The organism is Nitrosomonas eutropha (assembly GCF_900116685.1).
Taxonomy (GTDB): domain Bacteria; phylum Pseudomonadota; class Gammaproteobacteria; order Burkholderiales; family Nitrosomonadaceae; genus Nitrosomonas; species Nitrosomonas eutropha_A.
The window spans coordinates 230,687-288,357 of the sequence record NZ_FPBL01000001.1 but is presented as its reverse complement, the minus strand read 5'-3'; the positions used below and the strand labels follow the sequence as shown (position 1 = coordinate 288,357).

The window sequence follows — 57,671 nt, the reverse complement described above, 5'->3', positions numbered from 1 at the left end:
TTATAAAACCATATAACATGCTGTAAAATAATCATATTATGAATATTATTATTTTCACTTCTATCGAGAACTGGAATGAGACGCATAAAAGGGGGCTCAACACCTAATCGAGGATAAGCAAATTATCCCGATCAATATCGGAAGCCACGAGGTTGTTTATTAACCTGCGAATGACATGGCCCGGTAATTTCTGGAAGAGCCTGAATCATTCTTTTGTTGTCTGCTGTGTTATGCTTTTACGGAAAAGTTAAAGGAAAACAATACGATGGCACTGGCACAGGAAGATATCGCAGTTATTCAGGATCTGATCACAAAATCGCTGTCTGAGAGTCTGGAATCAGGTTTGGCAAATGTGCGCTACGAACTCGAACTGAGAGAACGGATCGTGCGCGTGGAGGAGGAATTAAAACACCAGCGGACATTGATGCTGGAAGGTTTTAAGCAGATGGACAAGCGCTTTGAGCAGATCGAAAAAAGGTTTGAACAGATCGATAGGCATTTTGAGCGGATCGATAAGCGGTTTGAACAAATGGAAAGACGTTTTGAGCAGGTCGATAAGCGGTTTGAATCATTAACTACACGTATCGACCGCTTTATGGTCTGGTCATTTGCTACTACGTTGACGGTAGGAGGTATGGTCATTGCCGCCATCCGGTTTTTACCTTGATCCTACCATGCCTGGCGGCATTTGGCTGTTCACTGATTCACATTGGTGAGCGTAAAGCATTGAATTTTGTTTAATGCATTCCGCAAGTGAATTGCCCCGAGTTTTGAGGAGGCTCCAATTTTTGAGAGAGTGGAGCCATGAATAAGCAAAACAAGTTTTCCCCTGAAGTTTGTGAGCGGTCTGTTCGCCTGGTTCAGGAGCATCGCGGCGAATATCCATCTGGGCGGCGGTTGAGTCAATTGTACCCAAGATTGGCTGTGTGTCCTCCACGTTGCTGGAGTGGGTTAAACGTAGCAAAATCAACGGTGGCACACGCAAAAGTCTGACGGGCAGCGAACGTGATCGTCTCAGAACCTGTTTGCAATCTATTTCTCACCCCTGATAATAGATGGATGAAGAGACCAAAATCCGCCAGTGATATCAGCCGAGAGAAGTTTGCTGAGATAGAGCCATTACTGCGCACTGGCTGTCAATGGAGATACCTGCCCGACAAGTTTCCCAAGTGGCAGAGCGTATATGCCTATTGGCGCAAATGGAGCGAGCCCGACCAGAATGGCGTCAGCCTGTTGGAGCGGCGCCCGAGAGAAGTTGGGGCGCAACGCTTGCAGCACGTTCCTGATCGTGGACACGCAAAGCGTGAAGAACACGGACACAGCGAGCCAGAAGGGCTATGACGCAGGCAAGAAGGTATCGGGCATCAAACGTCATATCGCGGTAGATACCCAGGGTTTGCCACATGCTATTGCGGTAACCACGGCAGAAGTGACTGATCGCAAAGGAGCTTTGCAGGCTTTGAAGCGCTGCAAACCGAGCTTGAAGCAAATCCAAAGTCTGCTGTGTGATAGAGCGGCTACGTCGATCAGCAAATTCGATCATAAAGCGGTTCATGGCAGATTTCCAGTCCAGGATTGGCATGGTCCACTTTTTGGACGTAGCCTGTGGAAAAATAGACCACCTTCAATGCTGATTTGTCTGTAGGAAACACCTTGCGCTGTCTGGTTGCCTTGCGGATGACGCTGTTGAGTGACTCGATGTAGATCACCCTGCGAATCTCGGGTGGGTAGTCAAACAGGGTAATCAGGTTGGGCCAGTGGGCGTACCATGATTTGCTGATTTGCTGCGGGTACTGCTGCTCATCCCACTGCTCGGCAAAGCGCTCCAGAACAAGCTTGTGCTGCCCCCTCGGCAGGCGCCTGATAAACCGCCTTCAGAGCGGTCGTAATGGCTTTGTAATCCTTCCAGGACACGTACTTCAGTGAGTTCGCACCATGTGCACAATGCACAGCTGAACGCGTGCTTGCGGGTATTCAGCAGCAATAGCGTCGGGGAAGCCCTTGAGTCCGTCCACGCAGGCAATCAGGATATCCTGCAGCCCGCGATTCTTCAGCTCACTCAGTACCGACAGCCAAAACATGGCTCCCTCGTTTTCAGCCAGCCACATGCCCAACAGCTCTTTACGGCCCTCCCTATTGATGCCAAGTGCAAGGTACATCGATTTGTTGATGACTCGGTTGTTCTGCCGGATTTTCAATACAATACAGTCCAGATAAACAATCGGGTAAATCGCATCCAGTCTGCCATTCAATCACGGTATCCAGTACACGGTCTGTCACTTTAGAGATCAAGGTGGGCGACACATCAGTGTCGTACATTTCCCTGAACGCATCGACAATGTTGCGTGTGCTCATGCCCTTGGCGTAAAGCGCCAGAATCTGGTCATCCATCTGCGTCAGACGGGTCTGGCCCTTGCGCACGATCTGTGGCTCAAAAGTACCAGCCCGGTCACGTGGCACTTCAATGCCTACTTCACCGTGGGCACCCTTCAGACACTTGGATGATGTGCCGTTGCGGCTGTTGCCTGAACCACGCCCGGCAGGATCATGCCGGGCATAACCAAGGTTGCTCGTCCAGCTCGGCTCCAAGGGCTGCTTCAACAGTCATTTTAACCAGCTGCTGGGTCAGGCTGCCCAGGTCTGCTTCAGATCGAGTTCGTTCATTGTATCAGTAGTTATGGAAAATTCCTTCACAGGGTAGGAAAGCTTGGGCACTTACACAATAGATTTTACAGTCTTGATTTTTTTTGTTATGCGCGCAGCTTATTTGGAGCCTTTGGGCGTTAGTTTCCGTGTTGTCGCGGAAAAACTTAAAGTCTCTCCTTCTATGTTCCATAGATTGATAAAAGGCCAAAATAACATCAGTTCCGAAATGGCGTTGTGCCTGTCCAAAACATTGGGACGTATACCAGACAAGAAGGTAAAAAGAAGTGGTCACGATTCCGGCAGGTTGCCGGAATCGTGTGTAGTTATCTGCATTTGCCAAGTGCAGGCTGTGTTATTTGGCGACTTGTCTTTCCCGGATTTCGTCCAGGGTCTTGCAGTCGATGCAAAGTGTTGCTGTTGGCCGAGCTTCCAGTCGCTTCAAGCCAATTTCGATACCGCACTTTTCGCAATAACCATAGTCACCTTCATCAATTTTGGTGATAATTTCACCAATTTTCTTGATCAGCTTGCGTTCGCGGTCACGGCTGCGCAGTTCCAGTGCCATGTCGGATTCCTGGGTGGCCCGGTCAGCCGGGTCAGCAAAGATCGTGGATTCTTCCTGCATGACATGCACAGTACGATCTATTTCCTTGCCAAGTTCAGCCCGCTGGACTTCCAGTATTTTCCGGAAATGCGCCAATTGCTCCGGACTCATGTATTCCTCACCTGCTTTGGGTTCATAAGGGGGAATGGTGTTTGATTCTAATTGTTTACCCATTCGTGACATGCTCCTTCTGATAGTACGCTTTATAGTTGTAGAGTTGAGGAAAAGAAATCTGTCATCAATACCAGAAAGAATAAGGAATAGCAAGTTTTCATGTGGAAATGTTAGCCTAAAGCGGTAATGTCCCCTTTTCTTGTTTTGTGGGGTAACGATGGAGTGGGTGCATTGTAATGCGTTGTCGCGAGGTGGATCAGCTTGGAATTATTATCCGAACGATAGTAGCGACGAGGTAATGCTGACAAGAGTAAGGCGACTGGTATGCCGATATCGGGAGGTAAGAATTCTCCTGGCTCTGTATTTTATTCCCGCCGAGATCACACAAGGTTATATGGCGGTGCTCAATGATCTCCTTGAATTTAATCTCTCGAACGGGTGATAAAAATATCATGCAAAAGAGATTGGCTGGTTGTCTGGACGTAGCGGACAGCCTGCTTGTTGCGTTTTCCTTTCAGTTTGAGATAAAAGCGCTTGCTGAAGCTGATCTCGGTGTGATCAATCTGTGCAATGGTTTCATGCAATTCCTCACTAATCAGTATCGCGCCTGGACAACAACTTTTCTCAAGTCGGGCAGCGGTATTCACAACATCACCAATTGTTGTCCAGTCTAGCCTGCCTGAAGTACCGACATTGCCAATCACAACCTTTCCCCAGTGGATGCCGATACGCAACAGCAGCAGATCCTTGCTGGCACGCATCCGCAGGCTATTGAAGTCGTGGGAATGTTTGTGGATGTCGAGCGCAGCCAGTACGGCTTTGTATGGTTCCTTGAAGAGCGCCATGACGCAATCGCCCATGAACTTGTCGATGACGCCTTCATGCTGTTTGACGGCTTTTGTGATTCTGCCAAGTATCAGATTGAGCGTATGGATAACAGATTCTTCTTTTTCATTATTTTCTACGTAAGTGGTAAAGCCGGCAATATCGCAAAACAGAACGGCAAGCTGACATTCTTCATTAGGGAGTGCATTGCCACCCAGCCGGACGACTTCTCTGGCTTTCTGCTCGACTAACTGAGGCACATAATTACGAGTGATGTTATGCACGCGGGCTTCGTTAAGGATAGAACCTTCTGCCAGTGTGTCAGTGGCCTTGTGATCCAACGATACGATTTGCCACATCGTGTGGATCGTCATGTCATGATGACGGTAACCGCTGATATTGAAAAGTATCGATAGGCTGTCATCATGAGGTAGCCTGATGCGGGTTCTGTAGTTCTCGAACAAACCATCCTGTAATTCCAGTGCAAGTCCCCACAACACATCATTATAAAAATGGCCGGGAATAATACCTGCAAGGATATGTGCTGAAACAGGCGATACTTCCAGCTTCAGATTGTTGAGAATTGCGGGGGACATAGTCAGAATATCCCCCGCGCTGGAGAAAACGATAATGCTGTAGTTCAGCTTGCTGAAAATAACCCGGGCTTTATCTGATTCCTCCGCACGGGTCAGTAATTGGGAGTGTCCTGTTTGCGACGAATGGAGAGAATGTTCAGCGATATGCCTTACTATTCTGGCAGCAGAATATCCTGGTGGATGCTCTCTGTGAGTCTGTTTTGACAATGCGAATCCGATTGCTCTGGCAAGCTTGTTATCCAGATAGGCGCTATCGTCACAGCTGATCGGGTATTCAATTTGTATCAAAGTATCTTTTTCTTCAGAGAAAGTCAGTGTGATCTGAAAATTGTTCCTTTTGCAGAATTGCTCGATATTCCGGTCACCATGCATAACCAGTTCGTTTTGCAGGAGTTCATTAAATACGCTATTCCTGCTGGCGATATCAAGACTGAGATCACCCTCAATTGCCTGCTGGAAAGCATGGCGATGCATGGTTCTGACCAGATTTGTAATCAGCTTGTGTAACAGCAGTACGGTTGAATCCAGCAGGCGTGGGCAGCATAAACGCTCCAATGAGCATGTAATTTTCCGTTCAAGCTCCTGCCAGATATTTTGCTCAAGCGAAGTGATGATGATCGAGTGACTGGATCGAATGGCAACCGCCCCGGCTTCACTTGAACCTGCTAAAAAGGGTGCTTTAGCTGTGATCATTTGCGCAGAATTGATAGATTTCATCATCGATCAATTTTTGAAAAAATGCTTCGTCGAGCAGGTAATCGGCATATTCTTCATTTAGTCCGTAAGCGATCAATTTCTCCTTGCGAACATCCAGATCACAGGGGTTGGCACCAATACCAGCACCTTTGATTAGATTATTGGCAATGGCCAACCAAAGCAGGATTTTATTTTCAGCTTGTCCGGGTGCCAGCTGATCGAGATCAGTGCCGATATATAGTTGAAATTGCGATGGGAGTTTCCATGCCCTGACCGCTTGCTCACCAATCTGATAATGATCTGTCCCCAGAAATCTCTGCTCCGCCTCTCTGCTTGAGCAATCACTCTCAAGTGCATAGGTAAGGGCATCCATATAATCTTTGCGTGCATGGGTAAAGAGCAGAATCTTACCAATATCATGCACCAGGCCGGCAACAAAAGCCTCTTCACAATCCGCTGATTTACCTAATTCAGAACAGATGTTGTAACTTGCAATTGCAACTAACAATGAGTGCTGCCAGATATGTGTACGTACTAATGCATTTTTGTTTTTGGAGAATACCGAGCGTGAAAAGGCTAGTATGACCAGAGAACGGATGATGTTGATTCCCAGCAGACTGATCGCGATAGGTAGTGTTCTAATTGGCTGACTGCGGTTATAGATAGGTGAATTAGCCACTCTGAGAATGAATGATGCCACCACCTGATCAGAGCGCAACAAGCGATCCATCTCCCTGAAACAGTTTGGGGATTCTTCATCAATCTCAATAATCCTGGAAATAATCTCCGGCTGCGTGGATTTTATTGTTTTGTAGTCAATGGTGCATCGATTCATAGCTTATGCGCGGCAATAAAAGTTTTTATGTTGTTATGAGTTAAAACAACGGCATTTATGAAGCAGGCTTGATAAACAGCTGAAGAAATATATGAAATTTGCCTGGACTGCTTGGCGATTATTCTCAAAGAGCATGTTTAAAATGGTAGTCAGCTAGTTTGTACAGGGGCTTATGTGTTTTCTTCGATAAGGATTTTTTGGCTGATGTGGTGTTCTGGCGGGCCATGAGGATTCAACCTCGAACCCTGCCGAGGCTGAAATACTGCAAATATTAGCGGAATGGGAGGAAGAACTTAAGAAAAACGGCTCACCAGCCTTTCAATCGAAAGTGGAGGTGCAGCCATGAGCCTCGACCGTCCGCCAATCACCAGGGAATTCCAGCGTGCTACCACGCCAGCAGCACCCCCGCACAAAAAAGACAGGCCGCCGCCCCGGTTGAATTCACGGTTATTGCACCGTTCCGCTGTATCCGCAGAAGCATCGTTGACGTTGTCGAATTGCGCCTGAACGGCTTCGCGCATTTCTTTTTCCGTGGGTTCGGTTGCCCATGCGGGCATTCCTGCCAGAGTGAAGCCAAGCCCAAGGATGGCTCCTTTGATCCATGCCTGAGACATTACGGCCATAGTTATTCGATGGCACCTTTTGGTTATACCTTGCATAAAAATCCTTTTTAAGTCTGGGAAATAAAAAATGCATGGATGCCTCACAAAGCTCCAGCGGCGGCTTGTTCCATAATGGAACGTCTTCGGAACATATGCTCCGGGCTGCGCAAAGCAGGGCGTTTTCTTGGTTAGATTTGATTCGTGAGGCCACTTTGATATAATTCCTAAAATGTTCCTTTGTGGAACACAAACAAGAATAATGGCCCTACACGCTATGCGCGTAGCAGCGCAGCAAGGGGCGCGGCAAAGAATGAAGGTTGGATATGCCCGCGTCTCGACCGAAGACCAGAGCCTTGATGCCCAGCGCGATCAACTCCGCGCTGACGGCTGTTCAGAAATCTTTGAAGAAAAAATCACCAGCAAGAAAGACCGCCGCCCCGCACTGGATCAGGCGCTGGCCCTGCTACAACCCGGCGATACGCTGGTAGTGTGGAAGCTGGACCGGCTGGGCCGCTCGGTCAAACACCTGACAACCCTCCTCCATGATCTGGAACGGCGCGGCGTATGCTTCCGCTCGATCTCAGACGGAATCGACACGGGCACGCCGACAGGCAAGCTGCTGTTTCACGTTCTCGGAGCCATTGCCGAGTTTGAAGCTGCGCTGGTATCGGAAAGAATAAAGATAGGCCTGCAAGCCGCTAAACAACGTGGCAAGCAACTAGGCCGCCCACGCCGCCTTGAAGCGCATCAGGTCCGCCAGGCTGAAATGCTACGTACCCGTGAGAACCTGACTTATGAAGACATAGCCACCCAGCTCAAGGTCGGACGAACTACGCTGTGGCGGGCGGGGATCAGGTAATCAGTTTTCAAGCGCGGCCTGTGCTTCCGTAGGCATCTTTTCGATGACGCTCAAGTAAGCCGCTGCCGTCGCATCAGGCTGCCGTCGCCCTTGCTCCCAGCCCTTGAGGGTTGCCAAGGGGATACGATAGGTTGAAGCAAAGGCTTGCTGGGACATTTTCAGACGTTGGCGCAGGCTCCGTACGTTGGGTACATGCACTACATGCACCCGAGCACTCTTTGTCTGCCCTTTGGTAAAAGCAACCGCTTGATTCAAGCTCTCGATCAGATCGTCACCAAAATTCATTCCCATTTCAACCTCCTTTCGCACTATGCTGTTCTTTCAGTAATGCTGTTAACCTCGTTACCTGCTGTTTTTGCTCGGGCGTTAAGTCCACACTCGTGGATTTTGCATAGGCCAGCAGCATATAAATAGGTGCATCTGTGTGATAGTAGAAATAGATCACCCGAGCACTGCCGCGTTTACCTGTTCCCGCTCTGGCCCATCACAGCTTCCGGACGCCTCCTGTTCCCGGGATCACAACCCCGCTTTCTGGATTCCGCGCCACATAATCAATCAACTTGGCCCGCTCATCGTCTGCCCAGATTCCTTCTGCCAGATGCAGGAACGCAGGCGTTTCAACAATGGTGATAGGCTTCGTTTCCATTTTTTATGGTACGTCATTGACGCCCTTTTTGCAAGAAAAGGATAGCAGGGATACCCAGTGATTCAAAACTGGCAGGATAGGGTCCATGGGCTTTAGCCTGAAAACCACGTCTGTCGCAACGTGTTGATTTTCCAGAAATTGAAAGCACATAGTTGGGAACACAAGCGGGGTCGTCCACCGCCGCGCCAGCGCACCCAGGTCAGGGTGCGCTGGCGATATTGGTATTAACGGCAAGGGTATGCAGCCCACGGTGCATCTGTTCAAGGCGGCGCGTCGTACCATGCTCAAGGATCTTTGGGATCATCGCCTTGCCACGAGCGTGGAGCGCGTCAAGGCGGAGTTGGTGAAGGTGGAACGACAGGTCAACCAGTTCCTTGACCGGATTGCCGATGCGTCTGTCCCGTCGGTGATCGCGGCCTATGAAAGTCGTATCAAGGTGCTGGAAGATCGAAAGATCGGGCTGGTTGAAAAGATCGGCGCCACCGGGCGTCCGGCCCGCAGCTTTGACGAAACACTTAGAACGGCGCTACAAGTCCTTGTCAGCTATGGAATTCTGATCGTTTTGAAGATAAGCGCACGGTGCTCAAATTGGCTTTTGCCGACCGGCTGGTTTACAAAAGAAACGAGGGTTTTAGAACCCCTCATTTTTCTTTGCCCTTTAAGGCCTTAGCTCATTTCAAAATGGCGGAGAAGGCGGGATTCGAACCCGCGGTACGGTATTACCGTACACACGCTTTCCAGGCGTGCACCTTCAGCCACTCGGTCACTTCTCCTTTTGATTTTCCTGCTTAGCGGGCCGTAAAGGATAAACCAGATTGATGCAGGGAGCAATAAGCGGTGTGTTTTATTCCTTTGGAGTGTTTACTAATGTTTGTGATATGGCGAAAATGATGTGTTTTCAGCCAGCACTGCAAAAAAAAACGAGGAGGCCAATTTGAAGAAGATTTTTATATTTGCTTTGGGTTTTATTGTGGCAACTGCCATGGCCGCTGGTGTTGATCAGCGCCAGGTTTTACCTTTGAGTGAAATGCAGCGCAATCATCTGCTGGGTGAGATGCGTATGCTGCTAACCGGTACAGGTGCCATTCTAGAAGCGCTTGCACAGGATGACAGGGCGGCTGTCGCGCGTCATGCTCGTTCGCTTGGGGTGGAGATGCCGCATAAGATGGAAGGGCATATAGATAAAGTCCTGCCCGAACAGTTTATGCTGATGGGTATGGCTCTGCATCAGGATTTTGACAGGATTGCACAGGATGCAGAATCCGGGAAGGATACCAGGCATATGTTGCAGCAATTGAGCGAGGCGTTGGGACGTTGCGCCGCATGTCATGCTATTTATCAAATTGGTACTACTGGCCAGCAATCCGGCAAGCAGGGTTCACAAAATGTTCATGGGAAACATGAGGCACATTCGCATACCCGGTAGATTACAGCGTGTGCAGATCATGATGATGAGGTCCGACTACTTTTTCTCGGAGAATGAAGGGAGCTGTGGTATCCATCTCTACGGCTGAATGGTCAAAATGGCAGTTGCTGCCAGAGGTGATCAATTCTGGCTTTAACGGCTGCATCCATTTCGATAACGCGTCCCCATTCACGGGATGTTTCACTTGGCCATTTGTTGGTGGCATCCAGTCCCATTTTGCTGCCGAGCCCGGATACAGGGCTGGCAAAATCGAGATAATCAATCGGAGTGTTCTCCACAATCAAAGTGTCGCGTACTGGATCAACCCGGGTGGTTATCGCCCAGATGACTTCTTTCCAGTCGCGGATGTTGACATCGTCATCGGTCACGATGATGAACTTGGTATACATGAACTGGCGCAGAAAACTCCAGATGCCGAACATGACACGCTTGGCGTGGCCGGGGTACTGCTTTTTCATACTGACTACGGCGAGCCGGTAAGAACAGCCTTCTGGTGGCAAGTAAAAATCGGTAATCTCGGTAAACTGTTTTTGCAACAATGGTACGAATACTTCATTAAGGGCGACGCCGAGAATGGCCGGTTCATCCGGTGGTTTGCCGGTATAGGTGGAGTGATAAATCGGATCGCGGCGCATGGTGATCCGTTCAATAGTAAATACCGGGAAGGTTTCCTGCTCGTTGTAATAGCCGGTGTGGTCGCCGTAGGGTCCCTCCAATGCCGTTTCATTCGGGTAAATATAGCCTTCCAGCACGATTTCCGCGCTGGCGGGAACTTGCAGATCATGCGTCAGGCATTTGACGATTTCAGTTTTTGCACCACGTAACAAGCCAGCAAACTGGTATTCGCTTAAACTATCAGGAACGGGGGTCACTGCACCGAGAATAGTTGCCGGATCAGCGCCCAGTGCAACTGCAATAGGATAGGGCTCTCCGGGATTGGTTTGGCAAAAATCGCGGTAATCCAGTGCGCCACCGCGATGTGCCAGCCAGCGCATGATTACCTTGTTGGGAGCAATGACCTGTTGCCGATAAATTCCCAGATTTTGTCTGGATTTATGCGGGCCGCGTGTGACTGTAAGTCCCCAGGTGATCAGTGGTGCCACATCGCCCGGCCAGCAGGTTTGGATGGGTAGTTTGCCCAGATCGACATCAGTACCTTCCCACACTATTTCCTGGCAGGGAGCACTGGTCAATTCCCGGGGAGGCATGTTGAGCACCTGCTTCAATACAGGCAGTTTGTCCCATGCATCACGCAGCCCCTTGGGGGGTTCGGGTTCCTTGAGGTAAGCCAGCAGCTTTCCCACTTCACGCAGGGCGGAAACGGATGTCTGGCCCATACCCAGCGCCACTCGCTCCGGTGTGCCAAACAGGTTGCCCAATACTGGAATAGTATGTCCGGCCGGTCGTTCAAACAGCACTGCTGGGCCGGCTTGTTTAAGCAGGCGATCACAGATTTCCGTCATTTCCAGGTGAGGGGAAACTTCGATACCAACACGTTTCAATTCTCCACGAAGCTCAAGCTGTGCGAGAAAATCGCGCAGATCGTTATATTTCATAAAACAGATCCAGTTTTTGTGAATAAGCTAAAGAGAGTACGCTGGTGCAGCATTGGGTCAGATTCCTGGAGGGATTGGTTGATCAACTCAAATCAGTGTATCCAGCAATATGCCCGCGAATATGACTGCTCCAACCCGGTTGTTATGCAAAAATGCTTGGAAACAGTGGGCAGGTTCACGGTTGCGGATCATGGTGTATTGAACGATAACCAAACCCAGTGCCACCAGTAAGGCACCATAAAACCAGATGCCGCGCTGCAGCAATATCCCCGCATAAGTCAGAATACTCAGGAAGGTGATGTGGCACAGTAAGACGCCCACTACATCAAATCGTCCAAATGTAATGGCAGAGGTTTTGATACCAATTTTCAGATCATCCGCCAGATCCACCAGCGCATATTCGGTGTCGTAAGCAATAACCCAGAACAGATTGGCCAATACCAGTAACCACGCCAGCGATGGAACAGTTCCTGTTTGTGCCGCAAATGCCATGGGAATACCAAAACTGAATGCAATCCCCAGGTAGGCTTGCGGCATAGCAAAAAAACGTTTGGTGAACGGATAGGAAGCTGCGAGAAACAGAGCAGGTACGGATAGCTGGATTGTCAGAAGATTGAGTGGCAGAATCAGCAGGAACGCACATAAGCTCAATCCGGCAGCAATCAGCAATGCTTCTCGTGATGTAATAATGCCGGCAGCCAATGGACGGTTACGGGTACGGGATACATGGGGATCAATACGTCGATCGGCAAAATCATTGATGGCGCAGCCGGCAGAGCGCATCAGAATTGTACCCAGCACAAAAATCACCAGAATCATTGGATCCGGCATACCGTCAGCTGCCAGCCATAATCCCCATAAGGTTGGCCATAACAACAACAGGATACCAATGGGTTTATCCAGTCGGGTCAGCCTGACGTATGCAGAAAGTCGTTCACTGAAGGTCATGTTTACAGAAGTCATAAAATCAGATCAGCAAAGTGTCCCGGCCTGTTTGGATTGGCCAGAATAAGATTTTAGGTATTTTACCGGTTTACAGCTCGCGGATTGCAGGCAAAAATACCTCGGTGACGAGTATCGGTTGCTGTAGCAGGATAAATAATGAGCGCCTTGCCCAGAGACTGATCGGACGAATCTGCAGTTGTTTGCAGGCACGCTCGAATAACGGATGATGCGGTTTCAGTTGCTTGAAGGCAAGCGGAGTGCGCTGTATCAGTGGGTTGGTAAACAACATCGTGCCCAATGACCGGTTTCCCAAACGGCTTAAACCGCGCCACGCTCCTCGCAAGTGTTCTTTCTTGACGATTGAATGGGCAAATACAACGGGTGTTTCATTACAGCGCAGATAAACTTCCCGTACCAGCACCTGATTTTGTCTGCGTAGATTCATGACTTCCAGTTCGTCAAGACATGCCGTGGCCAGTGCCTGAAAAACCGGTTCAACACAAAAATGCTCACAATGCGCCTGGAGCAGGCGGGTGAGGGATTCCTGGTGCATCAGCCACCAGCGGAGACTAACGGGAGCGGAAACAGGTACAGGATGCCACGCCAGAGGCGGGTTGGCCTTCATTACGACAAGAATATGGAAAACGAGGAAGCCAGTTGTAACATAAGTCTGTAAAAATAAGAATCCAGGGTCAGGCCGGCACTCGGTTTTTTAATGTATGTTTCCGGACTGTGTCGAGCAGTGCTTCTTTAGTAAACGGCTTGGTAAGGTATTCGTCGGAGCCGACCATTCTGCCGCGTGCTCTGTCGAATAATCCACTTTTACTGGATAGCATGATAACCGGCATGGATTGATATCTGGGGTTTTTCTTGATCAGCATGCAGGCTTGGTAACCATCCAGTCGTGGCATAACAATATCCAGAAAAATGATATCCGGTTGATAATCAATAACCTTGGCCATTGCATCAAATCCATCTGTGGCCAGGATTACTTCACAACCTGAATGCGCAAGAAAAATTTCGGCGCTGCGACGAATGGTGTTGCTGTCATCAACCACCATCACTTTGATACCTGCTAGATCATTTTCTATTTCAATCACAATTTCTCCCTGTTTTCAAGGTCTCTCGCAAGGTTTTCATTTTGTATGCCAGAGCTCGTTTTTGCCCGGCTTTCCTTTTAACTGCAGGCTGATTTTACTTATTATAATAACGCATTATTAGTTGCTTCAATTCGATCTGAATATTCTGTCAGCCTTATTTCCGCCAGAAAGCCGGGGTGAAAACGATCATCAGGGTATAAAATTCCAGCCGGCCCAGGAACATGGCAAAACTGCACAGCCAGATCTGAAAATCATTCAGGGAAGCATAGTTCATGGAAGGACCGATTCTTCCCAGCCCCGTCCCCAGATTATTCAGGCATGCAATCGCAGCCGAGAAAGCGGTAATTTCATCCAGGCCGCTTAGTGTGAGTGCCAGCGTCATCAGCACGATACTGGTCAGATAGACGAATAAAAATGCCAGGATGGCGAAAATAATTTCATTAGTGACGATATTTTTACCAATTTTAACCAGAGAAACTGCACGTGGATGCATGATGACGATCATTTCACGAAAGAACTGCTGAAACAGGATACGTGCGCGGATCATTTTGATACCGCCGCCCGTTGAACCCGAGGATGTGCAAAATCCTGATAAAAACAACATCCAGAGCGGGGCAAAAATTGGCCAGAGTGCGTAATCAGTATTGTTGTAGCCGGTGGTGGTGGCTACGGAGACTACATTAAAAGCTGCATAGCGCAATGCATCCAGCGGGTCAGTATAAATTCCCTTGATCCAGAGAAATGTGGCTATACCAATGCAGCTTATCAACGTGATCAAAATATATAGTTTTGCTTCCGGGTCAGTGCGGTAAGCAGATAAACTTTTGTTATGCCAGACAACGAAGTGTGCTGAAAAGTTGATGCCGGCAATCAGCATGAACACAATAGCAATTATCTCGATTAGCGGCGAATTCCAGTGCCCGTAACTGGCGTCATGCGTGGAAAAACCTCCTAGGCCCAGTGTGCTTAGCGCATGGGTAATCGCATCGAACGGAGTCATTCCGGCCAGCCAGTAGGCGATGGCACAGGCGGCAGTCAGGGCAACGTAGATTAGCCATAATCGCTTGGCAGTTTCCGCAATCCGGGGTGTCAATCTGGATTCCTTGATCGGTCCGGGAACTTCCGCGCTGAGCAGCTGCCGCCCACCGACGCCGAGCATGGGTAAAATGGCTACCGCCAATACGATCAGTCCCATGCCACCTATCCAGACCATGAGACAGCGCCACAGGTTGATAGCGTATGGAAATTCATCGAGTCCCGTCAGTACGGTTGCGCCGGTTGAAGTCAGGCCGGACGCGGCTTCAAAATATGATTTGGCGATACCGAGTTCTGGGAAATAGAAGTACAAAGGCAACATGCCGAACACGGGTAGTGACAGCCAGACCAGCACAACTAGCAAGAATCCATCCCGGATCTGCAGCTCGCGTTTAAACTGATTTGTCAGTAGCCATATTATTGCGCCACATCCCAGCGTAGTTAATAAAGCTTCGAGAAAGACGGGCAATGATCCATCTTCCATCCAATAGGCAACGCCGCAGGGAATCAGCAAGACCAGCCCGAACATGAGTATGACCCTGCCCAGGATATTGGCTACCGCAAGGAAGTGATTCACAAGAAATGTTCCATGGTATGTGATTACAGAAATCCAACATTGACCTGAAACAACTTCTCAACCTGTCGCACCATTTTTTTATTTACGACAAATAGAATGACGTGATCATCCTGTTCAATTATCGTATCGTGGTGGGCGATGATCACCGTGGCCTGATTCCATTGATTGGAGAGATTATCTTCCTCGGTTTCGGATAATTTTTGGCGATAAATGTCTCCAGCTGGCAACCCGCGCACGATGGCGCCAATGGTGGTTCCTCTGGGTAATTTAATTTCTCCGATTTTGCGGCCAACCACCCGGGAAGAACTGGCATCGCCGTGAGCTACCAGCTCCAACGCTTCCGCTGCGCCGCGCCGCAGGCTATGCACCACCGCCACGTCACCCTGGCGAACGTAAGCCAGCAGTGAACCAATGGTGACCTGTGCAGGTGAAATAGCGATATCAATTCCGCTGCCTTGCATCAAATCTACATAGATACTGCGATTGATCAGCGCAATTACCTTGCGTGCTCCTTTGCGTTTGGCCATCAGGGCGGCCATGATATTGTTTTCCTCGCTATCGGTCAGCGCGCAGAAAATATCCATTTCGCTGATATTTTCACTTTCCAGCAGTTCTTCGTCGGTAACATCACCGTGCAGAATCAGTACGTTGTGCAGACTTTGAGTCAGTGATTCACATACTTTGATATCCCGTTCGATAATCCGTACCTGATGGGACTGTTGCAATACTTCAGCCAGACGTTGACCGATTCTGCCACCGCCGGCAATCATTACCCGCCTGACGGGTTTGTCCATACGACGTAATTCGCTCATGACAGCCCGGATGTCATGAGAAGAGGCTATGAAGAATACTTCATCTCCTTCTTCAACGATGGTGCCTCCCTCGGGAATAATCGGATGATTATGACGAAAAATTGCTGCGACGCGAGTTTCCAGATTTGGAACATGCTGGCGTAGTTCTTTCAGATGACGCCCGATCAGCGATCCTCCGCGAACAGCCTTTACCGCGACCAGACTGACTTTACCGGAGGCAAAATCCAATACTTGCAATGCGCCCGGGAATTCGATCAGTTTCTCTATGTATTGGGTCAGGATTCGTTCCGGACAAATTGCAAAATCGACGCAAAAATTTTCCTTCGAGAATATATCCGGGTGATCCAAATAATCGGCGGTACGGATGCGGGCTATCCGGGTGGGTGTATTAAATAGGCTGGCAGCCAGCTTGCATGCAACCAGGTTAGTTTCATCACTGCCGGTGAGTGCCAGCATCATGTCTGCATCTTCCATGCCGGCCTGGATCATGACATCCGGGTGAGAGGCGCAACCGACAACGGTGCGTAAATCCAGTCGCTCCTGCAGTGGGGTGAGGCTGCCCCGTGCTTGATCAATAACGGTTATATCATTGGATTCGCTGACCAGGCTTTCTGCCACGGTTGACCCGACTCGACCTGCTCCCAGGATAACAATTTTCACTAGAGATGCCCGCTTTCACAAGTCGACAACATTTGATACTGCCTGTGTTTCGGCTCATGGTGGATCATGGAGGGGAAGATTGTATGATTGGTGAGTAAGAACTGCGTCATGTTATATCATCCCCACCCCAAATCCAAGGAAGGGAAGAGCCGGGGTTACGTATGACACAAAGACAGAGATGCTATATTTTATCTTTTTCGGTAGCGATATGGTCTGGCTGGTGTCATTTTTTGCAGATATCAAAAAAATGATTGTCAGAATTCAGTAATGCAACCATTTTAGGGAAGCAACACGCCGTTCAATCTCATCCATAACTTTGTGATATCTGGGATCGTTGATGGCTCCAAAGCGGGCTTTAAAAGTACTTTCAGACATATGTTCAGGCAGGTCGGACCACTGGGGAATAAGATCGGTATCATGAATTCCGGACAGAATTATATTGCGCATTCTGCGTGCAGAATCCTGATTGGCCATGGCTTTTTCAGCAAAGCGGGTACCGGAGCGATCTGCAATGAGATCGTTAAAAGAGAATCCACTGCCGGAATGCGCGTCTTCCAGTTCCTTGTATAAACCAATTGCGTTGGACAGTATCGTGTCCGAATAGGCGGTAATGACAGCAGAAGCCATGAAGTGCATGGCAAGATCGCTACGCCCATCCAGTGTGATGTTGATTTTGACCGGATTCGGCCAATTGGCGGCTTCCGGAATAATCAACTTGAACGGGACATGTATGGCATGGAATGCTGTTACCAGTATTGCAGCCCGAAATTCCTCCAGCACGTTTTCATGTGGTGTATGCCGGACAGTTTCCCGCATGATGAGTGTCAGTATTTCAGACAATGGGACCGGTTGTGAAACCTGTTGGTGGCTTTTTTCGTTGAGAAAAAGGTGATAGTGCAGCAATCTGTCCAGCGCTTGTTGATCAAAAAAAGGGAGATTGATCAATGAATGATTGGCATCGTTAATACCCCATCCCTTCCAGTAATAGGTGATGATTACCTCGTTGCGGGAAAACCGCAGTTTTCTGAAGGCATCTACTCCGGCGCGTATGTCGGGGTTAGTGATTTGCAGCCATGCCAGAAATTTTTCAAACAGCAGGTTGGCGAGTGTGCCCGGGATATATAGATTTCCGATCTTTATCGAGCTAAATTCAGGAAGGCCGTTTGTTTCAGTCAACGTGGCCTGCAGGTTTAAATAACCATCCATTATTTCTGGTGGGATTGGCAGGCTTAATTGAACCTGCGCTGTTTTGTCATGCACCATGATTTGCGCATGCCCTTGTCCGAGATGGTATGTCAGATAGTTCAATGCATTATCAATATCATCCGGCAGGATTCTGATTGTGGCGGATGTGCCAGGAAGTACCTGGTAGCGATGGGTATCGAGAATGTTTTTCGCGCGTGCAATTTGTTCCGGTGTGATGGAGATTTCTCTTGCTATCTTCGGCTGGTTATCGACAGCCAGGTAAGTGGCTCCTGCGAGGATGGTAATAAGAACCAGCAAGCTGATCCCTGTCAGATTGAGTAATTTCCGCATACAGATTAATGTGACTTTATATCAGGCTGAATGCAATCCGGTTACCATCCGGTGATTAGTCTTTGTCATTACTGGCCTGATACGGCTTATATTGATGCTCACCATCATGAATGGAGCAGGAATGGCTGTGTATTACCACCATAATCTGTAGGGTCTGTAATAGCCGTTGTAGAAAGAGGGATACCCATAGTAGCCGGGATAAGGTCCATAACGGTATCTGCTGTTCCAGTACATATTATCTTCCCGATAGGCTTGCGGCCAGAGATGAATGGCTTTGGCTGTAATGAGCGGGATATGGATGGTTTTGTTTCCAACTGTACGTTCAACATTCCCTTTTACTGATCCGGTAACAGTCACTTCTGTCCCTTTGGTAAAAATTGCCGGATCCAGGAATTCACTGGTTTCGACAGCGAAGCGTCCTTCTCCAGATTTGTCGGTTTGTGGGTATCCGTTACGATCAAGCGGATAAAAAAGTATCTGCATCAAGCTGGAATTAGCTTCGTTTTCCACTTCAATAACTGTACCTCCCCAGCGTACCGAGGCATCCTTATAAGAATCGACATTCTGGTTAATCAGATGATAGGGTGTATTTACTGCTGGGAAGTTTCTGATTTCCGGCGGCATGCTGGTGCATGCACTAAGCAAGAACGCGCTGCAAAACAACAGGAGGTGAGGCAGGGCTCGGGGTTTCATATTTTCCTCGATTAATGAGTAATAAACCTCAATTTAGACAGGCTCTCTGTAGCAAGATTCGTATCACTATCTTTTAAGTTGTATTGTTTTGTTCAGGCTGTAATCAATTTTCCAGATATCTGATCAAACCAGTTTATTCCGTTTGATTGAAAGGTATAATAATATTTTTATATCCGGCTCAGGTTATCTTGCACAATTCCATTTTTCACATGTTTTTGCATCATAGCCGGTTCTGTACGCAGCTGAGGAATTGCTGATATGAATCAGTCTTCCATCCTGGACTTTAGGAGCGGCACCTCTTTTGCGCCAATCCTGATTCTCTACAGCAATGATATGGAAATGATCAGCCAGCGATTGCAGGAGAAAATTGCGAGCGCTCCCGACTTTTTCAGAAATTCTCCCGTGTTATTTGATTTAAGCGAACTCAACGAAAATGACATGGAAATTGATGTCGCAGCACTGATATCACGCCTTCGCCAATTGAGTCTGTTTCCTGTCGGGATCAGGGGTGGAGATCCGCTGCAGGAAAAGCAGGCATTGGCGTTGGCTGTCCCGGTTGATTCCGGCCGTAGCCGTGGTGACCCCATTTTGCCTGAAATACAAAAAAGAGACGATGCTGTTCCTGAATTCCAGGCCGTGATCAGGGATGCAGTTCGTACTCCGGCGATGATGATTACCCAGCCAGTGCGTTCAGGTCAGCGTGTCTACGCTGCCAGTGATCTGGTAATTCTGGCTCAGGTCAGCGCCGGTGCAGAAATCATGGCCGAGGGCAATATCCATATTTACAACACGTTAAGAGGACGTGCTTTGGCTGGTGTGCAGGGAGATATTGAGGCAAGACTTTTTTGCCTGGATCTACAGGCGGAGCTGGTTTCGATTGCGGGCATTTATAAGACCAGCGAAGATTTGAAGGAAATTTCCAGGAAGAAGCCGGTACAGGTTTATTTGCAGGATCAGGCATTAATTATCGAAGAATTAAGCTAAAAATATTTCTGAGAAGGAGATTCAATTGGCAAGAATCATTGTTGTAACATCTGGGAAGGGGGGGGTTGGCAAAACCACAACCAGTGCTGCTATTGCCATGGGGTTGGCGAAAAGAGGGCATAAAACTGCTGTCATTGATTTTGATGTCGGCCTGCGTAACCTGGATTTAATTATGGGGTGCGAACGCCGCGTGGTATACGACTTTGTCAATGTCATTAATGGTGAGGCAAATCTTAATCAGGCATTAATCCGGGACAAGAACTGCAATCAGCTTTATATTCTTCCTGCATCACAGACACGTGATAAGGATGCACTGAATCTGGAAGGAGTGGGCAGGGTATTGGAAGAGCTCTCCAAGGACTTTAAATATATTGTTTGCGATTCGCCCGCAGGTATCGAAAAAGGTGCCTATCTGGCCATGTATTATGCGGATGATGCATTTGTCGTAACTAATCCGGAAGTTTCATCCGTAAGGGACTCGGATCGCATGTTGGGAATACTGGCGAGCAAATCGCGCCGGGCTGAGTTGAACATGGAACCAATCAAGGAATACCTGCTGCTGTCACGTTATGATTCGGACAGGGTTGAATCGGGTGAAATGCTGAGTCTGGAAGATGTGCAGGAGATTTTGTCATTGCACTTGCTTGGTGTTATTCCGGAGTCCAAGTCGGTATTGAATGCATCAAACTCGGGAATCCCTGTGATTCTGGATGAAAAAAGCGATGCTGGCCAGGCTTATGCAGATGTGGTGGCGCGTTATCTTGGTGAAAAAAAGCCCCTTCGTTTTATCGATAGCAAGAAAGGGTTTTTCAGAAAGCTGTTTGGAGGTAAATAATGAGCTTACTGGATTATTTTAAATCGTCTAAATCTAAAACAGCTTCGGTTGCCAAGGAAAGGTTGCAGATCCTTGTCGCTCATGAGCGCTATTACCGTAATAAGCCATCCTATCTGCCGCAGTTGCAGGAAGAACTGATGCAGGTTATCCGGAAATATGTACAGGTAGATCAAGATGCCATCTCTGTAAAATTTGAACAGGATGACAATCAGGAAACGCTGGAGCTGAATATTACTCTGCCGGATACGCAAAATCCCCGGAATACTCAACAGGATATGATCCGGAATGCGCTTTAGATTACTAAAATTCGTCAGGAATTTTTTGCAGGGGGCTGGCTGCCAGATCTCCTGAGATGATTTGTGTTGTGTTTTTCTGCTTTTCCGGTTTGAGTGCCAGTAGAGCTGGATGTGGGAAGTGGATTCTGGGTGTGATTCTGATTTTGGCTGGATGTGCCGGGTCTGAAACTCACCGTGCTGAGGTAATAACAGTTGTTATTCAGCCTGTGCATGAACAGATTGATACTTCAGGAAAGCCCTTTGTGCTTACTGGCAGGTTGGTAGTGAATGCCAGGCAGCAGAAATTTTCGGGCGGAATACGCTGGCGGCATACCAGACAGCGCGATGAGATTTATTTATTTTCTCCTCTTGGACAAGTTGTTGCAGAAATTCTCCGGGATCAGGCGGGGGTTCGCTTGACAACTTCCGAGCCAGCTATTTATCAGGCGCAAAGCGCAGAATATCTTACCAGCCAGGTATTGGGTTGGGAGTTGCCGCTTGCTGGTTTGCAATTCTGGGTACGCGGAGAACATTTTCCGGGCACCGTTGCTGAAAAGGATCTGAATAGGAATAATCGCACTGTGGCAATTCGCCAGGATGGATGGAATATCGTCTATCAGAGTTACTACCCGGAACAACTAACTGTCCCGGCTTTGCCCAGGTTGTTGGAATTCAGTCGACTGGATGTAAAGATGAAGCTGATCGTTGATCAATGGGAGAGAGAGGCAAAGGGCGTTGTCGGAGTGGACAGGAAACTGCCGTAACGGTTTTTGATTCTCATATAGGGTATGAACACGTTTCCAGCGCCAGCTAAACTTAATCTGTTTTTGCATGTAATCGGACGGCGGGATGACGGTTACCATCTGCTGCAGACAGTTTTCCGTTTTATCGGCTATTCAGATCAACTGAGCTTTAATATCACCAATGATGGCGTTATCAGACACTTGAATCTGGTTCCAGGCCTGACAGATACGGATGATCTATGTGTTCGGGCGGCAAAATTGCTGCAGAAAAGATCCGATAAAGAAATGCTGGGGGTTGGAATTCACCTGAGTAAGAATATTCCGCTTGGAGGAGGATTGGGTGGGGGAAGCTCCGACGCTGCCACAACATTAATCGCTCTGAACAGGCTGTGGGAGATTAACTGGGGACGAGAACGTTTAATGGCACTAGGCCTGGAATTGGGCGCTGATGTTCCGATATTTATCTATGGCAAGAACGCATTTGCTGAAGGAGTTGGTGAAAAATTGGAGGTGATTGACTTGCCACCCGCATGGTATGTTGTTCTGACGCCCCCAGTTCAGATTCCCACGGCGGCAGTTTTCGCCAGCAAGGAGTTGACACGAAACACGATTCCCATCAAAATAGCGGCCTTTTCCATGGCGCAGGGGCATAATGATCTTGAACCTGTCGCAATGCGTTTGCAGCCTGTTATCGCCGAATGGCTGGATTGGTTAAAAGGGCGACATGGATCAACAAAAGTGGCAATGAGCGGTTCCGGATCATGTGTATTTGCAGAGTTTCCTTCCGAATCTGCGGCGCGAGAGGCACTCAGAGAGTTGCCTGATGGCATGAGTGGTTTTATCGCACCAGGGCTTGCAAGACATCCTTTGTCGGATTTTTAGAATGTTTTTGGGGAGTCGCCAAGTGGTAAGGCACCGGATTTTGATTCCGGCATTCGTAGGTTCGATCCCTACCTCCCCAGCCAAATCTCAGTGAATCTGCCAGTACTATGTCAATTGTTGTATCAATGGCCGAATCTGTCTGTGTCATCTTTTAAACCAGAAGTAAAAGTTACCTATGTCCTATGACAGCCTGATGGTCTTTACCGGAACGGCCAATCCCAAGCTGGCGCATGATGTGGTCAAATACCTGAATATCAATTTAGGGCGTGCGACTGTAGGGCGCTTCAGTGATGGTGAAGTCATGGTGGAGATACTTGAAAACGTCAGAGGTAACGATGTTTTTGTATTGCAATCCACCTGTACACCAACCAACGACAGCCTAATGGAAATTCTGGTGATTGTTGATGCACTAAAACGCGCATCGGCCAGCCGCGTTACCGCAGCGATTCCCTATTTTGGTTATGCACGGCAAGACAGGAGAACTCGTTCTGCACGAGTACCTATTACAGCTAAAGTCGTGGCAAATATGTTGACTAGCGTCGGTGTCGACAGAGTATTGACCATGGATTTGCATTCTGATCAGATTCAGGGTTTTTTCGATATTCCTGTGGATAATATTTATGGCACACCTACGCTGTTGGGAGACATCTGGAAACATGACTATCAGAACCTGATCGTGGTATCTCCTGATGTGGGGGGTGTTGTCAGGGCTCGTCATATGGCTAAGCGTCTGGAATGTGATCTGGCTATTATTGACAAGCGGCGCCCCAAACCAAATGAGTCCAAGGTCATGAACATTATCGGCGATGTCAGAGAGCGTACCTGTGTAATTATTGACGACATGGTGGATACAGCAAACACATTATGTGAAGCAGCTTCGGCACTTAAACGGGAAGGTGCGGCCAGCGTGATTGCTTATTCAACCCATGCAGTTTTATCAGGCAAGGCGGTAGAGCGTGTACAGAATTCTGATCTGGATAAGCTGGTGGTAACAGATACAATCCCTTTGAGAGAAGATGCCAGCAAATGTAACCGTATACAGCAGTTAAGTGTGGCCAGTTTACTGGGCGAATCCATGCTTAGGGTAAGTAATGAAAGTTCACTGAGTTCGTTGTTTATAGAATAAGATAATTTTGTGGCCCGCTCACAGATATGATGGGCTGTTTTCAGGAGAATGGAATGCCAATTGAAATAAGTGCTAACAGTCGTAATTTATATGGAACCGGTGCAAATCGCCGTCTGCGTATCCAGGGCAGGTTACCGGGTGTCATCTACGGGGGAGGAGGTACTGCGCAACCGATAGATCTTGATCACAAGGATCTGTACTATAAACTGAAAACAGATGCTTTTCATGCATCGATACTTTCGATTGACGTAGATGGGAAAAAGGAACAGGTACTTTTGCGTGATGTGCAAATGCATCCGTTCAAGCAGCAGGTGCTGCACATTGATTTTCAGCGGATTAGACAGGATCAGAAAATACATGTGAAAGTACCGCTACATTTCATCAATGCTGATATTGCACCTGGGGTCAAATTGTCGGGTGGAATGATCAGTCATGTAGCGACTGAAGTTGAAATATCCTGTTTGCCAAAAGATTTACCTGAGTCTATTACGGTGGATTTGTCGGAAATGACAGCCGGTAGCACGCTACACACGAGCGATTTGAAATTGCCAGAAAATGTTGAAATACCAGCCCTGTTGAGGGGTGATAATCAGCCGATTTCCACTCTTATTATGCCGCGTGGCGGAGAATCTGCGGATGAGTCCGGCGAAGAATCTGCCTGATTTATCTGATGTACGCCAGAGAATATTTCTCTGGCGTGATTCTTGGTGTTCTGAAGTTTACTTCATTTTTTATTAAATATTAAATCGTCTGTTGTCGGGATTGTACTGAGTTATGGAACTACCCATAAGGCTGGTGGTCGGCCTTGGCAACCCTGGCGATAAATATACCTCAACCCGCCATAATATCGGTTTTGACTGGCTGGATCGTTTGGCTGACGCGCGGCGAGTTTCTTTTGCACTGGATATCCGCTTTAGAGGGCTGTGCGCGCGCATTGTTCAATCCGATACAGATATCTGGTTACTCAAGCCGCAAACCTACATGAATGCCAGCGGTATGTCGGTGGGAGCCATGTGCCGCTACTATAAGATAACACCCGGGCAGATACTGGTTATCCACGATGAACTGGATTTGCAACCCGGTATTATCAAGCTGAAATCTGGTGGTGGAACCGGGGGGCATAATGGCCTTAAAAGTATCGTTGCTAATCTTTCCAGTCAGGCTTTCTGGCGCTTACGGATTGGCGTGGGACATCCAGGGGACAGAAGTCAGGTAGTGGATTATGTGCTGCACCTCCCGCGCAGAGAAGAAGCGGCACTGATTGACGAGGCAATAGATCACAGCATGCAGGTGTGGCCACTAATCGCCCGGGGGGATTTTGCAGCAGCCATGCAGCAATTGCATACCCGACAGGAAAACTAACAAAACAAGAAGCGTACTCTACGCAGCATTCAGGAAATTGATGGAAACCGGATTATGAGCTTGAAATGTGGAATTGTTGGTTTGCCTAATGTTGGCAAATCTACCTTGTTTAATGCATTGACCAAAGCGGGCATTGCTGCGGAAAATTACCCGTTCTGCACTATCGAACCCAACATTGGCATAGTTGAGGTGCCTGATTCACGTCTCGCTGAGCTGAGTAAAATCGTCAATCCGCAGCGTGTACAACCTGCTATCGTGGAATTTGTTGATATTGCCGGATTGGTTGCAGGCGCTTCCAGAGGGGAAGGACTGGGCAACCAGTTTCTTGCCAACATCCGTGAAACAGATGCTATTGTTAATGTTGTGCGCTGCTTTGATGATCCGAATGTCGTGCATGTTACGGGGAAAGTCGATCCGCTGGCCGATATTGAAATTATTCTGACCGAACTGGCGTTGGCCGATCTCGCCACCGTGGAGAAAGCCATTGCACGTGATGGTAAAAAAGCGAAATCTGGTGATAAGGAAGCGAGCAAACTGGTTGCAGTGCTTGAAAAACTGGTGTTACACCTTAACCAGGGTCAGCCAGCGCGTACTTTTCTACTTTCAGATGATGAGAGAGAAATCATCAAGTCATTATGTCTGCTGACAATCAAGCCGGCCATGTATGTAGGCAACGTGCTGGAAGATGGTTTCGAAAACAACTCACATCTTGATCAATTACGTGAATATGCAGCAAAAGAAAATGCACCTGTCGTAGTGTTGTGCGCCAAGATCGAAGCTGAGCTAGCTGATCTCGATGAAGCAGATAAAAAGGAATTTCTAGCAGATCTGGGACTGGAAGAGCCCGGCCTCAATCGCCTGATTCGTACTGGTTACGATCTGCTTGGCCTGCAAACGTATTTCACCGCTGGCGTGAAGGAGGTGCGTGCCTGGACCATACACAGGGGAGACACTGCTCCGCAGGCGGCAGGAGCCATCCATACCGACTTTGAAAAGGGCTTCATCCGGGCGCAAACTATTTCCTACGCTGATTTTATTGCTTGTGGCGGCGAAGCTGGCGCGAAGGAAAAAGGTAAAATGCGTGTGGAAGGCAAGGATTACATCGTTCAGGATGGTGATGTGATGCATTTTTTGTTTAACGTCTAACAGACTGGTGAGGTGTATTGCTTCATTCATTAGTTTGTATTTACGCCTTATATATTAAAAAGTTGTATTATTCCCGCTAGCGGTAATCTTGCCCAATACAAGTAGAGCGGTGTTTTGCGCAACATGTGGAATACTTCATTTCCTGCCAGTACCCGATAAAATCGGCGATACCATAATTTTTTCCTGTCCCACACTGCGTTATCGTTATTTATCGACTCTCCAATGAGTTGATGAAACAGCAGGTTGTATTGGATTTGCTTCGTCAGCCGTTGCTTTGCGCGACTGATCGTCCATGCGTGAGCATGGTCAAATATCCCGGATACCCCTATCTTGATTCTATATTTAGCGAACTGATTTGCGCTTGATAGATTCTAAAAGACCCCCATTATCCTTCCGAGAGATATATTGGAAAAAATTACTACCGGGAGATTTTCATTGGCCCGGTAATTTGTTACTCAGACAGGCTTTATGGGATAATTGCGCCCGTAAAAATAGGTAATCATATTGAAAAATGAAAACGTTATACGACAAGCTTTGGGATAGTCATGTGGTTCATGCTGAATCGGATGATCCGAATGGCATGGTGATACTTTACATTGATCGTCACTTGGTACACGAAGTAACCAGCCCTCAGGCTTTTGAAAATTTGAAGCTATCGGGACGTAGGCCGTGGCGTACTGATTCTATCCTGGCGGTAGCGGATCACAATGTCCCCACAACTGACCGGGGCAGTGGCATCAGTGACCCGATATCCCGTTTACAGGTTGAAACACTCAGTCAAAATTGTGAGGAGTTTGCAATTACTGAGTTCAAGATGGATGATGAACGTCAGGGAATTGTGCATGTGATCGGACCGGAACAGGGCGCAACACTACCCGGTATGACTGTTGTCTGTGGGGATTCTCATACCAGTACTCATGGGGCGTTTGCGTGTTTAGCGTTCGGTATTGGCACATCTGAGGTTGAGCATGTTTTGGCGACACAATGTCTGGTTGCCCGGAAATCCAAAGCAATGTTGGTCAAAGTTGAAGGAGATCTGGGTCAGGGTGTAACGGCTAAGGATATCGCATTAGCTATTATCGGTGAAATAGGAACAGCAGGTGGTACAGGACATGCTATCGAGTTTGCTGGTAATGCGATTCGAGCCCTGTCCATGGAAGGCCGGATGACACTTTGCAATATGGCGATCGAGGCAGGTGCACGTGCGGGGATGATTGGGGTAGATGACGTCACGATCAATTATATTAAGGGAAGACCTTTTGCGCCCCGGGAAGATTTATGGGGTCAGGCGGTTGCGTATTGGCGTACATTGAAAAGTGATGAGGATGCTGTTTTTGATCATGTTGTGGAATTAAAGGCAGAGAACATCAAGCCTCAGGTAACTTGGGGAACTTCACCGGAAATGGTAACCACGATTGATGGATATGTGCCCGACCCTACAGATATTAGTGATCCGGTCAAGCGTCATAATATCGAACATGCGCTTGAATATATGGGACTTAAGCCAGGAACACCCATACAGGATATAACACTGGATAAAATATTTATTGGTTCTTGCACCAATTCCCGTATAGAGGATTTGCGTGCAGCAGCAGAAATTGTCAGAGGAAAACGGATTGCCCCTAATATTAAGCTGGCTATGGTGGTTCCTGGTTCTGGCCTGGTCAAATCGATGGCTGAGACAGAGGGGCTGGATAGAATTTTTCAAGCGGCGGGATTTGAATGGCGCGAACCTGGGTGTTCAATGTGTCTGGCGATGAATGATGACAAATTATTGCCTGGGGAGCGCTGCGCTTCGACTTCCAATCGGAACTTTGAGGGGCGACAAGGCCCTGGTGGCCGAACGCACCTGGTTAGCCCGTCCATGGCTGCTGCGGCTGCCATATCTGGTCATTTCGTGGATGTACGCTCTTTTACCCATTAAACAGAGTTTTTTATTTATATAGGAGATTGGTGATGAAAACACTGTTCGCATTATCTTTATTGCTGATAATTACTGCGCAGCTGACTGCTTGTAATACGATGCAAGGACTTGGTAAGGATGTTCAGCGTGGTGGCGAAGCCATTGAAAGAACTGCTAAATAAATGGAATGAAAAAATTTGAACAGCTCCGGGGGATAGTTGCACCGCTGGATCGTGCAAATATTGATACAGATGCGATTATTCCCAAGCAATTTCTGAAATCAATCAAGCGTTCAGGTTTTGGCCAGAACCTGTTCGATGAATGGCGTTATCTTGATTATGGTGAGCCGGGTAAAGATGCTGCATCGCGTCAACTGAATCCAGACTTCATCCTGAACCAATCGCGCTATCAGGGAGCCAGAATTCTTGTCGCACGTGATAATTTTGGCTGTGGATCCAGTAGAGAACACGCTCCTTGGGCTTTGCAGGATTACGGCTTCGCTGTAATTATTGCACCGAGTTTTGCTGATATTTTTTACAACAATTGCTTCAAGATTGGTCTGTTGCCGATTGTGCTGGAGGCGCCCGTTGTTGACAGACTGATCAGGGATGCCCTGACAATGGATGGTTATCAACTGGAAATCAATCTGGAAGCACAAACCGTAACAACTCCATCCGGTGAGGTTTGCTGGTTTGAGGTTGATCATTTCCGTAAACATTGCTTGCTTAACGGGCTGGATGAGATTGGCTTGACTCTGCAACATGCTGACAAAATCAGAAAGTTTGAGATGAATCGAAGAAATGAGCAGCCCTGGCTATTTTTGCAACAAAAAGTAAAGGCAGATTGAGCGTATGAAAATTGCGTTGTTGGCAGGTGATGGTATTGGCCCTGAAATCATGGCACAAGCCGAGCGCGTGCTGCTTTATTTTAAACAGGAAGGATTAAAGATTGAGCTGGAGCCCGGCTTGCTGGGTGGTTGTGCCGTAGATGCTACAGGAGAACCTTTCCCGGAGGCAACACGTAAACTGTCTGTTGAAACCGATGCCATATTGCTTGGAGCTGTGGGCGGAATTCAATACGACAACCTGCCTCGCGAAAAACGACCGGAGCGAGGACTGCTGGCGATTCGTAAGACACTTGGTTTGTTCGCCAATTTACGACCGGTAGTACTCTATCCCGAGCTGGCAAATGCTTCGACTTTGAAACCGGAAATTGTGACCGGGTTAGATATCCTGATTGTCCGTGAATTAACTGGTGATATTTATTTCGGAAAACCGCGAGGTATCGAATACAGAGATGGACAGAAAGTGGGTTTTAATACGATGATTTATTCTGAATCAGAAATCAGGCGTATTGCCCATGTTGCATTTCAGGCAGCACGCAGGAGAAGTGGCAAGTTGTGCTCGGTGGATAAAATGAACGTTCTGGAGTGTACACAATTATGGCGTGATGTAGTAACAGAAACTGCACAATCGTATCCGGATGTTACGCTTTCGCATATGCTGGTGGATAATGCGGCAATGCAACTGGTGCGTAACCCTAAACAATTTGATGTAATCGTTACGGGTAATATGTTTGGCGATATTTTATCAGATGAAGCATCCATGCTAACGGGTTCAATTGGAATGCTTCCATCAGCCTCTCTGGATGACCGAAACAAGGGTCTGTATGAGCCTATTCATGGATCTGCGCCGGATATAGCTGGTAAAAATATTGCCAACCCACTGGCGACTATTTTGTCCGCAGCGATGATGCTGCGTTATTCTTTTAATGAGGGGGCGGCTGCATCACGAATTGAAAGCGCTGTTCAGAAAACACTGAAACAAGGTTATCGCACCGAGGATATTTATGAAACAGGCTTAAAGAAAATAGGCACCGTGGAAATGGGGGATATGGTCCTGGCAAATTTGCAATCCCAGTGATCTTTCATTTCTGTTTATGAACCTGCCTGTTTTACTTTTTTCTTCTGATTTTTGGATAATATGCCGGATATTAAGCTGTTGGGCACGGTGCAATATTAAAATTATTTTGTAAAAGGCTAAGTGAATTACATGAAACGGGTTGGGTTTGTCGGGTGGCGGGGTATGGTGGGTTCCGTGCTTATGCAACGGATGCGCGAGGAAGATGATTTTTCATTAATTGAACCTGTGTTTTTTTCAACCTCCCAGGCCGGTGAGGAAGGTCCGTATATCAGCGGGAATACAGGGCTGCTCAAAGATGCTTATGATATTGCCGCGCTGCAGGAAATGGACATTATAATTTCCTGTCAGGGGGGGGATTATACAAATGATGTTTTTAAGAAACTTCGTGACTCAGGCTGGCAGGGTTATTGGATAGATGCTGCTTCTGCTCTCAGAATGGATGATGATGCCGTCATTATTCTTGATCCTGTCAATCGTTCAGTTATCGATGAAGCGCTAAACAAAGGTGTTAAAAACTATATTGGTGGTAATTGTACGGTCAGCCTGATGTTAATGGCTGTGGGTGGCTTGTTTGATCAGGATATGGTTGACTGGGCGAGCGTTATGACCTACCAGGCAGCATCAGGTGCTGGTGCTCAAAATATGCGTGAGCTGTTGCAGCAGATGGGGGAAACCCACAATGTTGCAAAAGATTTACTGGATGATCCTGCTTCCAGCATCTTGGATATTGATCGTAAAGTTGTTGAAAAAATGCGTAATGAAGAATTTCCCGCTCAGAATTTCGGTGTTCCGCTAGCAGGGAGTCTTATTCCCTGGATTGATCGTGAGGTAGCACACGGACAGAGTCGGGAAGAATGGAAGGGGCAGGCTGAAACCAATAAAATTCTCGGGCATGCCGATCACCCGGTGCCAGTCGATGGAATCTGTGTACGCGTTGGGGCCATGCGCTGCCACAGTCAGGCGCTGACAATCAAACTGAAAAAGGATATTCCTCTGGAAAAAATTGAGGAAGTAATTGCTGCATCCAATGAATGGGTGCGAGTCATCCCTAATGAAAGGGAAGCTACTACCAAAGAACTTACCCCGGTGGCGGTAACCGGAAAATTGGATATACATGTCGGGCGCATACGCAAACTGAATATGGGGAATGAATATCTTTCTGTTTTTACTGTAGGAGATCAGTTATTATGGGGCGCCGCAGAGCCACTGCGCCGGATGTTGCGTATTCTGATCGAAGAAGACAAGGCTGCATAGAATATAAGAATTTCATATTTCTCTCAGTCTCGGACTGTCCTGCTATAGATAAGATGACTTTCGCTCTCTGGTATCGATTGCCATCCATATTTTATATCAGAGGGTTCGGGTAACAATGAAGGATATTTGTGTGAAGATAGTTGATTTTAGAGCAAAAGGTGTTTCTCCAGGCGTTTTATCCAAAGTATTTTTGATTGGTATGCTTGCATCTGCCTGGATCGTTCAGGCCGCCGGATTGGGTAAGTTGACCGTAAGCTCATATTTTGGGCAACCTCTCAATGCAGAAATAGCTCTAGAATCTGTAACAGATAAAGAGATCGATTCGCTGTCAGCCCGACTTGCTTCACCCAAAATTTTTCAGAAAGCTGGTGTCAATCTGGCCCCTTATCATGCAACGTTATCTATATCTGTTGAAAAACGAGCCGATGGGCGTCCCTATATCCGCATAAGTTCATCACAGGCAATCAACGAGCCTTTCCTCAATTTGCTCATTGAGCTTAGCTCTTCATCGGGGCATCTGTTACGTGAATATAATGTTCTGCTTGACCCCGCTGAAACACAAAAAGCAGCATCAGCTGAGCCGGTTGTGCAACCCGATAGGGATAAGATAGAAAGTTCTGCAGCAACTGTATCCGGAAAGACTCAATTATTCGTTGAGACTGCCCCCCCCCCTGCTCAGACAGGTAGTATATATGGTCCGGTTATTCGAGGAGATACCCTGAGCAGAATTGCGCGACAAGTATCGCCTGACAGCATTAGTCTTAACCAAATGCTGGTTGCGTTGTACCGTGCCAATCGTGATGCTTTTCTCGAAAGAAACATGAATTTGCTTAAAGTGGGCGTCATTCTGCGTATTCCTGATGAAGGTGAGATCTCATCCGTTACCACTAAAGAGGCTTCTCGTGAAATTGCTGTACAGAAAGAAAGCTGGAACGATTATCGACAGAAAATTGCGGATCTGGCTGATAATTCTTCTGAAAAACCCGTTCTGAAACAAGCTCAAACAGGAAAAATTACAACTGTTTCCGGAGAATCTTCTGTTGACGGGTCCAATAAACCCGAGGAAGTCTTAATTCTCTCAAAAGGAGAGTTACTTAGCGATAATCATCCGCTTGCTAAAAAGGCTGAAGACAGGACTGCCCAGAATTATTTGTACATGATGGAAGAGGATGCGATTGCGAAAGAGCGCGCCTTGCAGGAAGCAAATGAGCGAGTGGCTATTTTGGAGCAGAATGTTGCGAAATTGCAGCGTTTGCTTGAGTTAAAAGGCCCAACTCCTGAGGGCAAAACTGGAATTGAACTGGATCATGCGCAGCATATACCTGACCTGCAGGCAATTTCAACGCTGGCCAAACAGGCTGATATTACAGTCATTGAGAACTCAGCTGAAACTCCTGATCCTGCAGGAGTTTCAGAAAACTCAACTTCTCCGATTACTATGCCGGCTCAATCAGTCAACCCAGTTTCATTATCTAAGCCACTTCAATCTGTCAATCCTGAATCTGGTGAACCAGATTTGATGGATACATTGTTGCAACATGTGGATAAAAACAGCGAGTGGGCTGCTGCAGGATTGGGAGTATTGCTAGTAATTGCGCTGGGCGCATCTTTAATTCTCCGTAAAAGAAAACAATTCGGGGAGCCGGATTCCTCTGACATATATGATTACGCCGAGAAGGGTAATGAATCGATGTCTTCGAGGTTGACCAAGATCACATCTGGTGATACGGGGCATATAGAAAAACCGGATGAAGAATTGATTCAGCGTACGGTCAGTACATCAGAATCGGGTGATTTCAATTTGGCTGATACTGCTGGCAATGAGACTGACGTCGATCTTGGCTTGTTCTTCAGTGGTAAACAGGATGAAAAGACAAGCGAATCTCTTTTCTTCGCTGCGGATTCTGCCGGTCCGACTTATGCGGAAAATGAAATAACACTTGACGAATCGAATGAGCTGGATAATGAGATTAAAATCAGCACAATAGAACCTGATCAGACTGAATACCAGAAAGAAGCTCTTATTGATACCGAAGAAGATATCGAACGCAAAGAAGATAAGACCAGTGAGCAATGGATTTTTACATCTTACGACAATGCTCTGGAAGGAAAATCGGATCTTGGGCTTGCACAAGATGATAGTGAAGCGCGTGCATCATCCTCTGATGCAGAACATCAAATTGATTTTGATCTGGAATTACCTGAAGAAATGGAGCCCGTCAAGGATTCCCATATGATGGATGAGTTGCCAGAATTAAGTTCCAGCCTGGCAGATATTGATCTTGATCTTGGAGATGAGCCTGGTGAGAAGCCGCAAGCCGTCAATGAAAGCTCTGAAGTTGATACAGGTATGCAATGGCGGGAAGTCGCAACCAAGCTTGATCTGGCTAAGGCCTATCTCGAAATGGATGATAACGAAGGTGCCAGAGATATTCTGGAAGAGGTGTTGCATGAGGGTAATCATGAACAACAATCTGCCGCTCGTTTTATGCTGGACAAAATCAGCTGAAGCCAGACGGATATAGCCTGCCGAAAGCTATCCTGATCTTGCCGTTTTCAATTCTGCTGGCTGGTTTGTACTGGTTTTTATCTGTACCTTAATATCCTGATTGAGTGATTTCTTGTATTCCCATGTTTATTGTGAAATTACTCGTGAGGGATCAAGTATTCCTTCATGACGATCTGTGAAGATCGTCCTGATTCTGGAATATGATGGCCGTGGCTATTGTGGTTGGCAAAAGCAACCTGATCGTATCTCTGTTCAATCTCGGCTGGAAAACGCTTTATCGCGCATAGCAAGCAGTCAGATACAAGTTGTTGCAGCAGGACGAACAGACGCAGGTGTGCATGCATTATGCCAGGTTGTGCATTTTGAAACGCATGTCATCCGCCCTCTAACAGCTTGGGTAAGAGGAGCTAATGCACTACTGCCGGATGATATTTCAGTATTGTGGGCTTCGGAAGTTAATGATGATTTTCATGCCCGATTCAGCGCAACCGAACGTACTTATCTGTATTATCTGCTGAGTAGACCTGCTCGTCCTGGAGTTTTCCAAGGAAAAGCAGGGTGGACCCATTACTCGCTTGATCTCGAAAAAATGCAGGCGGCGACAAGATTCCTGATTGGTGAGTATGATTTCAGTGCGTTCCGCTCAGCGGAATGTCAGGCAAAAAATGCGATACGAAAGCTTATCAGACTGGATGTCAGTCAAAGTGAACAATTTTTTGTTTTTGAATTTTGTGCTAATGCGTTCCTGCATCACATGGTTCGAAATATTCTTGGGGCGTTAATTTATATTGGCCAGGGAAAGTATCCTCCTGAATGGATGCAAGTACTTCTGAGAAAGCGTGATCGCACACTGGCTGCACCAACATTTGCGCCAGATGGATTATATTTGGCTGGTGTTCGATACGATGTCAAATGGAATTTGCCTGCTTTTAATGTAATCCAGCCAGAGAATGTTATAAAGCTGATTGCAGGCTTTGAATGTTCAAAGCATTGGGCTAACTTGCGGTAAAAGGAGATCTGGTGCGTGTCCGTGTAAAAGTATGTGGCGTTACCCGGTTGGAAGATGCAATGACGGCTGTGCACCATGGGGTGGATGCTATCGGCTTTATTTTATGGCCTCAGAGTGAACGATATATTTCACCAGAGGAGGCCAGTCAGATTGTGAGATACCTGCCTCCATTTGTGCAGGCTGTAGGGGTATTTGTAAACCCTGATAGATCCTGGGTAGAAGTGGCCAGTGCAGCAGCTGGACTTGATCTTTTGCAGTTTCATGGTGATGAGTCGCCAGATTTTTGCAGTCAGTTTCATTTGCCGTATATCAAAGCTGTTCGTGTCCGGAACGGATTGGATTTGTTACAATACGCGCAGCGTTATGAGGGATCCAAAGGGTTACTGCTGGACACTTATGCTGAGGGAAAACTTGGTGGAACAGGTCGCATATTCGATTGGAAACTGATTCCCTCGGAGTTGTCGTTACCCTGGATACTCTCAGGTGGTCTTCATTCGGACAATGTTGTTGATGCAATTGAACAGACTCATCCATTGGCGATTGATGTTTCAAGCGGTGTTGAAATTGCCAAGGGCATAAAAGATGCGAATAAAATTTCTGCTTTCATGCAAGGAGTAAGATCTTGTGAAGATATATGATCTTCCCGATAAACGTGGCCATTTTGGCCCGTACGGTGGTACGTTCGTGGCTGAAACCCTGATTTCAGCCCTGGATGAACTTTGTAAGCAATATGAGTATTATCGTGGTGATGCTGAATTTCAAACGGAATTCTTCCGTGAGCTTAAACATTATGTCGGCCGCCCCAGTCCCATTTATCATGCCAGACGTTGGTCGGATCATCTTGGTGGTGCACAGATTCTGCTGAAGCGTGAGGATCTTAACCATACGGGTGCACATAAAATCAACAATACGGTTGGCCAGGCGTTGCTTGCAAGGCGTATGGGGAAAAGTCGCATCATCGCTGAAACAGGTGCTGGTCAGCATGGAGTGGCCAGTGCCACTGTAGCTGCCCGCTATGGTATGGAATGTGTCGTTTACATGGGTTCCGAGGATGTCAAGCGACAGGTAACCAATGTTTATCGCATGAAGCTGCTCGGGGCCACAGTTGTACCGGTTGATTCAGGTTCGCGCACGCTTAAAGACGCATTAAATGAAGCCATGCGTGACTGGGTGACCAATGTCGGTAATACCTATTACATTATTGGTACTGTTGCAGGGCCACATCCTTATCCGATGATGGTCAGGGATTTTCAAGCGGTAATCGGTAATGAAGCCAGGCAACAGATGCAGGAAGAATATGGCAGGCAGCCAGATGCTTTAATTGCGTGTGTAGGAGGTGGTTCAAATGCCATTGGCCTGTTTTATCCTTATATTGGGGAAGAAAATGTTCGAATGATTGGTGTAGAAGCTGCGGGCAAGGGAATCGATACGCAGAAACATGCCGCCACCCTGGTAACGGGCAGACCGGGTGTTTTACACGGTAATCGTACCTATTTGATTCAGGATGAAAATGGTCAGATCATCGAAACACATTCAATTTCTGCTGGTCTGGATTACCCGGGAGTAGGGCCGGAGCACGCATGGCTTAAGGACTGCGGCCGCGCTGAATACGTCGCTGTAACAGATGGTGAGGCTTTAGCTGCATTTCATGCTTTATGTCGCTTCGAAGGGATCATGCCGGCTTTGGAATCCAGCCACGCTCTGGCTTATGCAGCCAAACTTGCGCCAACACTGAGAAAAGATCAACTCCTCCTGGTGAACCTGTCAGGTCGCGGGGACAAGGATATGGCAACGGTGGCACAGCAATCAGGTATTTCGCTTTAACCGAATGTCTGATAGATCTCATTATATTTTGATTTTTCGGATTATCTGTTAAATGAATCGTATTGAATCTGTTTTTTCCCGGCTTAAGTCACAAGATAAAGCTGCACTTATTCCTTTTATCACAGCAGGTGACCCTGACTCAGCCACAACAGTGGCGCTGATGCACCAGCTGACACGCTCCGGGGTTGATTTAATTGAGCTTGGAGTACCTTTTTCTGACCCCATGGCCGATGGGCCTACTATACAGCGTTCCTCGGAGCGCGCACTCAAACAGCATATCAGCCTGAAAGATGTACTTACTATGGTGGCACAATTCAGAAAAATGAACCAGAACACACCGGTTGTCCTGATGGGTTATGCCAATCCAATTGAGGCCATGGGGTATAAGCGCTTTGTGGAAGAAGCAAGCCGTTCCGGGGTAGATGGTGTTCTGGTGGTGGATTATCCACCAGAGGAGAGTGCCGAATGGGTGCGACACCTGAAAGATCAGGGTATTGATCCAATTTTTTTACTATCACCTACAACCCCGGAATCACGTATCAAGCATGTTGCAGAACTTGCAAAAGGATATGTTTATTATGTTTCTCTGAAAGGAGTAACTGGCGCTTCACACCTTGATCTGCAGGATGTCAGCAGTAAATTGTCTCAGCTTCGCGCGCATATCAGGATTCCGATCGGGGTCGGTTTTGGTATACGAGATGAGCAGACAGCCCGGAGCATAGCTGAACGAGCGGATGCTGTAGTCATAGGTAGCCGCATTGTGGAGGAAATTGAACATTCCCAGGCAGCTGATTTGCTGGCAAATGTAGGTGCCCTGGTAGAATCGTTGCGACATGCAATTGATGCAAGATCCAATCACGCTTCTGATATAGGGTAGTGATATATGAGCTGGTTTGAAAGTATCATTCCCCCTAAAATCAAGCGTAAGGAAAACGGTGAGAAAAAAGCCGTCCCAGAAGGCTTGTGGAGCAAATGTGCAAGTTGCGAAGCTGTTCTTTACTGCACGGATCTGGCTAAAAACCTGAATGTCTGCCCCAAATGCAGTCACCATAATCGTATTTCTGCGCGCAAGCGTCTTGAGTTTTTGCTGGATCCACAGGATCGCCACGAACTTGGTATGGACGTCCTTCCACAAGATCCTTTGAAATTTCGTGACAGCAAGCGGTATACAGACAGGTTGAGTGATGCGCATGAAGTTACCAGTGAAACTGATTCATTGGTGGTCATGCGAGGCAGTATCAAGTCGATCCCGGTTGTTGCTGCTGTTTTTGAATTTGGTTTTATGGGCGGGTCGATGGGTTCCGTGGTTGGCGAGCGCTTTGTACGTGCCGTGAAAGCCTGCGTGACACATCATCTTCCTTTCATCTGCTTTAGTGCGAGTGGAGGGGCCCGGATGCAGGAGGGTTTGTTTTCGTTGATGCAGATGGCAAAGACAACCGCTGTACTGGAGCAGCTGAGTCGAGAGAAATTACCCTTCATTTCTATACTGACAGACCCCACAATGGGGGGGGTATCTGCAAGCTTCGCATTTATTGGTGATATTGTGATTGCTGAACCAGGCGCATTGATCGGTTTCGCCGGTCCGCGTGTTATTGAACAGACTGTGCGTCAAACGTTGCCTGCCGGTTTTCAGCGAGCAGAATTTCTGCTGGAACATGGTGCCGTTGATTTAATTATTGATCGTCGTGAGATGCGTGATCGACTGGCTAACCTGTGTACATTGCTGATGCGTATCCCGGTTCCTGTTTCACCACCTGTTATATCAGCTGATTGAACCTGGTCTTTTCCGAAATTTACTATTACCTTGTTGAATAATAGCGGTGTTGACTAAAAGGGATAATGTGAATCTACTGCTCGCTGTCATGGCGAGCGTCTCTTTTACCTTATTTCTTCCAGATCGATGATGGATGTCCGATCAATGACTTTGGATGACTGGTTGCTCTACCTTGAAAAACTTCATCCAAGGGCAATTGATATGGGTCTGGAGCGAGTGAAGAAAGTAAGAGATGCTTTGAGGTTAATACCCGAATTTCCTGTCATTACGGTTGCTGGTACAAATGGCAAAGGCTCGGTTTGTACCATGCTCGAATCGATACTCGGTCATGCATCCTATCGGGTAGGTTGTTATACATCACCACATTTACTGCATTATGGCGAACGAATACGGATTGATCAGCACGCGATTGCTGACGAAGTTTTGTGTAGTGTATTTGCTGAAATTGAATCTGTACGTGAATCAATCCAGGTTACGCTGACTTATTTTGAATTTGGCACCTTGGCCGCCATGCTGATATTTGTGCGGGCACAAGTGGATATAGCAATTCTGGAAGTGGGATTAGGCGGCCGGCTTGATGCGGTTAATGTATTTGATACGGATTGCGCCATCCTGACCAGTATTGACCTGGATCACATGGATTATCTTGGATCCACCCGAGAAGCCATTGGCCAGGAAAAAATTGGTATCTTCAGGCCAGATAAACCGGCAATTTGTACTGAACCGGATATACCAGCCGATCTCCTTCCAAAAATGAAGGTGACGGGCGCCATACTATCTTGCATCAACAAAAACTTTAGCTACACGCAGGATAATCTGCAATGGTGCTATGAGGGAGCGCATCGCTATAACTTGTCATTACCAGCGCTTAAAGGGGAATACCAGCTGCAAAATGCAAGCGCTGCTCTGGCAGCACTGGAGGCTATGGAAGGAACACTGCCTGTTCCAATGAATGCCATACGACGGGGGTTGGCTGAGGCAACCCTGGCAGGTAGATTTCAGATAATTTCAGCAAGGCCTGCGATTATTCTGGACGTGGCGCATAATCCTGCCGCAGCTCGTAAATTATTGGACAATCTGGAAGCCATGCCAGTAAAAGGATGTACTTATGCAATCGCGGGTATGCTGAAAGATAAGGATATGGCTGGTACGATCCGGGTGCTGAAAAACAATGTGGATTACTGGTTGATAGCGGGCCTGGATGTGGCAAGAGGCGCAACAGGGGATGAAATGCTGAAGGCGCTTAAAGATGCCGGGATAGAAGAACAGGAGCATGTACGTGCATTTCAGAGTGTACGAAATGCCTATGTTTACGCGCGTGAACATGCCAGTAGTGATGATAGAATATGCGTTTTTGGATCGTTTCATACCGTCAGCTTGATATTGAAGAATCATGGCGGGACGGTTTCTTAAAGGTAGGCAGGTATAAAAAATGACCAGCAGCGTCAATGAAGAAGAAATTTCCCTGAGGAAGCGTGCCAGAAAGCGCCTGATTGGCGCTATTTTGCTCGTTATTGTGTCGGTAGTATTCTTGCCCATGATTCTTGATGATGAGCCTCAGCAAGAACAGCAGGAAATTGATATTCAGATACCTTCCGAAGAGCTGACTTCTGAAACTTATCCTTGGATGACACCGGAAAATGCAATGGTCGATGATGAGGCAGAAGTTCCCCGGGAACTGGATAAACCATTACCTTTCAGCGATCCTGAGCGTTCCGGGAAAATTGAAAATAGCGGATCGAGTGATAGTGGTTTCGATGGAATACCGATTCCTGCCAGGAAGCCAGTGCTGGCAAAATCAGCTCCGGCTATTCAAGGAAAAACTACCACTGTTCAAGAAAAAGTATCTATAAGTGATAATGTAAAAATACAAGACGGCTCATTTGTCATTCAGCTGGGTGCATTTTCTGATGTTTCTAAAGCCAAGCAGCAACAGCAAAATCTTGTCTCAAACGGGGTAAGAGCATATACCGAAACAATCAAGGTTGGCAGTAATGAAATGACTCGTGTGCGGATCGGCCCTTTTCCTACGCGAGAAGCAGCTGAAGCAGAGCATGAACGGTTGAAAAAAATTGGTTTGAGCGGTGTAGTAACAACCAGATGACGATTTTCGATTACATCGTTATCGGAATCATATCTTTCTCAGCTTTATTGAGTGTCACGCGCGGTCTGGTACATGAAATCGTATCACTTCTTGCCTGGATAATTGCCTTCTTTGTTGCCAGTCGTTATTCAGTAAATGCTGCTCCCTTGTTATCAGACTGGATCGTAAATGAATCCATTCGCATGTTGACGGCTTTCAGTGTGACGTTTTTTGTTGTTCTTCTGGCAACAATGCTCGTATCCAGGCTGTTATCTGTTCTGGTGAGGGGAGTAGGGTTGGGCTTGATAGACAGAATGCTGGGTGCGTTGTTCGGAATCGTGCGTGGATTGGTAATCATATTGTTTCTGATAACGGCAGCCGGTTTTACTCCGCTTCCGCAACAACCCTTCTGGCAGCAGGCGGTATTGAGTGAACCCCTAGAGATAATGGCGGCCGATGTAATTCCCTGGCTACCCCGGGATTTCAGAAATCTTATTGGTTTTGCCAGATAGCCTGAGTCCAGGCTTAACTGTATGAAAATTTTATGTCTTGTAACCAATACAGATATGAACTGCTAGTTTTACAAGTTTTTTAATCCACTTTTTCAGCGAGCTCGCTATGTGTGGAATTCTAGGTGTGGTAGCCCGTTCCCCCGCCAATCAGTTGCTCTATGATGGCCTGTTAATGCTGCAGCATCGTGGCCAGGATGCTGCAGGCATCGTTACCGCGCAGGGTAACAGTTTTCATATGCACAAAGGGCCAGGTATGGTACGGGATGTATTTCGCACCCGGGATATGCGTGCGCTGCCAGGGCATATGGGAATCGGACATGTTCGTTACCCCACAACAGGATCATCAAATTCTCCTGCTGAAGCACAACCCTTTTATGTAAATTCTCCGTTTGGTATTGTGCTGGCGCATAATGGCAACCTGACCAATGCGGATGTGCTCAATCAGGAGCTGTTTCTAGCAGATCGTCGTCACGTAAACACGCATTCTGATTCGGAAGTATTACTAAATGTGCTGGCACATGAGCTGCAGGAGCGTGCGACAGGTTACCAGCTTGATCCGGCTGAAATTTTCTCGGCAGTTTCCGGTGTGCACGAGCGTTGTCAGGGTGCTTATGCAGTGATTGCAATGATTGCAGGTTATGGTTTACTGGCTTTTCGCGATCCGCACGGGATCAGGCCGCTGGTATTCGGGTCCGTGGAAACGAATGCTGGTACTGAATACATGGTTGCTTCCGAAAGTGTGGCGCTAGATACATTGGGTTTCCGTCTGATCCGGGATGTTGCACCTGGAGAAGCAGTTTTTATTGATATGGAAGGGCACTTCTACAGCCATCAGTGTGCTGCTCGCACCAGTCTGAATCCCTGTATTTTTGAATATGTTTATTTGGCTCGTCCTGATTCAATGCTGGATAGCATCTCAGTTTATGAGACTCGTCTCAATATGGGCGTGAACCTGGCAGATAAAATCAGCACTTCCATGCGGCATCTGGATATTGATGTTGTAATACCGGTTCCGGAATCCAGTCGTCCAAGTGCCATGCAGCTTGCCAATCGCCTTGGAATCAGTTTCAGGGAAGGATTTGTCAAAAATCGCTATGTAGGCAGAACGTTTATTATGCCAGGGCAGCAGCAGCGCCGGAAATCGGTTCGGCAGAAATTAAATGCTATCGAGATTGAATTTCGTGGCAAGAACGTACTACTGGTTGATGATTCCATTGTGCGCGGCACTACCAGCCGGGAGATTGTTCAAATGGCGCGTGAAGCGGGAGCACTTAAAATTTACTTCGCTTCGGCAGCGCCACCAGTACGTTTCCCTAACGTATATGGTATAGATATGCCGACCCGCCAGGAACTGATTGCGACAAATCGTACCGATGAAGAAATATGTCGTGAAATTGGTGCGGATTATCTAATCTATCAAAATCTGGATGCACTCAAGCAGGCGGTTGCTCAGGTCAATCCTCGCATCACAAATTTTGAAACCTCTTGTTTTGACGGGCATTATATAACAGGCAGTGTCACTCAGGAATATCTTTACAGAATCGAATCGCAGCGTAACAGTCTTGGGTTATCACAAGGTGAGCGCACTACCCAACTTGATTTAACCCTGCTCCCAATGGATTAACCACATAGAAACGATCATGACAAATGAATTAGATCTCCAAACGCTGGCCATTCATACCGGCGTCCATCGCAGTCAGTTTAACGAACATTCGGAATCACTCTATCTGACTTCAAGTTTTGTGTTTGATAGTGCAGCCCAGGCAGCTGCACGGTTCTCAGGGCAAGAACCCGGCAATATCTATTCGCGCTTTACTAACCCGACAGTAACTGCCATGCAGGAACGCCTGGCTGTGCTGGAAGGAGCGGAGGCCTGTATCGCAACAGCCACCGGTATGGCAGCAATTACGACCTGCGTCATGGGACTGCTTTCAGCTGGTGATCATATCGTTGCCTCACGCAGCCTATTTGGATCCACTGTTGGCCTGTTTAACAATATCCTAAGCCGTTTCAATATCGAAACCACTTTTGTTTCTGCAACCGATCCGAGTGAATGGCAGGCAGCAGCCAAGCCGAACACCAAACTGTTTTTTATGGAAACTCCCTCCAATCCACTCACGGAAATTTCCGATATCGCTGCATTGGCAGACATCGCCAAGCGGATTGGGGTGTGGCTGGCGGTTGACAACAGTTTTTGTACCCCGGTTGTGCAACAACCGCTGAAACTGGGTGCAGATCTGGTCATTCATTCAGCCACAAAATATCTGGACGGGCAGGGCAGAATCCTGGGAGGGGCAATACTGGGTAAACGTGATTTGCTGATGGATAGCGGTATATTCGGTTTCTTGCGGACAGCCGGCCCGGCGCTGAGTGCATTCAATGCCTGGATTATTCTGAAAGGACTTGAAACATTAAGTATACGGGTAAAAGCACACTCTGATCATGCACTGGAAGTCGCGCGCTGGCTGGAAGCACACCCTAATGTAGCACGTGTGTTTTACCCAGGTCTGCCGTCTCATCCGCAGCATACACTGGCGATGCGCCAGCAGAAAACTGGTGGCAGCATTGTGTCATTCGAGGCAAAAGGCGGTAAAGAGGCGGCCTGGCGTATTGTAGATGCTGCGCGGCTCATGTCGATTACTGCCAATCTTGGCGACACCAAAAGCACACTGACTCATCCTGCCACTACAACGCATGGGCGTATCAGCCAGGAGGCGCGCGCAGCTGCCGGAGTCAGCGATGGTCTGCTGCGTATTGCAGTTGGCCTGGAATCACCGGAAGATATCAAGGCAGATCTCGCTCGAGGACTACAGTAGACTCATAATTTATTACAACCGGTACCACTATCTTTGCTTGAAACAGAATACAAGCAGCAATAGATTTCGCTACCGGTTCTCACTCACAACTACTGTGATACCTCTAAAACCTTGCCATCATGATTAACGATTATCTTGAAAGGATATTGACCGCACATGTCTATGACGTTGCGGTTGAAACACGCCTAGATCCGGCGCCATCATTATCTGCCCGTATTCATAACCGTGTATTGCTTAAAAGAGAGGATATGCAGCAGGTTTTTTCCTTCAAGCTGCGTGGTGCTTATAACAAGATGGCCAGATTGCATTCTGGTGTATTGCAGCAAGGTGTGGTCGCTGCCTCAGCGGGAAATCATGCGCAAGGTGTAGCACTGGCAGCGCAAAAGCTGGGTTGCTCCGCCACAATCGTTATGCCAACCACCACGCCGCAGATCAAGATCAATGCAGTAATGGCAATGGGTGCTGCAGTACTGCTGCAGGGGGATTCCTATAATGATGCCTACGAATATGCGCTGAATCTTGCCAGGGAAAAAGGGGTTGAATTCATTCATCCTTACGATGATCCGGATGTGATCGCCGGGCAAGGTACGATTGCCATGGAAATTTTGCGTCAGCATCCCGGGAAAATTCATGCGATTTTTGTCCCGATTGGTGGGGGGGGGTTAATTTCCGGTATTGCTGCGTATGTGAAACGACTTCGCCCGGATATCCGGATAATCGGAGTTGAGCCAACGGATTCAAATGCCATGTATCGCTCTCTGCAGGCAGGTTATTGTGTTGAGCTCCCGCAAGTAGGTTTATTTGCGGATGGTGTGGCTGTGCGTCAGGTGGGAAAGGAAACTTTCCGACTATGCCGTAAGCTGGTGGATGACATTCTGCTAGTGGACTCGGATGCCATTTGCGCTGCGATCAAGGACATATTTGAGGATACGCGCTCGATTGTAGAACCTTCCGGTGCGCTTTCGGTGGCCGGGCTAAAGGTATACGCGAAACAAAATAACTTGCTGCATGAAACCCTGATTGCAATCGCATCAGGGGCAAACATGAATTTTGACCGACTGCGCCACGTTTCTGAACGGGCTGAGCTGGGTGAACAGCGTGAAGCAATCCTGGCGGTGACGATTCCTGAAAAACCTGGCAGCTTCAAACAGTTTTGTAACCTGGTGGGCGCTCGCAACATCACGGAATTTAATTACCGCTATGCGGATCCTCAAAAAGCACATGTCTTTGTGGGTATATCAGTCCGTAATCGCGAAGAAGCATTGAATCTGATCCAGATTCTGCAAGCGAATAATTTGCGTGCGGAAGATATGACTGACAACGAGATGGCGAAGCTGCATATCCGCCACATGGTGGGTGGGCATTCCAGGGAAGTCAGCCATGAAGTTCTGTATCGATTTGAATTTCCAGATCGTCCAGGGGCACTCATGAATTTTCTGAACAAAATGAGCGATCGCTGGAATATCAGTTTGTTTCATTATCGTAATCATGGTGCTGATTTCGGCCGTGTCCTGATTGGGATACAAGTGCTCCCACAGGAAAAAGATGCATTTATGCATTTCCTGGACGATCTGGGTTATGAATTTGATGATGAAAGCAATAATCCTGCCTATCAGTTTTTCCTTGCCTGATTTTCTGCCTGCATCTCCCCTTGATTACGAACTTCCCATTCATGGCGATAGCATCTTTAAATGTCATTGGACTAATACCGCTTCGTGACAGGTATTGGTGCTCATCCGTAATCATTGAGGTACTTCACAACTTTAATCTCTAAAAAACTCTGGTTCAAAGCGCTGATAAAGAAGGTTTTTATAAATTTCTTCTGATTTTTGTACCTGGAAGACAGCGACTATCCTATTGCACTGGAATTATGTCATCATAATATTGGCTTTCAGAATGTGCTGAAATACCAATAAGGGCGGTTTTGACAGAAGTTCTACCAGAGTAAGGTTTATTACCGGCATATGACAGGTTGCAACAACCCCAACGATATGACTGTACTGCTTCCCGTAACCAGATATCTACAGATATTTCGCCGATCGTGGCTCCCAGGAGCGCTATCCGTTCTGTTTCTATTGATTGCTTTGATTATGTTGCGTGTTGATACTCAGCAAGCGCGCAACCATACCGCTTCACTTGAAGTCATCGGGCGTATTCATACCAGCATCCAGCATCTGGTCATTATTTCCCGGGAAGCGTTGCGTGGGAATGAGCAGGCATTTGTTCAATTGCGCAATAACCTCGATCAACTGAATCATTATTCAACCTTGTTGCAATACGGGGGAGAGTATCAGCGAGAAACCATTCCCGCCGTAGCAGAGCTGCTTTCCGCAGATTTGTTTAAATCCTTTCAGAATACGTTACGTACAAAGGAAAATCAGGCTCGCCAAATTCTGGAAAGCCGGGAAGTATTGATTAATCTGGCAGAAATTTTAAAACGGGTGGATCTGGTCAATAATGGCTTACAAAAGAAACTACAGGATTTCTCAGCCGAGCTGGCGCAGACAGGGCACGCATCCAGCCAGGCAGTCGCGGTTGAAACTGTAAAAATTCTTGTTCAGTTTATTACCGGCAGTGTCAGCTCTGTGATACAGGGTGGGTTTCAGGTATCTGGCACAACAGATCAATTACCAGGAGATTCTGAACAGATAACCGGAATGATCCAGACTTTAATAAAAGGCCGGGATTGGTTGTATTCAACCGTTCTGGGTAATCAACTTCCCTCCGAAACATTGTCCGAGATTCGTATCCAGTTTAACGCGCTCGAAGATCTGTTGCGTGTTGCTCAGAAATTGACACCGGAGGCGACCGGGGCCTGGCATGCAATGCATGAGACATTTTCGGCCAGTGACAGATTGTCAACACTGGTGGGCCAGATCGAACAGGCAATCATCGAGCACAATAGTAGCGAAGGTACATCCATTACGGTGCTGTTTTACCTGGCTGTAATGTTAACCATTTTAAGTGGTCTGGTATTCATCCAGATGTTTTCTACCAGTTTGCGCAAACGAATCCATCAGGGTGAACAAGATGTTGAAACCACGCAGAAGGCAATACTGCGCCTGCTCGATGAAATGGAGATACCGGCAGGAGGAGATCTGACTGCTCGCATGTCCGTCACCGAAAATATTACCGGCACCATTGCCGATTCAATCAACTTGACGATTGAGGCATTGCAGGAGCTGGTTAAAAAGGTAAATCACGCCAGCTCCCAAGTGATTGATGCCTCTCATCAGGCAGAACAAATTTCATCAGATTTACTGGCCGCGACACAAGAACAGGCACATAAAATTGAGGATGCAACAGTTGCTGTCCTGGGAGTTGCCGAATCACTGGAAGCAGTGTCCGATTCGGCGGAAGAATGTGCCGATGTTGCCAAACAAACCCTGCACGCGGCAGAAAACGGTGCCAATGCTGTACAGGATGCCATGGCCGGCATGAATGAAATCCGAGTCTATATCCAGGAAACTTCCAAACGTATCAAGCGTTTGGGGGAGAGTTCACAAGAAATTGGTGAAATTGTTACCTTGATTTCAGATATCACCGAGCAGACCAATATCCTGGCATTAAATGCCTCCATTCAGGCAACAACGGCAGGTGAAGCTGGCAAGGGATTTTCTGTTATCGCTCAGGAAATACAGCGTCTGGCTGAGCACTCCACCGAAGCGACTCGGCAGATCAGTACGCTCATCCGTAACATCAGGGGAGATGCGCAAGACACTATCATTGCAATGGAGCGCAGCACAGCGAGTGTGGTTGGAGGAACGAGGCGTGCTAATACTACAGGAAGCGCCCTGGAAGAAATCGAAATAATCTCTAAACGCCTGGCGCAACTGGTCATCAGGATTACCGAAGCTACGCGCACACAAACCCGTGTTTCTAACAAGGTGGTCAAAAGTATGGAAGATATCTTATCCATCACCCGGCAAACCACTCAAAGCACTCAGCAGAATGCCGACTCCATCAGGCAGATCGCAGCGCACGTGACAGACTTGAAGTCATCAGTTACCAATTTCAAGGTGTGACAGCTCTGTACAGAGCTGTCACCTGCAGCAAAATAAAGCCATTCATTATCAATTTCGGAATTAACAGGGCCGCATCATGAATACTGACACCAGGATAAATATCTCATCCGTTATGGGGATCAGAGAAGCCATCGAGCAGATTTTCACCCTGATCCACCGCCATTTTGATGCTTATGCCACGGATACGGATGACACCAGGCAGATTGAAGAATGCCGGTATTACATGCATCAACTGAATGGCATGCTTGAGATGCTGGAGCTGAGCGGGGTGGCATTTGTCGGGATCAGTGTGGAAGAGCTGCTGACAGCTTTACAGGAACGGCGGATTGAACCGGAGGCGCAGACTTTGGTTGTTGCCCGGCAGGCGATCCGCTCCATTTACCGTTATCTGGACGCACTGATAGATGGTGAGGCAGATAATCCGGTCAGGCTTTTTCCGATCTACCGCAAGATTATGCAAGTACAGGGGCTGGAAGAAATCTCTGAAAGCGATCTATTTTTCCCGGATATACGTGAATCGTTACCTCTACAATCAGTAGAGCTGGATCTGGATGATGCTTCCCGGCAAGAGACGGCCAAACAGGCGCGTGCGCAATTCCAGTCGGGATTGCTAAGCTGGCTGAAAGATGCTGATGACAAGCAGAGTCTGCAGAAAATGATTGAAGCGGTACGATCAATCGAGAAACTGCCGGCTTCTATTGAACAGCGGAAATTTTGGTGGCTCTCTTCCGGGTTCCTGGATAGCCTGCTTCATCAGGAGCAGGCCGTTGACAAGTCGGTGCGCAGATTGTGCGGGAAGATCGAGCAGGAAATCCGGCATCTAAACAAGGAATCACACGTTGTCGCTGCTCGGTTAACAAGAGAGCTGCTTTACCGGATCGCACGCAGCCAGCCAGTGAGTGAACGCCTCCAGGAAATCAGCCGTGTCTATGACTGGCAAGTTCCCTTGTCCACGATTGACAATCAAGAGCATCTTGACGAATCCATCATGAATGAAGAGGCAACCGCCTCGGATCTGCAGAGCATGCGTGTTTTGCTGGAAGACATTAATGATCAGTGGCGCAAGTTCAATACAGAAGATCAGGACAATCTTTCATCCCTGCAATCCCTGGTTGAACGATTCAAAGCATCGGCCTCTCAAGCAAATTGCCTACCGCTAGAGAAACTGGCAGGCGTCATTCATGGTGCCTTATCCTATTTGCGAATCCGTCCACAAAGCATGAATGAAGGGATTGCACTGGATATCGCCTCATCCCTGCTACTGGCGGAAAATGCTATCGATAATTTTCATCGTTTGTCGCCGGAATTTCCGTCACAGGTTGATGCACTTGCCACCCGTATCCGTGCAGTTACAACTGGCAAGGGAGGGGATATCGATTTGCCTGATTTGCCCAATCCGGATCAGGCAGGTCATCTCGCCCAGGAGAAAAAACTGTTCAAACAGGTGGCGCAAGAAGTGCTCACCAATCTGGCGCAGGTTGAAGATATCCTGGATCGTTTCTTTTTTGAACCGGAAATACGCAACGATCTGCCGCTTTTACCTGAATTATTCAACCAGATCAGCGGTGTGTTACATGTACTTGAGCTTGATCAAGCCAGTACAGTGCTGGATTCATGTCGGATTCTTACGGAGAAACTGACAGTATCTGATTGCTCGATAGATCAGGCCGAGCAGATGTTGCTGGCCGATGCGCTAAGTAGTCTTGGTTTTTATATTGAAGCACTCAGGAATTCCCAATCGAATGCTGAGGAAATTCTAGCAGCGACAATTCAGCAGCTGGACCAGAAGCCTGTCGAACAGGTTTTATCAATGGATATTCCGGAAACTCCTATTGAATCCGCTGCGACTACTGATCATTTATTTGAAAGTAGCCCGGAGCAGCTGATTGATCCCGAGTTGTTGGCAGTCTTTCTCGATGAATCCAGTGATGTACTGGCAAGCATCGCTGATCATTTAGAGTCATGTTATGCCAATCACGCGAATCAGGATGCACTGACAACCATCCGGCGTGATTTCCATACGCTCAAAGGTAGTGGTCGCATGGTAAAGCTGGAAGCGCTGAGTGAAGTGGCATGGCGCATTGAGCAGCTCATGAATCGCTGGCTGAGTGAGCAAAAAACGGCAACCAGTACGCTTCTGGATTTGCTGGCAGAAAGTCACAGGCAGTTTAGTAACTGGTGCGCCAACCTGAGAAAGGATGGTGCGGTAGAGATCAGAGCTGAACACCTGCTTGATCAGATCAGAGCGCTGATGTATGGCACGGACGAACAGCTGGATATTGCTGCTGCACCACTTGCACCTGAGAGGTTCGAACAGGCTCTGGAGATTGAACAACTGCCGACAATCGCTGATGTATTGCCTAACGCGGAAACCGGGACAGAAACGGCAATAAGAATTGGTAATAACGAGGTACCGGCGGATCTCTTTAGAATTTTCATCAATGAAGCCAGTACTCATGTTGCTACTCTCAAGCAGGCACTTGGTCTGCCCAGGGATGATGCCATTTTATCGGTTACCCATGAATCCATGCTGGCAGCGCATACGCTTGCCAGTACATCGCGCGCACTGGAATTGGGTTTCATCGCACAGATTGGACAAGCGCTGGAGTGTTGGTTTAACCAGCTGCTGACGACTTCAAGCATGCCCGGACAGCAAGCGTTATCGCATATGGCAACCGCGGTCAACTTGCTGGATGACATGTTGGCCACAATTCGGGAACATCAATTCCCTTCGGCAGAAACTGTGCAGGCCAGCACAGAAATCACACATGAATTGATGCGCCTTCTGGAAGAAGCTCCTGCTGTACAAGCAACCGAAACAGAGCAAATAGCGCCATTTGAATCGGCAGTGGACGAAGCACTGGAGGAAGATTCATCTGCTTCAGTGTCGGAGGCTGTAATTTCGTTGCCGGCTTCATCACTTCAGCAGGTGAAAGATGCATTTGCTGACTTGGATCGGGAATTGCTGGAAGTATTCCTTGAAGAAGCACAAGAACTGCAATCCGAGATTGGCACAAATCTGCGGATATGGCGTAAACAACCCGATCAGATGAATGCACGCAAGGCAGTATTGCGCGCCTTGCATACCCTGAAGGGCAGTGCCCGGATTGCTGGTGCGCAGCAAGTGAGTGATCTGGCGCATCAGATGGAAAGTGATATTGAATCTCTGTACGATCAGACGGCCTCCGCCGCATTGCTTGATCAGCTGGAAACACAGTTCGATACCATTTCGGATAAGGTTGAGCAGTTGCAATTCTCTTTACAGCCTGAATTGCAGCCTGCCCCGGTAACTGAAGCAGCAGAGGTGCATTCGGAACTGCTTCCTCCCACAGTGGAAACTGTTCCTGCCCTTCCTGTATCCGCAGTGGATGCTGATCAACCTTTCCACAAAACTACGCTGCGTGTCGATGCAGAATTGATAGATCGCCTGATTAATGAATCAGGTGAGTCGAGTATCATTCGTTCCCGGGTTGAGGCACAGCTATATGATCTGGAACAGTATTTGCAGGATCTGGGTGAAAGCGTGGATCGCATGCGCGGCCAGTTGCGTGAAGTTGAATTGCTGGCTGAAACCCAAATGCCAGCCAGCTCGCTACCTTCCGTAACTGAGCAGACAGATTTTGATCCGCTGGAACTGGATCGCTTTACTCGCTTTCAGGAGTTGACTAGGCTGATGGCGGAAAGCATGGATGATGTAGTCACCATTCATAAAAGTTTGCGTGAAATACAGCGTGCCGCTGCAATGACGGTGGATCAGCAGGCACATCTGAATCGACAGTTACAGCAGGATCTGCTGCGTATTCGTACCATTCCTTTCAGCCATTATTCCGAGCGCCTTTATCGTGCTGTCAGGCAGGCGACCAAAGATACCGGCAAGCAGGCTAATCTGATTATTCAGGGAGATAGCATTGAGTTTGATCGGGGTGTGTTGGATAAAATCAGCTCTCCCCTGGAACATCTACTGCGCAATGCGCTGGTACATGGCATAGAAACTCCGGAAGAACGCCTGGGTATCAGCAAGGCGGAAGCGGGCCAGATCACACTTAATCTACACCGGGATGGCAACGAAATTGTCATGGTGCTGCAAGATGACGGGATGGGGTTGGATGCAGAGCGCATTCGTGAGAAAGCGCGCCAGCTTGGGTTGAGCAGCCCGGAAAATGAGCAGGACGATGAGCAGTGGTATCCGCTGATTTTTACGCATGGCTTTTCCACACTGGATGGCGTGACGGATATCGCCGGGCGCGGGGTAGGGCTGGATATTGTCAGGAACGAGCTGGGCGAATTGGGCGGGAACATCACAGTCACGTCCGAGAAAAACCGGGGAACCACATTCACCTTGCGTTTTCCGGTGACATTGGCTGTAACACAAGCGTTAATGGTCAAGGCTGGGGATAGCACCTATGCCATCCCGACAGCGACCGTAGCGCATGTATTGGAAATGAATGCGGAAACACTCGGGACGGCTTATCAGGAACATCACCTGATATGGAACGGCGATCACTTTCCACTGGGTTATCTGCCACATCTGCTGGGGGTGTCGCATACTTTTCCTAAAATCAGGCGCAGTAATCGTATTGTGTTATTGCAAGCAGGGCATGAGCGCCTGGCTATTCATACCGATACCCTAATTGGGCAATGTGAAGTGGTCATCAAGAATATCGGCCCGCAACTGTCCAATGCGCCCGGCATTGAAGGAGCAACGATCACAGGAGATGGCAGCATCGTATTGATCATTAATCCGATCAAGCTACTGCAGCGCGAGCAGGTGCGGGAATTGCTGTCTGCAGGACCAATGGCACCAGTCGATGCTGCAGCTATTCATCCTTCTGCCACCGCACCGGTGGTCATGATTGTGGATGATTCGCTAACGGTACGTAAAGTCACCAGCCGGCTACTGGAACGCCAGGGCTATGAAATCCTGATTGCCAAGGATGGCGTGGGGGCGCTCCAACTGCTGCGCGAGACTGTACCCGCCATCATGCTGGTTGATATCGAAATGCCACACATGGATGGCTTTGAATTGATCCGTACTGTTCGTAATAACCCGGAGTTACAAAATATTCCAATCATCATCATCTCCTCCCGTACAGCAGAGAAGCACCGAAAAGTAGCAGAGGAACTCGGCGTAAATGAATTCATGGGCAAACCTTACCAGGAAGATGAGCTATTGCATCATATCGAACGCCTGATTAAAGAATGATGTCTCGGGTTTCAAGGCGTGAAGGAGAACTCTTGCCAGCCGGCCGAAGAGACTGTAATACCGGGTTGAAGCGCCACATTAAATCCACGATAGTGACACCTACCAGCGTATCGACGGCGAGATTTGCCCTAAGTAGGCTAAGCCGTGCAGAGTAAACGGCTGGATACTGAAGGGCGGTAGCTCATGACCCAATCCGAGGCACAAACCCGGTCGGAGCTCATCGACCATCAACTTGCGCAGGCTGGCTGGAACGTCAAAGACCCCACCCAGGTGATCGAGGAATTCGACATCCTCATCGCCTTGCCCGATGGTGTAGCCGAACCACGCATGCCCTATGAAGGGCACCAGTTCAGTGATTATGTTTTGCTCGGCAAAAATCGCAAACCGCTGGCGGTGATCGAGGCCAAAAAGTCCAGCCGCGATGCCGCTATTGGCCGCGAGCAGGCAAAGCAGTACTGCTACAACATCCAGAAGCAACTGGGCAGCGAGTTGCCATTCTGCTTCTATACCAACGGCCACGAACTCTATTTCTGGGATCTGGAAAACGCGCCGCCGCGCAAGGTGGTCGGCTTTCCAACCCGCGATGATCTGGAGCGCTTTGCCTACATCCGCCGCAATCGCAAGCCGCTGACGCAAGAGTTCATCAATACCTCGATTGCCGGCCGGGACTACCAAATCCGCGCCATTCGCTCGGTGCTCGAAGGCATCGAACAGAAAAAGCGTGATTTCCTGCTGGTGATGGCCACCGGCACCGGCAAGACCCGCACCTGCATCGCCATGGTCGATGCCTTGATGCGCGCAGGCCACGCTGAAAAGGTGCTGTTCCTTGTGGACCGCATTGCGCTGCGCGAGCAGGCGCTGGCGGCCTTCAAGGAGCACCTACCCAACGAGCCGCGCTGGCCCAATGTGGGTGAAAAGCTGATTGCTACGGATCGTCGCGTATATGTCGCCACCTACCCGACGATGCTCAACATCATTCGAGATGATGCGCAGTACCTGTCGCCGCACTTCTTCGATTTCATCGTCGTTGATGAGAGCCATCGCTCCATCTACAACACCTTCGGCGAAGTGCTGGACTACTTCAAGGCCATCACGCTGGGGCTGACGGCCACACCGACGGACATTATCGACCACAACACTTTCCAGCTTTTCCATTGCGAAGACGGCATCCCCACCTTTGCCTACACCTATGAAGAGGCCGTGAACAACGTGCCGCCCTACCTCTGCAATTTTCAGGTCATGAAGATTCAGACCAAATTCCAGATGGAGGGAATCAGCAAACGCACCATTTCGCTGGAAGACCAGAAAAAGCTGATCCTGCAAGGCAAGGAGGTTGAAGACATCAACTTCGAGGGTACCCAGCTCGAAAAGCAGGTGATCAACAAGGGCACCAACACCCTGATCGTCCGTGAATTCATGGAAGAAGCCATCAAAGACGCCAACGGCGTGCTACCCGGCAAGACCATCTTCTTCTGCGCCACCAAGGCCCATGCCCGGCGCATGGAAGACATCTTCGACAAGCTCTACCCGCAATACCACGGCGAACTGGCCAAGGTGCTGGTGTCGGACGACCCGCGCGTCTACGGCAAGGGCGGCCTGCTCGATCAGTTCACCAACAACGACATGCCGCGCATTGCCATCAGCGTGGACATGCTCGACACCGGCATCGACGTGCGTGAGATCGTCAACCTCGTGTTTGCCAAGCCCGTCTATTCCTACACCAAGTTCTGGCAGATGGTCGGGCGCGGCACCCGCCTGCTGGAAACCAGCAAGCCCAAGCCCTGGTGCCTTGAGAAGGATGTGTTCCTGATCCTCGACTGCTGGGACAACTTCGAATACTTCAAGCTCAACCCCAAGGGCAAGGAGCTTAAACCGCAGTTGCCGCTCCCGGTGCGGCTGGTGGGCCTGCGCCTCGACAAGATCGAGAAGGCCAGCGACAGCGGCCATGCCGACATTGCCAGTCGTGAAATCGCCAAGCTCCGCATGCAGATTGCCGCGCTGCCCAAAGAGTCGGTCGTGATCAAGGAAGCCGCCGCCGCTCTCGCACGGCTGGATGATGACAACTTCTGGATCAGCCTCAGCCACGACCGACTGGAATTCCTGCGCGCCGAAATCAAGCCGCTGTTCCGCACCGTTTCCGAGGCCGACTTCAAGGCCATGCGCTTTGAGCGCGACCTGCTCGAATATTCGCTGGCCGTACTGATTGAAGACAAGGAACAGGCCGAAACCCTCAAGGAAGGCATCGTTAAGCAGCTCAGCGAACTGCCGCTCTCGGTCAGCTTCGTGGAGCAGGAAGAGGCCCTGATCCGCGCCGCGCAAACCAGCCGCTACTGGGCTAAGGCCGACGAAGACGCCTTCGATGCCATGGTCACCAAGCTCGGCCCCTTGATGAAATTCCGCGAGCAATCCACCGGTCAGGAGCAAACCTACCTCGACCTGGCCGATGAACTGCACAAGAAGGAATGGGTGGAATTCGGCCCGCAACACGAAGCCGTCAGCATCACTCGCTACCGCGAAATGGTCGAAGCCTTGATTGCCGAACTCACCGAGCACAACCAGGTGCTGCAGAAAATCAAAAACGGCGAAACGGTGAGCAATGAAGAAGCCAACGAACTGGCCGAATTGCTGCACGAAGAACACCCGCACATTACCGAAGATCTGCTGCGCCAGGTCTACAAGAACCACAAGGCGCGCTTTATCCAGTTCATCCGGCACATCCTCGGCATCGAAGTCCTGCAGAGCTTCCCTGACGAAGTCAGCGCTGCGTTCGACCAGTTCATTCGTGCCCACACCACCTTGTCCAGCCGCCAGATGGAATTCCTCAATCTGTTGAAGAATTTCATCATTGAGCAAGAAAAGGTAGAGAAGAAAGACCTGATCAACGCCCCCTTCACGGTCATCCACCCGCAAGGTATCCGTGGCGTGTTCAGCTCGGCGGAAATCAACGAAATCCTGCAGCTGACCGAACGGTTGGTTGCCTAAGAAACAGGGCATCCCATGCTACAAAACAATCCCGAACTCAAAAGCAAGATCGACCAGCTCTGGAACAAATTCTGGAGCGGTGGCATCAGCAACCCGCTCACCGCCATCGAGCAAATTACCTATCTGCTGTTCATGAAACGGCTGGACGAACTGGATCAGAAGAGACAGGCCGATGCCGAGTGGATCGGCGAGAAATACACCTCCAAGTTTGACGGCACCTGGATTCCACCCGAGGAGCGCAACTGGCCTGTGGCGGAACAGCGTCCCATCGACAAACGCACGCTGCGCTGGAGCGAGTTCAAGCGCATGCAGGCCGAGGAGATGCTGCAGCATGTTCAGAGCAAGGTATTCCCTTTCTTGAAATATCTGAACGGTGCCGAATCCAATTTCACCCACCACATGAAAAACGCCGTGTTCATCATCCCCAAACCAGCCCTGCTGGTAGAGGCAGTGAAGACCATCGACGATATCTTTGCAGTGATGGAGAAGGATTCACAGGAAAAAGGCCAGGCCTTCCAGGATATCCAGGGCGACGTATACGAATTCCTGCTCTCGGAAATTGCCACCGCAGGCAAGAATGGCCAGTTCCGCACCCCGCGCCACATCATCAAGCTGATGGCCGATCTGGTGCAGCCGCAATTGGGCCACCGCATTGCCGATCCGGCCTGCGGCACCGGTGGCTTTTTGCTGGGTGCCTACCAGTACATCGTCACCCAGTTAGCTATCAAAGCCGGTACCAAAGACCTTGCGCCCGATGAAGACGGCTTTGTGCGCACCTCGGTCGCTGCAACGTTCGATGAAAAGCGTCAATTCGTCCTGCAAGAAAGCCTGTACGGCTACGACATTGACGCCACCATGGTGCGCCTGGGCCTGATGAATTTGATGATGCACGGCATCGACGAGCCGCACATCGACTATCAGGACACCCTCAGTAAGAGCTACCTTGAGGAAGCCAAATACGACATCGTGCTCGCCAACCCGCCCTTTACCGGCAGCATCGACAAGGGCGACATCAACGAAGCCTTGCAACTGGCCACCACCAAGACCGAGCTGCTGTTTGTCGAGAACATCTATCGCCTGCTGAAAAAGGGCGGCACCGCCTGCGTGATCGTGCCGCAGGGCGTGCTGTTCGGCTCGGGCAAGGCGTTCAAGGATTTGCGCCAAACCCTGGTGGAACGCTGCGATCTTAAAGCCGTCATCACCCTGCCCAGCGGCGTGTTCAAACCCTATGCCGGCGTCAGTACCGCCATTTTGTTGTTCACCAAGGTCTGGGGTGCGAAAGACAAAATCACCAAGCCCGCTACCAAGCACGTCTGGTTCTACGAGATGGCCGCCGATGGCTACTCGCTGGACGACAAGCGAACCAAGCAGGAAGGTTTCGGCGATCTGCAAGACATCATTGCCAAATACCATGTCCGCGATGCCACCACCGACACCGACCGTACCGCCAAGTGCTTCATGGTGCCGCGAGCCGATATTGAGGCCGAGAACTACGACCTCTCCCTGTCGCGATACAAGGAAGACGTATTCGAAGAAGTTCAGTACGACGCGCCAGGCGTGATTCTCGATAGGCTGATTCAGGCTGAGGTGGGTGATGTGGATGAAGCTGAGCTGGCCAAGATTCAAAGCGGCATCGTGCGCGAGCTGCTGGATTTGAAGGGGATGGTGGGATGAGAGTGGCTCAGATAAAGCAACTCTTTCGGATCATTGGTGGGAAGCCTGCGCCTAAGAGCCTGTTC

The 57,671-nt window shown here is 48.5% G+C and carries 48 protein-coding genes, 2 tRNA genes and 4 pseudogenes (1 of these 54 cut by a window edge); 37 read left to right on the top strand and 17 right to left on the bottom strand.

Annotation, left to right across the window (positions count from 1 at the left end; all coding sequences use genetic code 11):
* The first annotated feature begins 265 nt into the window (after positions 1-265).
* The 3 genes and pseudogenes from BM331_RS01445 to BM331_RS11365 all read left to right on the top strand — a co-directional run.
* Complete coding sequence (locus BM331_RS01445; RefSeq protein ID WP_074926311.1) at positions 266-667, top strand: hypothetical protein; 402 nt, start codon at positions 266-268, stop codon at positions 665-667.
* 137 nt (positions 668-804) lie between these two features.
* Positions 805-1,019: pseudogene (locus BM331_RS11535) on the top strand (IS3 family transposase); the annotation flags it as partial.
* A 40-nt stretch (positions 1,020-1,059) separates the two neighbouring features.
* Positions 1,060-1,510 (top strand): annotated as a pseudogene (locus BM331_RS11365) (IS5 family transposase); the annotation flags it as partial.
* A 16-nt stretch (positions 1,511-1,526) separates the two neighbouring features.
* Here the strand turns inward: BM331_RS11365 and BM331_RS11360 are convergent.
* From BM331_RS11360 to BM331_RS01400, 5 genes and pseudogenes are all read right to left on the bottom strand, one after another.
* Positions 1,527-2,589 (bottom strand): annotated as a pseudogene (locus BM331_RS11360) (IS256 family transposase).
* A 409-nt stretch (positions 2,590-2,998) separates the two neighbouring features.
* Positions 2,999-3,424: an RNA polymerase-binding protein DksA gene (gene dksA / locus BM331_RS01415; RefSeq protein ID WP_011634192.1), complete on the bottom strand. Its 426-nt coding sequence runs from the start codon at positions 3,422-3,424 to the stop codon at positions 2,999-3,001.
* Between the two features lie 362 nt (positions 3,425-3,786).
* Positions 3,787-5,505 carry an adenylate/guanylate cyclase domain-containing protein gene (locus tag BM331_RS01410; RefSeq protein WP_074926302.1) on the bottom strand — a complete coding sequence of 573 codons (1,719 nt, stop codon included), beginning with the start codon at positions 5,503-5,505 and terminating at the stop codon, positions 3,787-3,789.
* Complete coding sequence (locus tag BM331_RS01405; RefSeq protein ID WP_074926300.1) at positions 5,465-6,316, bottom strand: HDOD domain-containing protein; 852 nt, start codon at positions 6,314-6,316, stop codon at positions 5,465-5,467. Before BM331_RS01405 ends, BM331_RS01410 begins: the two co-directional genes overlap by 41 nt.
* A 293-nt stretch (positions 6,317-6,609) precedes the next feature.
* Positions 6,610-6,939 carry a hypothetical protein gene (locus BM331_RS01400; protein ID WP_074926299.1) on the bottom strand — a complete coding sequence of 110 codons (330 nt, stop codon included), beginning with the start codon at positions 6,937-6,939 and terminating at the stop codon, positions 6,610-6,612.
* Positions 6,940-7,228: 289 nt separating this feature from the next.
* Here BM331_RS01400 and BM331_RS01395 point away from each other — a divergent pair, with 289 nt between their 5' ends.
* Positions 7,229-7,777, top strand: a complete 549-nt coding sequence (locus BM331_RS01395) for a recombinase family protein (protein ID WP_074926794.1) — start codon at positions 7,229-7,231, stop codon at positions 7,775-7,777.
* Here BM331_RS01395 and nadS read toward each other — a convergent pair whose 3' ends face one another.
* Both nadS and BM331_RS11955 read right to left on the bottom strand, forming a co-directional pair.
* Positions 7,778-8,086, bottom strand: a complete 309-nt coding sequence (gene nadS, locus BM331_RS01390) for a NadS family protein (RefSeq protein WP_218154524.1) — start codon at positions 8,084-8,086, stop codon at positions 7,778-7,780.
* 175 nt (positions 8,087-8,261) lie between these two features.
* Complete coding sequence (locus tag BM331_RS11955; protein ID WP_218154523.1) at positions 8,262-8,423, bottom strand: hypothetical protein; 162 nt, start codon at positions 8,421-8,423, stop codon at positions 8,262-8,264.
* A 238-nt stretch (positions 8,424-8,661) separates the two neighbouring features.
* On the opposite strand from BM331_RS11955, the gene BM331_RS01380 reads away from it, so the two are divergent.
* Positions 8,662-9,093 carry a hypothetical protein gene (locus tag BM331_RS01380; protein ID WP_074926295.1) on the top strand — a complete coding sequence of 144 codons (432 nt, stop codon included), beginning with the start codon at positions 8,662-8,664 and terminating at the stop codon, positions 9,091-9,093.
* A gap of 12 nt (positions 9,094-9,105) precedes the next feature.
* On the opposite strand, the gene BM331_RS01375 is transcribed toward BM331_RS01380, so the two are convergent.
* Positions 9,106-9,196, bottom strand: a tRNA-Ser gene (locus BM331_RS01375).
* 161 nt (positions 9,197-9,357) lie between these two features.
* Here BM331_RS01375 and BM331_RS01370 point away from each other — a divergent pair.
* A complete protein-coding gene (locus BM331_RS01370) occupies positions 9,358-9,849 on the top strand; it encodes a hypothetical protein (protein ID WP_256214764.1) in 492 nt (163 codons plus the stop codon).
* A 92-nt stretch (positions 9,850-9,941) separates the two neighbouring features.
* On the opposite strand, the gene ubiD is transcribed toward BM331_RS01370, so the two are convergent.
* The 8 genes from ubiD to BM331_RS01330 form a co-directional block, all read right to left on the bottom strand.
* Positions 9,942-11,405, bottom strand: a complete 1,464-nt coding sequence (gene ubiD / locus BM331_RS01365; protein ID WP_074926293.1) for a 4-hydroxy-3-polyprenylbenzoate decarboxylase — start codon at positions 11,403-11,405, stop codon at positions 9,942-9,944.
* Between the two features lie 87 nt (positions 11,406-11,492).
* Positions 11,493-12,353, bottom strand: coding sequence for a 4-hydroxybenzoate octaprenyltransferase (gene ubiA, locus BM331_RS01360; RefSeq protein WP_074926790.1), 861 nt, complete (start codon positions 12,351-12,353; stop codon positions 11,493-11,495).
* Positions 12,354-12,438: 85 nt separating this feature from the next.
* Complete coding sequence (locus tag BM331_RS01355; RefSeq protein ID WP_074926290.1) at positions 12,439-12,975, bottom strand: chorismate--pyruvate lyase family protein; 537 nt, start codon at positions 12,973-12,975, stop codon at positions 12,439-12,441.
* 67 nt (positions 12,976-13,042) lie between these two features.
* Positions 13,043-13,411, bottom strand: a complete 369-nt coding sequence (locus tag BM331_RS01350) for a response regulator (RefSeq protein WP_074926788.1) — start codon at positions 13,409-13,411, stop codon at positions 13,043-13,045.
* A gap of 193 nt (positions 13,412-13,604) precedes the next feature.
* The gene (locus tag BM331_RS01345; protein ID WP_371265315.1) at positions 13,605-15,062 is read right to left on the bottom strand and encodes a TrkH family potassium uptake protein; all 1,458 of its coding nucleotides are present in this window, start codon (positions 15,060-15,062) and stop codon (positions 13,605-13,607) included.
* A gap of 23 nt (positions 15,063-15,085) precedes the next feature.
* A complete protein-coding gene (gene trkA, locus BM331_RS01340) occupies positions 15,086-16,534 on the bottom strand; it encodes a Trk system potassium transporter TrkA (RefSeq protein WP_074926284.1) in 1,449 nt (482 codons plus the stop codon).
* 261 nt (positions 16,535-16,795) lie between these two features.
* Positions 16,796-18,070: a YfiM family lipoprotein gene (locus BM331_RS01335; protein WP_074926281.1), complete on the bottom strand. Its 1,275-nt coding sequence runs from the start codon at positions 18,068-18,070 to the stop codon at positions 16,796-16,798.
* 132 nt (positions 18,071-18,202) lie between these two features.
* Positions 18,203-18,763: a Slp family lipoprotein gene (locus BM331_RS01330; RefSeq protein ID WP_074926277.1), complete on the bottom strand. Its 561-nt coding sequence runs from the start codon at positions 18,761-18,763 to the stop codon at positions 18,203-18,205.
* Between the two features lie 258 nt (positions 18,764-19,021).
* Between BM331_RS01330 and minC the strand changes: the two genes are divergently transcribed.
* The 31 genes from minC (at position 19,022) to BM331_RS01175 (ending at position 57,606) form a co-directional block, all read left to right on the top strand.
* Positions 19,022-19,747, top strand: a complete 726-nt coding sequence (gene minC, locus BM331_RS01325; RefSeq protein WP_074926272.1) for a septum site-determining protein MinC — start codon at positions 19,022-19,024, stop codon at positions 19,745-19,747.
* Between the two features lie 25 nt (positions 19,748-19,772).
* Positions 19,773-20,582: a septum site-determining protein MinD gene (minD, locus tag BM331_RS01320; protein WP_011634211.1), complete on the top strand. Its 810-nt coding sequence runs from the start codon at positions 19,773-19,775 to the stop codon at positions 20,580-20,582.
* A complete protein-coding gene (minE, locus tag BM331_RS01315; protein WP_011634212.1) occupies positions 20,582-20,878 on the top strand; it encodes a cell division topological specificity factor MinE in 297 nt (98 codons plus the stop codon). The genes minD and minE overlap by 1 nt, the downstream gene beginning before the upstream one ends.
* Before the next feature lie 131 nt (positions 20,879-21,009).
* Entirely contained in the window at positions 21,010-21,621 is a 612-nt protein-coding gene (lolB, locus tag BM331_RS01310; protein WP_256214761.1) for a lipoprotein insertase outer membrane protein LolB, read from the top strand.
* Positions 21,622-21,645: 24 nt separating this feature from the next.
* Positions 21,646-22,482 carry a 4-(cytidine 5'-diphospho)-2-C-methyl-D-erythritol kinase gene (gene ispE / locus BM331_RS01305; RefSeq protein WP_074926267.1) on the top strand — a complete coding sequence of 279 codons (837 nt, stop codon included), beginning with the start codon at positions 21,646-21,648 and terminating at the stop codon, positions 22,480-22,482.
* Positions 22,483-22,490: 8 nt separating this feature from the next.
* Positions 22,491-22,565 (top strand) — tRNA-Gln (locus BM331_RS01300).
* Between the two features lie 92 nt (positions 22,566-22,657).
* The gene (locus tag BM331_RS01295; RefSeq protein WP_074926264.1) at positions 22,658-23,608 is read left to right on the top strand and encodes a ribose-phosphate pyrophosphokinase; all 951 of its coding nucleotides are present in this window, start codon (positions 22,658-22,660) and stop codon (positions 23,606-23,608) included.
* A gap of 53 nt (positions 23,609-23,661) precedes the next feature.
* On the top strand, positions 23,662-24,270 hold the full coding sequence (locus BM331_RS01290) for a 50S ribosomal protein L25/general stress protein Ctc (RefSeq protein ID WP_074926258.1): 609 nt from the start codon (positions 23,662-23,664) through the stop codon (positions 24,268-24,270).
* Between the two features lie 112 nt (positions 24,271-24,382).
* Entirely contained in the window at positions 24,383-24,970 is a 588-nt protein-coding gene (gene pth / locus BM331_RS01285) for an aminoacyl-tRNA hydrolase (RefSeq protein ID WP_074926255.1), read from the top strand.
* 54 nt (positions 24,971-25,024) lie between these two features.
* Positions 25,025-26,116, top strand: a complete 1,092-nt coding sequence (ychF, locus tag BM331_RS01280) for a redox-regulated ATPase YchF (RefSeq protein WP_074926253.1) — start codon at positions 25,025-25,027, stop codon at positions 26,114-26,116.
* A gap of 511 nt (positions 26,117-26,627) precedes the next feature.
* On the top strand, positions 26,628-28,040 hold the full coding sequence (gene leuC / locus BM331_RS01275) for a 3-isopropylmalate dehydratase large subunit (protein ID WP_074926250.1): 1,413 nt from the start codon (positions 26,628-26,630) through the stop codon (positions 28,038-28,040).
* Positions 28,041-28,072: 32 nt separating this feature from the next.
* On the top strand, positions 28,073-28,201 hold the full coding sequence (locus BM331_RS01270; RefSeq protein WP_074926247.1) for an entericidin A/B family lipoprotein: 129 nt from the start codon (positions 28,073-28,075) through the stop codon (positions 28,199-28,201).
* A gap of 5 nt (positions 28,202-28,206) precedes the next feature.
* Positions 28,207-28,866: a 3-isopropylmalate dehydratase small subunit gene (gene leuD, locus BM331_RS01265; RefSeq protein WP_074926245.1), complete on the top strand. Its 660-nt coding sequence runs from the start codon at positions 28,207-28,209 to the stop codon at positions 28,864-28,866.
* Positions 28,867-28,870: 4 nt separating this feature from the next.
* Positions 28,871-29,941: a 3-isopropylmalate dehydrogenase gene (gene leuB, locus BM331_RS01260; RefSeq protein WP_074926242.1), complete on the top strand. Its 1,071-nt coding sequence runs from the start codon at positions 28,871-28,873 to the stop codon at positions 29,939-29,941.
* A gap of 129 nt (positions 29,942-30,070) precedes the next feature.
* The gene (gene asd, locus BM331_RS01255) at positions 30,071-31,195 is read left to right on the top strand and encodes an aspartate-semialdehyde dehydrogenase (RefSeq protein WP_074926239.1); all 1,125 of its coding nucleotides are present in this window, start codon (positions 30,071-30,073) and stop codon (positions 31,193-31,195) included.
* A gap of 130 nt (positions 31,196-31,325) precedes the next feature.
* Positions 31,326-33,704 carry a motility hub landmark protein FimV gene (locus tag BM331_RS01250; RefSeq protein WP_256214760.1) on the top strand — a complete coding sequence of 793 codons (2,379 nt, stop codon included), beginning with the start codon at positions 31,326-31,328 and terminating at the stop codon, positions 33,702-33,704.
* A gap of 175 nt (positions 33,705-33,879) precedes the next feature.
* Positions 33,880-34,713: a tRNA pseudouridine(38-40) synthase TruA gene (truA, locus tag BM331_RS01245; protein ID WP_074926232.1), complete on the top strand. Its 834-nt coding sequence runs from the start codon at positions 33,880-33,882 to the stop codon at positions 34,711-34,713.
* 11 nt (positions 34,714-34,724) lie between these two features.
* On the top strand, positions 34,725-35,351 hold the full coding sequence (locus tag BM331_RS01240; protein WP_074926230.1) for a phosphoribosylanthranilate isomerase: 627 nt from the start codon (positions 34,725-34,727) through the stop codon (positions 35,349-35,351).
* Complete coding sequence (gene trpB / locus BM331_RS01235; protein WP_074926227.1) at positions 35,338-36,537, top strand: tryptophan synthase subunit beta; 1,200 nt, start codon at positions 35,338-35,340, stop codon at positions 36,535-36,537. Before BM331_RS01240 ends, trpB begins: the two co-directional genes overlap by 14 nt.
* 52 nt (positions 36,538-36,589) lie before the next feature.
* Positions 36,590-37,414, top strand: coding sequence for a tryptophan synthase subunit alpha (gene trpA / locus BM331_RS01230; RefSeq protein ID WP_074926225.1), 825 nt, complete (start codon positions 36,590-36,592; stop codon positions 37,412-37,414).
* Between the two features lie 6 nt (positions 37,415-37,420).
* Positions 37,421-38,311 (top strand): acetyl-CoA carboxylase, carboxyltransferase subunit beta, encoded by an 891-nt coding sequence (accD, locus tag BM331_RS01225; RefSeq protein WP_074926224.1) that lies wholly within the window; start codon positions 37,421-37,423, stop codon positions 38,309-38,311.
* A 126-nt stretch (positions 38,312-38,437) separates the two neighbouring features.
* Positions 38,438-39,724, top strand: a complete 1,287-nt coding sequence (gene folC, locus BM331_RS01220) for a bifunctional tetrahydrofolate synthase/dihydrofolate synthase (protein WP_074926222.1) — start codon at positions 38,438-38,440, stop codon at positions 39,722-39,724.
* Between the two features lie 19 nt (positions 39,725-39,743).
* Positions 39,744-40,415, top strand: a complete 672-nt coding sequence (locus BM331_RS01215; protein WP_074926221.1) for an SPOR domain-containing protein — start codon at positions 39,744-39,746, stop codon at positions 40,413-40,415.
* A complete protein-coding gene (locus BM331_RS01210) occupies positions 40,412-40,906 on the top strand; it encodes a CvpA family protein (RefSeq protein ID WP_074926219.1) in 495 nt (164 codons plus the stop codon). Before BM331_RS01215 ends, BM331_RS01210 begins: the two co-directional genes overlap by 4 nt.
* 106 nt (positions 40,907-41,012) lie before the next feature.
* On the top strand, positions 41,013-42,530 hold the full coding sequence (purF, locus tag BM331_RS01205; protein WP_074926218.1) for an amidophosphoribosyltransferase: 1,518 nt from the start codon (positions 41,013-41,015) through the stop codon (positions 42,528-42,530).
* A 16-nt stretch (positions 42,531-42,546) separates the two neighbouring features.
* Positions 42,547-43,722 (top strand): O-succinylhomoserine sulfhydrylase, encoded by a 1,176-nt coding sequence (locus BM331_RS01200; RefSeq protein WP_074926216.1) that lies wholly within the window; start codon positions 42,547-42,549, stop codon positions 43,720-43,722.
* A 119-nt stretch (positions 43,723-43,841) separates the two neighbouring features.
* Positions 43,842-45,353, top strand: a complete 1,512-nt coding sequence (ilvA, locus tag BM331_RS01195) for a threonine ammonia-lyase, biosynthetic (RefSeq protein WP_074926214.1) — start codon at positions 43,842-43,844, stop codon at positions 45,351-45,353.
* 360 nt (positions 45,354-45,713) lie between these two features.
* Positions 45,714-47,747 carry a methyl-accepting chemotaxis protein gene (locus BM331_RS01190; protein ID WP_256214759.1) on the top strand — a complete coding sequence of 678 codons (2,034 nt, stop codon included), beginning with the start codon at positions 45,714-45,716 and terminating at the stop codon, positions 47,745-47,747.
* Between the two features lie 76 nt (positions 47,748-47,823).
* On the top strand, positions 47,824-52,950 hold the full coding sequence (locus tag BM331_RS01185; protein ID WP_074926210.1) for an Hpt domain-containing protein: 5,127 nt from the start codon (positions 47,824-47,826) through the stop codon (positions 52,948-52,950).
* Positions 52,951-53,133: 183 nt separating this feature from the next.
* Positions 53,134-55,932 (top strand): type I restriction endonuclease subunit R, encoded by a 2,799-nt coding sequence (locus BM331_RS01180; RefSeq protein ID WP_074926208.1) that lies wholly within the window; start codon positions 53,134-53,136, stop codon positions 55,930-55,932.
* Positions 55,933-55,947: 15 nt separating this feature from the next.
* Complete coding sequence (locus tag BM331_RS01175; protein WP_074926205.1) at positions 55,948-57,606, top strand: type I restriction-modification system subunit M; 1,659 nt, start codon at positions 55,948-55,950, stop codon at positions 57,604-57,606.
* 63 nt (positions 57,607-57,669) lie between these two features.
* On the opposite strand, the pseudogene BM331_RS12330 reads toward BM331_RS01175, so the two are convergent.
* A pseudogene (locus BM331_RS12330) lies at positions 57,670-57,671 on the bottom strand (IS5 family transposase); its annotated part runs 679 nt beyond the window's last position; the annotation flags it as partial.

Coding starts and splice junctions, on each gene's coding strand:
- BM331_RS01445 (WP_074926311.1), top strand. CDS start 266: ATGGCACTGGCACAGGAAGATATCGCAGTTATTCAGGATCTGATCACA.
- dksA (WP_011634192.1), bottom strand. CDS start 3,424: ATGGGTAAACAATTAGAATCAAACACCATTCCCCCTTATGAACCCAAA.
- BM331_RS01410 (WP_074926302.1), bottom strand. CDS start 5,505: ATGATGAAATCTATCAATTCTGCGCAAATGATCACAGCTAAAGCACCC.
- BM331_RS01405 (WP_074926300.1), bottom strand. CDS start 6,316: ATGAATCGATGCACCATTGACTACAAAACAATAAAATCCACGCAGCCG.
- BM331_RS01400 (WP_074926299.1), bottom strand. CDS start 6,939: ATGGCCGTAATGTCTCAGGCATGGATCAAAGGAGCCATCCTTGGGCTT.
- BM331_RS01395 (WP_074926794.1), top strand. CDS start 7,229: ATGAAGGTTGGATATGCCCGCGTCTCGACCGAAGACCAGAGCCTTGAT.
- BM331_RS11955 (WP_218154523.1), bottom strand. CDS start 8,423: ATGGAAACGAAGCCTATCACCATTGTTGAAACGCCTGCGTTCCTGCAT.
- BM331_RS01380 (WP_074926295.1), top strand. CDS start 8,662: ATGCAGCCCACGGTGCATCTGTTCAAGGCGGCGCGTCGTACCATGCTC.
- ubiD (WP_074926293.1), bottom strand. CDS start 11,405: ATGAAATATAACGATCTGCGCGATTTTCTCGCACAGCTTGAGCTTCGT.
- ubiA (WP_074926790.1), bottom strand. CDS start 12,353: ATGACCTTCAGTGAACGACTTTCTGCATACGTCAGGCTGACCCGACTG.
- BM331_RS01355 (WP_074926290.1), bottom strand. CDS start 12,975: ATGAAGGCCAACCCGCCTCTGGCGTGGCATCCTGTACCTGTTTCCGCT.
- BM331_RS01350 (WP_074926788.1), bottom strand. CDS start 13,411: ATGGTGGTTGATGACAGCAACACCATTCGTCGCAGCGCCGAAATTTTT.
- BM331_RS01335 (WP_074926281.1), bottom strand. CDS start 18,070: ATGCGGAAATTACTCAATCTGACAGGGATCAGCTTGCTGGTTCTTATT.
- BM331_RS01330 (WP_074926277.1), bottom strand. CDS start 18,763: ATGAAACCCCGAGCCCTGCCTCACCTCCTGTTGTTTTGCAGCGCGTTC.
- minC (WP_074926272.1), top strand. CDS start 19,022: ATGAATCAGTCTTCCATCCTGGACTTTAGGAGCGGCACCTCTTTTGCG.
- minE (WP_011634212.1), top strand. CDS start 20,582: ATGAGCTTACTGGATTATTTTAAATCGTCTAAATCTAAAACAGCTTCG.
- ispE (WP_074926267.1), top strand. CDS start 21,646: ATGAACACGTTTCCAGCGCCAGCTAAACTTAATCTGTTTTTGCATGTA.
- BM331_RS01295 (WP_074926264.1), top strand. CDS start 22,658: ATGTCCTATGACAGCCTGATGGTCTTTACCGGAACGGCCAATCCCAAG.
- BM331_RS01290 (WP_074926258.1), top strand. CDS start 23,662: ATGCCAATTGAAATAAGTGCTAACAGTCGTAATTTATATGGAACCGGT.
- pth (WP_074926255.1), top strand. CDS start 24,383: ATGGAACTACCCATAAGGCTGGTGGTCGGCCTTGGCAACCCTGGCGAT.
- ychF (WP_074926253.1), top strand. CDS start 25,025: ATGAGCTTGAAATGTGGAATTGTTGGTTTGCCTAATGTTGGCAAATCT.
- leuC (WP_074926250.1), top strand. CDS start 26,628: ATGAAAACGTTATACGACAAGCTTTGGGATAGTCATGTGGTTCATGCT.
- BM331_RS01270 (WP_074926247.1), top strand. CDS start 28,073: ATGAAAACACTGTTCGCATTATCTTTATTGCTGATAATTACTGCGCAG.
- leuD (WP_074926245.1), top strand. CDS start 28,207: ATGAAAAAATTTGAACAGCTCCGGGGGATAGTTGCACCGCTGGATCGT.
- leuB (WP_074926242.1), top strand. CDS start 28,871: ATGAAAATTGCGTTGTTGGCAGGTGATGGTATTGGCCCTGAAATCATG.
- asd (WP_074926239.1), top strand. CDS start 30,071: ATGAAACGGGTTGGGTTTGTCGGGTGGCGGGGTATGGTGGGTTCCGTG.
- trpA (WP_074926225.1), top strand. CDS start 36,590: ATGAATCGTATTGAATCTGTTTTTTCCCGGCTTAAGTCACAAGATAAA.
- accD (WP_074926224.1), top strand. CDS start 37,421: ATGAGCTGGTTTGAAAGTATCATTCCCCCTAAAATCAAGCGTAAGGAA.
- folC (WP_074926222.1), top strand. CDS start 38,438: ATGATGGATGTCCGATCAATGACTTTGGATGACTGGTTGCTCTACCTT.
- BM331_RS01215 (WP_074926221.1), top strand. CDS start 39,744: ATGACCAGCAGCGTCAATGAAGAAGAAATTTCCCTGAGGAAGCGTGCC.
- BM331_RS01210 (WP_074926219.1), top strand. CDS start 40,412: ATGACGATTTTCGATTACATCGTTATCGGAATCATATCTTTCTCAGCT.
- purF (WP_074926218.1), top strand. CDS start 41,013: ATGTGTGGAATTCTAGGTGTGGTAGCCCGTTCCCCCGCCAATCAGTTG.
- BM331_RS01200 (WP_074926216.1), top strand. CDS start 42,547: ATGACAAATGAATTAGATCTCCAAACGCTGGCCATTCATACCGGCGTC.
- ilvA (WP_074926214.1), top strand. CDS start 43,842: ATGATTAACGATTATCTTGAAAGGATATTGACCGCACATGTCTATGAC.
- BM331_RS01190 (WP_256214759.1), top strand. CDS start 45,714: ATGACTGTACTGCTTCCCGTAACCAGATATCTACAGATATTTCGCCGA.
- BM331_RS01185 (WP_074926210.1), top strand. CDS start 47,824: ATGAATACTGACACCAGGATAAATATCTCATCCGTTATGGGGATCAGA.
- BM331_RS01180 (WP_074926208.1), top strand. CDS start 53,134: ATGACCCAATCCGAGGCACAAACCCGGTCGGAGCTCATCGACCATCAA.
- BM331_RS01175 (WP_074926205.1), top strand. CDS start 55,948: ATGCTACAAAACAATCCCGAACTCAAAAGCAAGATCGACCAGCTCTGG.